General features: G+C 59.4%; 46 protein-coding genes and 1 tRNA gene. 34 read left to right on the forward strand and 13 right to left on the reverse strand.

The genetic code is table 11. The features are described 5' to 3' along the window. Window positions 1–85 precede the first annotated feature (85 nt). The 5 genes from ACC569_RS03865 to ACC569_RS03885 all read left to right on the forward strand — a co-directional run bounded on the left by ACC569_RS03865 (window position 86) and on the right by ACC569_RS03885 (window position 4,340). Window positions 86–274, forward strand: a complete 189-nt coding sequence (locus ACC569_RS03865) for a DUF2065 domain-containing protein (RefSeq protein ID WP_372522180.1) — start codon at window positions 86–88, stop codon at window positions 272–274. 32 nt (window positions 275–306) lie between these two features. Continuing rightward, on the forward strand, window positions 307–1,491 hold the full coding sequence (locus ACC569_RS03870; protein WP_372522181.1) for an ATP phosphoribosyltransferase regulatory subunit: 1,185 nt from the start codon (window positions 307–309) through the stop codon (window positions 1,489–1,491). A gap of 14 nt (window positions 1,492–1,505) precedes the next feature. Beyond that, window positions 1,506–2,798 (forward strand): adenylosuccinate synthase, encoded by a 1,293-nt coding sequence (locus ACC569_RS03875; RefSeq protein ID WP_372522182.1) that lies wholly within the window; start codon window positions 1,506–1,508, stop codon window positions 2,796–2,798. Window positions 2,799–2,952: 154 nt separating this feature from the next. Beyond that, complete coding sequence (locus ACC569_RS03880; protein WP_372522183.1) at window positions 2,953–3,414, forward strand: hypothetical protein; 462 nt, start codon at window positions 2,953–2,955, stop codon at window positions 3,412–3,414. Window positions 3,415–3,683: 269 nt separating this feature from the next. Next, the gene (locus ACC569_RS03885) at window positions 3,684–4,340 is read left to right on the forward strand and encodes a hypothetical protein (protein WP_372522184.1); all 657 of its coding nucleotides are present in this window, start codon (window positions 3,684–3,686) and stop codon (window positions 4,338–4,340) included. Window positions 4,341–4,369: 29 nt separating this feature from the next. Here ACC569_RS03885 and ACC569_RS03890 read toward each other — a convergent pair. Further along, window positions 4,370–4,456, reverse strand: a tRNA-Leu gene (locus ACC569_RS03890). A 62-nt stretch (window positions 4,457–4,518) separates the two neighbouring features. On the opposite strand from ACC569_RS03890, the gene rnr reads away from it, so the two are divergent. Further along, entirely contained in the window at window positions 4,519–6,804 is a 2,286-nt protein-coding gene (rnr, locus tag ACC569_RS03895; RefSeq protein WP_372522185.1) for a ribonuclease R, read from the forward strand. A gap of 1 nt (window position 6,805) precedes the next feature. Further along, window positions 6,806–7,552 carry a 23S rRNA (guanosine(2251)-2'-O)-methyltransferase RlmB gene (gene rlmB, locus ACC569_RS03900; protein WP_372522186.1) on the forward strand — a complete coding sequence of 249 codons (747 nt, stop codon included), beginning with the start codon at window positions 6,806–6,808 and terminating at the stop codon, window positions 7,550–7,552. Window positions 7,553–7,745: 193 nt separating this feature from the next. Here the strand turns inward: rlmB and ACC569_RS03905 are convergent, their stop codons facing one another. Further along, complete coding sequence (locus ACC569_RS03905; protein WP_372522224.1) at window positions 7,746–8,720, reverse strand: MBL fold metallo-hydrolase; 975 nt, start codon at window positions 8,718–8,720, stop codon at window positions 7,746–7,748. A gap of 455 nt (window positions 8,721–9,175) precedes the next feature. Between ACC569_RS03905 and rpsF the strand changes: the two genes are divergently transcribed. The 6 genes from rpsF (at window position 9,176) to radA (ending at window position 14,409) form a co-directional block, all read left to right on the forward strand. Continuing rightward, window positions 9,176–9,586, forward strand: coding sequence for a 30S ribosomal protein S6 (gene rpsF / locus ACC569_RS03910; protein ID WP_372522187.1), 411 nt, complete (start codon window positions 9,176–9,178; stop codon window positions 9,584–9,586). A gap of 11 nt (window positions 9,587–9,597) precedes the next feature. Further along, the gene (gene rpsR / locus ACC569_RS03915) at window positions 9,598–9,822 is read left to right on the forward strand and encodes a 30S ribosomal protein S18 (RefSeq protein ID WP_372522188.1); all 225 of its coding nucleotides are present in this window, start codon (window positions 9,598–9,600) and stop codon (window positions 9,820–9,822) included. A gap of 23 nt (window positions 9,823–9,845) precedes the next feature. Beyond that, window positions 9,846–10,295 carry a 50S ribosomal protein L9 gene (gene rplI / locus ACC569_RS03920; RefSeq protein WP_372522189.1) on the forward strand — a complete coding sequence of 150 codons (450 nt, stop codon included), beginning with the start codon at window positions 9,846–9,848 and terminating at the stop codon, window positions 10,293–10,295. Window positions 10,296–10,488: 193 nt separating this feature from the next. Continuing rightward, complete coding sequence (dnaB, locus tag ACC569_RS03925; RefSeq protein ID WP_372522190.1) at window positions 10,489–11,850, forward strand: replicative DNA helicase; 1,362 nt, start codon at window positions 10,489–10,491, stop codon at window positions 11,848–11,850. Continuing rightward, window positions 11,851–12,951, forward strand: coding sequence for an alanine racemase (alr, locus tag ACC569_RS03930; protein ID WP_372522191.1), 1,101 nt, complete (start codon window positions 11,851–11,853; stop codon window positions 12,949–12,951). Between the two features lie 96 nt (window positions 12,952–13,047). Continuing rightward, entirely contained in the window at window positions 13,048–14,409 is a 1,362-nt protein-coding gene (gene radA, locus ACC569_RS03935; protein ID WP_372522192.1) for a DNA repair protein RadA, read from the forward strand. A gap of 1 nt (window position 14,410) precedes the next feature. Here the strand turns inward: radA and ACC569_RS03940 are convergent, their stop codons facing one another. The 5 genes from ACC569_RS03940 to dapC all read right to left on the reverse strand — a co-directional run bounded on the left by ACC569_RS03940 (window position 14,411) and on the right by dapC (window position 19,669). Then, window positions 14,411–15,127 carry an FHA domain-containing protein gene (locus ACC569_RS03940; RefSeq protein ID WP_372522193.1) on the reverse strand — a complete coding sequence of 239 codons (717 nt, stop codon included), beginning with the start codon at window positions 15,125–15,127 and terminating at the stop codon, window positions 14,411–14,413. A 53-nt stretch (window positions 15,128–15,180) separates the two neighbouring features. After that, window positions 15,181–15,978: a Stp1/IreP family PP2C-type Ser/Thr phosphatase gene (locus tag ACC569_RS03945; RefSeq protein WP_372522194.1), complete on the reverse strand. Its 798-nt coding sequence runs from the start codon at window positions 15,976–15,978 to the stop codon at window positions 15,181–15,183. A 284-nt stretch (window positions 15,979–16,262) separates the two neighbouring features. Beyond that, window positions 16,263–17,393 (reverse strand): succinyl-diaminopimelate desuccinylase, encoded by a 1,131-nt coding sequence (gene dapE / locus ACC569_RS03950; protein WP_372522195.1) that lies wholly within the window; start codon window positions 17,391–17,393, stop codon window positions 16,263–16,265. Window positions 17,394–17,577: 184 nt separating this feature from the next. Then, window positions 17,578–18,399, reverse strand: a complete 822-nt coding sequence (gene dapD, locus ACC569_RS03955; RefSeq protein WP_372522196.1) for a 2,3,4,5-tetrahydropyridine-2,6-dicarboxylate N-succinyltransferase — start codon at window positions 18,397–18,399, stop codon at window positions 17,578–17,580. Window positions 18,400–18,460: 61 nt separating this feature from the next. Further along, window positions 18,461–19,669: a succinyldiaminopimelate transaminase gene (dapC, locus tag ACC569_RS03960; RefSeq protein WP_372522197.1), complete on the reverse strand. Its 1,209-nt coding sequence runs from the start codon at window positions 19,667–19,669 to the stop codon at window positions 18,461–18,463. A 45-nt stretch (window positions 19,670–19,714) separates the two neighbouring features. On the opposite strand from dapC, the gene ACC569_RS03965 reads away from it, so the two are divergent. From ACC569_RS03965 to ACC569_RS03985, 5 genes are all read left to right on the forward strand, one after another. Further along, a complete protein-coding gene (locus ACC569_RS03965) occupies window positions 19,715–20,599 on the forward strand; it encodes a DMT family transporter (protein ID WP_372522198.1) in 885 nt (294 codons plus the stop codon). A gap of 1,030 nt (window positions 20,600–21,629) precedes the next feature. Beyond that, on the forward strand, window positions 21,630–22,223 hold the full coding sequence (locus ACC569_RS03970; RefSeq protein ID WP_372522199.1) for a hypothetical protein: 594 nt from the start codon (window positions 21,630–21,632) through the stop codon (window positions 22,221–22,223). Between the two features lie 20 nt (window positions 22,224–22,243). Beyond that, window positions 22,244–22,597, forward strand: a complete 354-nt coding sequence (locus ACC569_RS03975; protein WP_372522200.1) for a hypothetical protein — start codon at window positions 22,244–22,246, stop codon at window positions 22,595–22,597. 35 nt (window positions 22,598–22,632) lie between these two features. Further along, window positions 22,633–22,965, forward strand: coding sequence for a hypothetical protein (locus tag ACC569_RS03980; RefSeq protein WP_372522201.1), 333 nt, complete (start codon window positions 22,633–22,635; stop codon window positions 22,963–22,965). Next, on the forward strand, window positions 22,955–23,617 hold the full coding sequence (locus tag ACC569_RS03985) for a hypothetical protein (protein ID WP_372522202.1): 663 nt from the start codon (window positions 22,955–22,957) through the stop codon (window positions 23,615–23,617). Before ACC569_RS03980 ends, ACC569_RS03985 begins: the two co-directional genes overlap by 11 nt. A gap of 131 nt (window positions 23,618–23,748) precedes the next feature. Here the strand turns inward: ACC569_RS03985 and ACC569_RS03990 are convergent, their stop codons facing one another. The 4 genes from ACC569_RS03990 to ACC569_RS04005 all read right to left on the reverse strand — a co-directional run bounded on the left by ACC569_RS03990 (window position 23,749) and on the right by ACC569_RS04005 (window position 26,962). Continuing rightward, window positions 23,749–23,949: a hypothetical protein gene (locus tag ACC569_RS03990; protein WP_372522203.1), complete on the reverse strand. Its 201-nt coding sequence runs from the start codon at window positions 23,947–23,949 to the stop codon at window positions 23,749–23,751. Between the two features lie 70 nt (window positions 23,950–24,019). Then, complete coding sequence (locus ACC569_RS03995) at window positions 24,020–24,247, reverse strand: sulfurtransferase TusA family protein (protein WP_372522204.1); 228 nt, start codon at window positions 24,245–24,247, stop codon at window positions 24,020–24,022. Window positions 24,248–24,483: 236 nt separating this feature from the next. Beyond that, on the reverse strand, window positions 24,484–25,353 hold the full coding sequence (locus tag ACC569_RS04000; protein WP_372522205.1) for an ADP-polyphosphate phosphotransferase: 870 nt from the start codon (window positions 25,351–25,353) through the stop codon (window positions 24,484–24,486). Between the two features lie 898 nt (window positions 25,354–26,251). Further along, a complete protein-coding gene (locus ACC569_RS04005; RefSeq protein WP_372522206.1) occupies window positions 26,252–26,962 on the reverse strand; it encodes a YggS family pyridoxal phosphate-dependent enzyme in 711 nt (236 codons plus the stop codon). Window positions 26,963–27,079: 117 nt separating this feature from the next. On the opposite strand from ACC569_RS04005, the gene ACC569_RS04010 reads away from it, so the two are divergent. From ACC569_RS04010 to ACC569_RS04065, 12 genes are all read left to right on the forward strand, one after another. Next, window positions 27,080–27,553: a DciA family protein gene (locus ACC569_RS04010; RefSeq protein WP_372522207.1), complete on the forward strand. Its 474-nt coding sequence runs from the start codon at window positions 27,080–27,082 to the stop codon at window positions 27,551–27,553. A gap of 14 nt (window positions 27,554–27,567) precedes the next feature. Further along, window positions 27,568–28,728: a CapA family protein gene (locus ACC569_RS04015; protein ID WP_372522208.1), complete on the forward strand. Its 1,161-nt coding sequence runs from the start codon at window positions 27,568–27,570 to the stop codon at window positions 28,726–28,728. A 91-nt stretch (window positions 28,729–28,819) separates the two neighbouring features. Continuing rightward, window positions 28,820–30,064 (forward strand): lipoprotein-releasing ABC transporter permease subunit, encoded by a 1,245-nt coding sequence (locus tag ACC569_RS04020; protein ID WP_372522209.1) that lies wholly within the window; start codon window positions 28,820–28,822, stop codon window positions 30,062–30,064. A gap of 95 nt (window positions 30,065–30,159) precedes the next feature. Beyond that, window positions 30,160–30,885 (forward strand): lipoprotein-releasing ABC transporter ATP-binding protein LolD, encoded by a 726-nt coding sequence (lolD, locus tag ACC569_RS04025; RefSeq protein ID WP_372522225.1) that lies wholly within the window; start codon window positions 30,160–30,162, stop codon window positions 30,883–30,885. A gap of 57 nt (window positions 30,886–30,942) precedes the next feature. Further along, complete coding sequence (locus ACC569_RS04030; RefSeq protein WP_372522210.1) at window positions 30,943–33,186, forward strand: DNA internalization-related competence protein ComEC/Rec2; 2,244 nt, start codon at window positions 30,943–30,945, stop codon at window positions 33,184–33,186. 82 nt (window positions 33,187–33,268) lie between these two features. Continuing rightward, window positions 33,269–33,943 (forward strand): MotA/TolQ/ExbB proton channel family protein, encoded by a 675-nt coding sequence (locus ACC569_RS04035; RefSeq protein ID WP_372522211.1) that lies wholly within the window; start codon window positions 33,269–33,271, stop codon window positions 33,941–33,943. 245 nt (window positions 33,944–34,188) lie between these two features. Further along, window positions 34,189–34,617 carry an ExbD/TolR family protein gene (locus tag ACC569_RS04040; protein ID WP_372522212.1) on the forward strand — a complete coding sequence of 143 codons (429 nt, stop codon included), beginning with the start codon at window positions 34,189–34,191 and terminating at the stop codon, window positions 34,615–34,617. Further along, entirely contained in the window at window positions 34,610–36,358 is a 1,749-nt protein-coding gene (gene msbA / locus ACC569_RS04045; protein ID WP_372522213.1) for a lipid A export permease/ATP-binding protein MsbA, read from the forward strand. The genes ACC569_RS04040 and msbA overlap by 8 nt, the downstream gene beginning before the upstream one ends. A 15-nt stretch (window positions 36,359–36,373) precedes the next feature. Beyond that, the gene (gene lpxK / locus ACC569_RS04050) at window positions 36,374–37,357 is read left to right on the forward strand and encodes a tetraacyldisaccharide 4'-kinase (RefSeq protein ID WP_372522214.1); all 984 of its coding nucleotides are present in this window, start codon (window positions 36,374–36,376) and stop codon (window positions 37,355–37,357) included. Further along, on the forward strand, window positions 37,350–37,532 hold the full coding sequence (locus tag ACC569_RS04055; protein WP_372522215.1) for a Trm112 family protein: 183 nt from the start codon (window positions 37,350–37,352) through the stop codon (window positions 37,530–37,532). Before lpxK ends, ACC569_RS04055 begins: the two co-directional genes overlap by 8 nt. Window positions 37,533–37,587: 55 nt before the next feature. Beyond that, a complete protein-coding gene (gene kdsB / locus ACC569_RS04060; RefSeq protein ID WP_372522216.1) occupies window positions 37,588–38,346 on the forward strand; it encodes a 3-deoxy-manno-octulosonate cytidylyltransferase in 759 nt (252 codons plus the stop codon). A 213-nt stretch (window positions 38,347–38,559) separates the two neighbouring features. After that, entirely contained in the window at window positions 38,560–39,036 is a 477-nt protein-coding gene (locus ACC569_RS04065; protein ID WP_372522217.1) for a low molecular weight protein-tyrosine-phosphatase, read from the forward strand. A gap of 55 nt (window positions 39,037–39,091) precedes the next feature. On the opposite strand, the gene ACC569_RS04070 is transcribed toward ACC569_RS04065, so the two are convergent. Then, window positions 39,092–41,482 (reverse strand): Rne/Rng family ribonuclease, encoded by a 2,391-nt coding sequence (locus ACC569_RS04070; protein ID WP_372522218.1) that lies wholly within the window; start codon window positions 41,480–41,482, stop codon window positions 39,092–39,094. Between the two features lie 497 nt (window positions 41,483–41,979). On the opposite strand from ACC569_RS04070, the gene rluC reads away from it, so the two are divergent. From rluC to ACC569_RS04090, 4 genes are read left to right on the forward strand one after another with little or no spacing between them, the layout of a single operon-like run. After that, window positions 41,980–42,966: a 23S rRNA pseudouridine(955/2504/2580) synthase RluC gene (gene rluC / locus ACC569_RS04075; RefSeq protein WP_372522219.1), complete on the forward strand. Its 987-nt coding sequence runs from the start codon at window positions 41,980–41,982 to the stop codon at window positions 42,964–42,966. Then, window positions 42,950–43,633 (forward strand): HAD-IA family hydrolase, encoded by a 684-nt coding sequence (locus ACC569_RS04080; protein ID WP_372522220.1) that lies wholly within the window; start codon window positions 42,950–42,952, stop codon window positions 43,631–43,633. The genes rluC and ACC569_RS04080 overlap by 17 nt, the downstream gene beginning before the upstream one ends. Next, window positions 43,588–43,971, forward strand: coding sequence for a Rieske (2Fe-2S) protein (locus tag ACC569_RS04085; RefSeq protein ID WP_372522221.1), 384 nt, complete (start codon window positions 43,588–43,590; stop codon window positions 43,969–43,971). Before ACC569_RS04080 ends, ACC569_RS04085 begins: the two co-directional genes overlap by 46 nt. A gap of 10 nt (window positions 43,972–43,981) precedes the next feature. Beyond that, window positions 43,982–44,965: a S49 family peptidase gene (locus ACC569_RS04090; RefSeq protein ID WP_372522222.1), complete on the forward strand. Its 984-nt coding sequence runs from the start codon at window positions 43,982–43,984 to the stop codon at window positions 44,963–44,965. Window positions 44,966–45,114: 149 nt separating this feature from the next. Here ACC569_RS04090 and ACC569_RS04095 read toward each other — a convergent pair. Then, on the reverse strand, window positions 45,115–45,321 hold a 207-nt coding region (locus ACC569_RS04095), incomplete at its 5' end, for a Maf family protein (RefSeq protein WP_372522223.1).

Here is a 45,321-nt window from a genome sequence, read left to right on the forward strand (position 1 = left end):
GACATCATGATCGTGGATCCGAGCTCGGATTTCTTCAAATACATGAAGAAACCCACCCGATAAGCAGCCTTGGCCGACTTTGGCTATGTGGCATGACTTGTGGATCGCGCTGGCATTGTTGCTGATACTGGAGGGCGTATTCCCCTTTCTCAGCCCGGACGGGCTACGCAAGGCTCTGGCGGCCATTCATCATTTGAGTGACTCGCAATTGCGCTTCGTGGGCCTGACCTGCATGTTAATCGGCGTGGTTTTGCTGTACGTCGTTAACCATTAACATAAAGCATTTCCTGTTCCGACATCATTCACATGTCAACGAAAGACCGCTGGCTGCTGCCCGAAGGCGTGGAAGAGATCCTGCCCGCCGAAGCCCGGCGCGCGGAGACTTTGCGCCGGGGCCTGCTCGACCTGTTCGAGGGCTGGGGCTACGAGTTGGTGATGCCGCCACTCATCGAGTATCTGGAATCGCTGCTGGTCGGCGCCGGCAGTGAGTTCGATCTCCAGACGTTCAAGGTCACGGATCAGCTGACCGGGCGTCTCATGGGCATGCGCCCGGACATGACGCCGCAGGCGGCGCGCATTGACGCGCACTATCTCAAACGCAGTGCCCCCGTCCGCCTGTGCTATGCCGGCTCGGTGCTGCGCACCCGTCCGGACGAGTTCGGCGGATCGCGCGAACCCTTGCAGTTCGGTGCGGAGCTGTTCGGCTACGCCGGCTCGCAGGCCGACGCCGAAGTCCTGAGCCTGATGATCGCGGCGTTGCGGCTCGCGGACATTCGTGAGGCGCACATCGATCTAGGCCACGTCGGAGTGTTTCGCGGCCTGGCGGCGCAGGCGAACCTGGGCGCGGAGCGGGAAAAGGATTTGTTCGATGCGCTGCAGCGCAAGGCGCGCAACGAAGTCGAAGCGTTGCTCGCCGGTAGCGACGCCGCCGCCGCGCCGAAGCGCATGATCGCCGGTTTGCTGGATCTTAGCGGCGGACGGGAGGTGCTGGTGCGCGCCCGCGAACAGCTGCGCGGTGCCCCGGAACAGGTCACCCGTGCGCTGGATGAGCTGGAGGCGGCAGTCAATCTGGCGATGCAGCGGCCGGGCCAACAGGCGTTATATTTCGATCTCGCGGAACTCTCCGGCTATCACTATTACACCGGCGTGGTGTTTTCGGCCTTTGTGCCGGGCCATGGACGCGCGATTGCCCGCGGCGGACGTTATGACGGCATCGGGCGCACGTTCGGGCGCGAACGCGCCGCCACCGGGTTTGGTGCGGACTTGCGGCAATGGCTGCGGCTCACGGCGACGCCGACCGCCGTGCTGGCCGGGATTCTCGCGCCGGATGGCGGCGGCGCGACGTTGCAGGCGGAAGTGACGCGATTGCGCGCCGAAGGCCGGCGCGTGGTGATGCGTCTGGCGGGCGATACGTCTCCCGCGTCTGACTTTGGCTGCGATCAGGAACTCGTCAACAAAAACGGCCGCTGGGTCGCTCAACCTGTCAAATAAAGAAACCGGAAATCATGGCTAAGAACGTTGTGGTGGTCGGCACCCAGTGGGGTGACGAAGGCAAAGGGAAAATCGTCGATCTGCTCACCGACCGTGCGCACGCGGTAGTGCGCTTCCAGGGCGGGCACAACGCCGGGCACACGCTCGTCATCAACGGCAAGAAGACGGTGCTGCACCTCATCCCTTCAGGCGTGCTGCGCGCCGGTGTCATGTGTCTCATCGGCAACGGCGTGGTGCTTTCCGTCGCCGCGCTGTTCGAGGAAATCGAGGAACTGCGGCGCGGCGGCGTGGACGCCATGCAACGGCTGCGCGTCAGCGAATCCTGCCCGCTGATCCTGCCGCATCACGTGGCGCTGGATCATGCGCGCGAGAAGGCACGCGGCAAGGCCGCGATCGGCACCACCGGGCGCGGCATCGGTCCGGCCTACGAGGACAAGGTCGCGCGCCGCGGCCTGCGCGTGGGCGACATGATGAACACCAAGACCTTCGGCGAAAAACTCAGGAGCGTGATGGAGTATCACAACCACGCGCTCAAGAATTATTTCCAGTACGATACCGTCGATTTCCAGAAGACGCTGGACGAGTGCCTCGGGTTTGTCGAACGGCTGCGTCCCATGGTGGCGGATATCCCCGAGCTGCTGCATCAGTACGGGCGCGAAGGCAAACGCGTGATGTTCGAAGGCGCGCAGGGTGCGTTGCTGGATATCGATCATGGGACTTATCCTTATGTCACGTCCTCCAATACCTGCGCCGGGGCTGCCGCCACCGGCAGCGGCGTCGGGCCGGGACGGCTCGATTATGTGCTGGGCATCACCAAGGCCTATACCACGCGCGTCGGCGCGGGCCCGTTTCCGACCGAGCTCAACGATGGCATCGGTGACCGTCTGGGCGAACGCGGCAAGGAATTCGGCTCGACCACCGGCCGCAAGCGCCGCTGCGGCTGGTACGACGCCGTGATCATGCGCCGCTCGAATCAATTAAACGGCGTGACGGGCCTGTGCGTAACCAAGCTCGACGTGCTCGACGGACTCGATGCCATCCGTGTGTGCATTGCTTATCGCTATGAAGGCAAATTGCGCACGACGCCGCCGAGCGGCGCGGATGCGCTTTCGAAATGCGAGCCGGTCTACGAGGAGCTGCCGGGCTGGAAGGAATCCACGCTGGGTGTACGGAGCCTCGACAAGCTGCCGCTCAACGCGCAGAAGTATCTGAAGAAGATCGAGGAACTCACCGAGGCGCGCATTGACCTTATCTCCACCGGTGCTGAGCGCGACGACACGATCATCCTGCGGCACCCGTTTGAATGAGGGATGTCACTTCAGGAAGGTTTCCTTTAACCGACCTGTTGGCCAGTCGTTAAGGCAGATTTTCCGGTGTGGGTGACCACGAACAATCGTGATTTTTTCTTGTCCAACGACAGAGGACAAGAACAGCACTGTTCTCGTTGATCATTCATACGATATGCGCATGCGCATCATGGGAATGTCCGCCGTCCGTATCGCAGGATTATTGTCGCTGATCCTGCTGTCTTCGTGCGCCTCCACCGCGCACTTCGAGCAGATGATGAATCAATACATCGGTGTTCCCATTGCCGATCTCCAGCGTGTGTTTGGCTATAACTACATCGAGCGAAAACTCACCGATGGCCAGCGCGTGTATACGTGGGCCTGGAAGGAGAAGGGGGTGTTCCCCGGCTACGAAACACCTACCACCATCCAAACCTTCACCTCCGACAAAGGTCAGCACGTCATCGTCATTCCCGGGACCTATTTTCCGCAGACGCCGTACGAGACAAATTGTGAATTCAGTTTTATCGTCGATGCCTCGGACAAGGTAGTTTCATGGCGCGCCCATGGTAACGGCTGCGCCGGCTTTTACGGACCGGGGAAAGTCCTGGGGCCGGGCGGCAAACCAAAGCTCTGATCCCGATCAAAATTGAGAAGCCAGAGGCGGGGCGTGATAAACTGCGTGCCGCATGCGTGGTGCAGCGTTCGGAAGGGGAAAACCTGACTGCTGAATTTTCCGGAACTGACGCCGGTTCGTGAAAACTTATCGGCGTCATGAATAAATCTGGTACCGAGGATACGACGTATAGGTTATTAAATGGCCTTGTGGTGCCAATCCAGGTGGTGGCCTGATATTTCGTGATCTCTTCGAAAATATTGAGCCGCTTCTTTAAGATAGGGGGTGACATGAAAACAAGAATTATAGTAGTTGCGGTTGTAAGCTTGATCTTGGTCGGTTGTGCTACTCCAGACGTTTCGAAAGATTTTTCGTTATCACCGGATTCGAAAACCGGCCTGTTGATCGGATCTGTAAAATTTCATGGCCGTTATTCCGCCTATAGAGTTTATTTCAAAGGATTGGACAATAAGGATAAAGGCTATTTCGAAGCTGGCGGGAATGATGCCTTTGCTTCCTATTTTTTTACTAGAGGCAGTGACTTTCATGATCCAGAGGGAAAATTACAGGTTACTGAGTTAACTCCGGGCGAGTACGAAATAAATAGTTGGGGTGTTCAAAGCGGAGTGGCGCATCTCAGCCAAACTCAGCCGTTTAGTATAAAATTTAAAATTAAACCCGGAAAAGCAACATACATAGGTTCGTTCATTTTTACCGTAACCAATTCCACGATGGCTGTCGTCACGGGAACCAAAGTCGACTTTGTTGACGCATTTGATGAAGATGTCAAAGTCTTACCTCGTTTGTTTCCTAATCTTTCAATGACTGATATTTATCGGGGTGTGGAGCCAGGTTTCAAGAAGGAAAACATCGGGGGAGCCAGCAGCTTGTATGTAGATCTAGCGGCTCTTTTGCTGCCTGCACGCGCAGCACCGGTCAGCCGCTGAATGGAACTTTAACGGCGCTAATGAAAAAATGGTACCGAGGAGAGGACTTGAACCTCCACGAGCTTGCGCCCGCTAGCACCTGAAGCTAGTGCGTCTACCAATTCCGCCACCTCGGCATGGACTCCGTAAATCATACGGGAGCCGGCAGGACGGCGCACTCTACCGAGAGATAAATTTTATGTCAACGCGAAAGCCTAAAAAACCGTTCCAGGACCCCATGGTGGAACGGGAAAAACAAAAATACGAGTTTCCCGTGCCCAGCCGCGAGGCCATCCTGGCGCTGCTGGCCGAGCACAACGAACCCCTGCCGTTGCAAACGCTGGCGGCCGAGCTGGGCGTCAAGGACGAGCGCGATGAAGATGCGTTCTTGCGCCGTTTGCGCGCCATGGAACGCGACGGCCAGATTCTGAAGAACCGCCGCGACCTCTACGGCATCGCCAGCAAGATGGACATGGTCTGCGGACGCGTCACCGGTCACCCCGACGGTTTCGGCTTCCTGATCCCCGAGGAGGAAGGCGAGGACCTGTTTCTCCCGCCGCGTGAAATGCGCCAGGTGCTGCACGGCGACCGCGTGATGGCGCGCGTCACCGGCGTGGACCCGCGCGGACGGCGCGAGGGCGTGGTGGTCGAGGTGCTCGAACGGGCGCACACGACCATCGTCGGCCGCTACGATGCACGTGACGGCATGGGTTTCGTGGTACCGGGCGACAAGCGCATCGCGCACGATATTGTCATTCAGCGTGGCGATGAAGGCCAGGCGCGGGAAGGACAGATCGTGGTCGCGGAAATCACGTCACTCCCCACGCGGCACCGCGCGCCCGGCGGGCGCATCATCGAGGTGCTGGGCGATAATATGGCGCCGGGCATGGAAATCGAGGTGGCGGTCCGGTCGCATGACATTCCCCACGTCTGGCCGGAGGTTGTGACGCGCGAGGCAGAACAGTTCGCGCCCGAGGTGCCGGCGCAGGCCGCCCAGGGGCGCTTCGATCTGCGCGACATACCGCTTGTGACCATCGACGGTGAGGACGCGCGCGATTTTGACGACGCCGTTTTTGCCGAGCATACGGGAAACACTTGGCGTCTGATCGTGGCGATCGCCGACGTGTCCTATTATGTCAAGCCCGGCGCGGCGCTGGACCGCGAGGCCTACGCGCGCGGCAACTCGGTTTATTTCCCGCAGCACGTCATTCCGATGCTGCCGGAGGCGCTGTCCAACGGTCTGTGTTCCATCAATCCGCACGTGGATCGTCTGTGCATGGCCTGCGAGATGGAGATCGACGGCAGCGGTAAGATACTCAAATACCGGTTTCTGGAAGCGGTCATGCGCTCGCGCGCGCGCCTCACCTACACCAAGGTGGCGGCCATGCTGGCGGACAAGGATGCCGCGCTGCGGCGCGAGTACGCCGACGTCGTGCCGCACCTGGAAACGTTACACGGGCTTTACCATATCCTGCACGCCGCGCGCATGAAGCGCGGCGCGGTGGATTTCGAGCTGCCGGAGACGCGCATCCTGTTCGACGCGAACCGCAAGATCGAGCGCATTATTCCCTTGCAGCGCAACGACGCGCATCGCCTGATCGAGGAGTGCATGCTCGCGGCCAATGTCTGCGCCGCGGAAATCCTGCGGAAAAACAAGGTCCCGGCGCCGTATCGCATTCACGAAGGGCCGACGGCGGAAAAACTGAGCAACCTGCGCGAATTCCTGACCGAGATGGGGCTCTCCCTCGGCGGCGGCGACAAGCCGCAGGCGCAGCATTACTCCAAGCTCATCAAGGCGGTGGAAGAGCGATCCGACTCGCGCCTGATTCAGACCGTGTTGCTGCGGTCTCTGAGCCAGGCGGTGTACAGCCCGGACAACATCGGCCATTTCGCGCTCGGGTATCCGAACTACACGCACTTCACCTCGCCGATCCGCCGTTACCCGGACCTGCTGGTGCACCGCGCGATCAAGGACATCATCGCGCGCCGCCCCACGGGCATGACGCCGGAGCTGGCCAAGCAGCAGGGCGAGCACTGTTCGCTCACCGAGCGCCGCGCCGACGAGGCCACGCGCGAAGTCGTCCGCTGGCTCAAGGCGGTGTACATGATGGACAAGATCGGCGAGGAATTCGACGGCATCATCAGCGGCGTCACGAACTTCGGGATTTTTGTCGAACTCGTGGAAGTCTACGTGGACGGCCTGGTGCACATCACGGCGCTCGGCAACGATTATTATCATTTCGACGCGGCGCATCACCGTCTGATAGGCGAGCGTACGAAACAAACCTATCGTCTTGGCGACAAGCTGCGCGTGCGCGTGATGCGCGTCGATCTGGACGAGGCCAAGCTCGATTTCGAGATCGCTGGCGCTGCCCCCGCCGGCAAGCGTGCCGCGGGCCCCAAGCGCCGTCCCGCTGAAGGCAAGCAGGAAACCAAGCGCGCAGGCAAGCCATCGCGAAAACCCCGGGGCAAGCGCCGCCGCTGACATGGAAGAGAATTGCATCTGCGGCCTGCACGCGGTGCTTGCCGCGTTGAAGAACAATCCGCAGACAGTCGAGGAGATCTGGGTCAGCGACGCGCGCGAGGATAAACGCGTGTCCTCGGTGATTCAGGCGGCACACGATGCGCGCGTGAAAGTTCACAAATCGCCGCGCGCCGCGCTCGACCGCCTGGTGGACGGCATGCGGCACCAGGGTGTGGTGGCGCGGTTGCGCGAGACGCCGGTGCGCAAGGAGCAGGACCTCGAAACTTTTTTGGCGCAGCTGCCGCCGATGCCATTGCTGCTGGTGCTGGACGGCGTGCAGGACCCGCACAATCTCGGCGCCTGCCTGCGTTCCGCAGATGCTGCCGGTGCGCACGCGGTGATCGTGCCGCGTGAGCACAGCGCACCGCTGAGCGCCGTCGCCCGTCGTGCCGCGAGCGGGGCGGTGGAATCTATCCCTGTGTATCAAGTGGTGAATCTGGCGCGCACCCTGCGCGCGCTAAAAGAGGCCGGCATCTGGCTCGCTGGTGCCAGTCAGGATGCCGACACCGATATCTTCCACTCCGACCTGCGCCGTCCGCTGGCGCTGGTATTGGGCGGTGAGGGCAAAGGGCTGCGGCGATTGACGCAGGAAGAATGCGACATGCTGGTGCGCATCCCCATGGCCGGGAGCGTGGAAAGTCTGAATGTTTCCGTATCGGCAGGAGTATGTCTTTTCGAGGCTGTGCGTCAGCGGCAGAGCGAGAAATAGAGTAGTAGAGTTGCCGTGAAGATGGCGGTGTCAGATGTTCATTGTTATGCCATCAAGAATGACGGCATAAACTCCATTTGGGTAACTTAACGAACCAAGCTAACCGGCGCCGAGCGGACGGCGCGTAAGCGCCGCCGGCAAGGCGTCCGGGTTGAGCGAGAGGTTAGCCGTCGGAGCCGCTACTCCAATTGACTCAAATGACATAGGTCTTCCCCACCGCAGAAGGTGTCACGACGTCTTCACCGAACGCTCTAACCAAGGCGTTCGTCGCCCGCCAGCCGGTGCAGTGACCCGGTGCGATCACCGTTAATCCAAACGAACCGAGGTCCGCAACTGTCTCTGGAATGATTCGCTCGTTTGCAGCAGAAAGATGAAAGCCCCCGGCTACGGCGTAAAGCGGCACTGGTGAAAACGTATCGCGAGCATGTCGCAACACGTTTACAACGCCGGCATGCGAGCAAGCAGTGAAGACAACAACGCCCTTGCCTCGGACGTCAACGGCAAGAAATCGTTCATCGATAATGAGAGGATCAGCCTCCCAGGATGCTCCGTCCTCCGATCGGCGCAAGTGGCCCGGAAAACCCTGCTCATAAGAGGTGACTCGCGGAATCTCTCCGCTAATCCAGAAGTAATCCTCAAGGATGATTTGTGGTTGCGCGGAACTTATGACTCGTGCGCCTAGGTCCATCAACTCGCTGGGATTGGGGATCGCCTTGATCGGAAGGATGGTTCCTGAGGGTAGCGTTAGTGCACGCTGACGAAACATTCCCGGATGGACGAACACTGGAATCGGGCGACCATCGCCAGCAGAAACAGTGGAACGAATGGCCGCAGGGAGTCCACCCGCGTGGTCCCAGTGACCATGAGAAAGAACGATTCCTTCAATCGTCGAAAAATCGACGCCGAGCCGTGGCGCATTGCGTTCCAGAACGTAATTCTCCGGCCCTGCATCGAACATCACCGCGTGCGAGACGCCCCCTCTTCGGGCCGTGACCACAAGCGATAGTCCGTGGTTTGCACAGCATTGCCCTTCGCCGGAAAGCTCCTTCATTCCATGACGCATCAGGCGAGGCCATTCGAGCGACACGTGCTTGGGAACGCTGGAGAGGCTGTCGAGACTGTTATCCACGAGGACTAGGAACTCGACGCAGTCGACCGGAGTGAGCATTCGTTGCACGGAGTCTCCTCGATCGTGACGACGGCTAACTAAAAGTAGACACCCGAAAATTCGGCTGGAAAAACACCATTGAGGTGCACAATTCTGTCCAAAGTAAAAATGATCTTTGTTCTTATAAACTTATTAAAATAATAACACCCGAAAATGGTAGAGAAACACCCCTCCGTCGTTCGCCCTGAGTTTGTCGAAGGGTGAACGGGAATGCCGTGAATTGTAGGACTATTCGTCCGGAGACATCAGGGACTGGCCATGTTTTCTGGCTGAAATCCTGGATATCTCAGAGGAGGGGCAGGACTGATGATTCGAGGTCGTCCGGCAGCTCCGGCCGAGCTTGGCATAACCCCTTGTTTGTAATAGAATGCCGCGCTCTTTCACCTTGCCTTACCGGCCGATAACAACAATAAAACGGCAGCGGAAGGCTGATGTTTATCCATAAGGAGTGTTGCATGCGTCATTATGAAGTCGTGTTTCTGGTTCATCCGGACCAGAGCGAGCAAGTGCCTGCGATGATCGAGCGTTACCGCACGATGATCGAATCCGCGAAGGGCTCGATTCACCGCCTCGAAGACTGGGGCCGCCGCCAGCTCGCCTATCCCCTGAATAAAGTGCACAAGGCGCACTACGTGCTCATGAACATCGAGTGCGAACTCGCGACCCTGCGTGAACTGGAATCCGCATTCCGCTTCAACGACGCGGTGCTGCGCTCGCTCGTCATCAAGCGCAAGCAGGCCGTTACCACCCCTTCGCCGCTGGTGAAGGAGAACGAGGAAAAATCGGCCGCTCCCGCGCCGTCCGCCCCGGAAATCGAAGGCGTTGATATCGATGCGGCGGAACCCGCCGCGCCTGACCAGATTTAAGGAGCACGACCATGTCACGTTTTTTCCGACGCAAAAAATTCTGCCGCTTCACCGTCGAGAAGGTGGAAGAGATCGACTACAAGGATCTGGCGGTGCTCAGCGGGTACATCACGGAAACGGGCCGCATCATCCCGTGCCGCAACACCGGCACCAAGACCCATTACCAGCGGCAACTGACGCGCGCCATCAAATTTGCGCGCTATCTGGCGCTGATGCCGTATTGCGACAGTCATTAAACGCACATCTCGAGGTTTGAACGATGGAAGTCATTCTGCTTGAAAAAGTGCGCAACCTGGGAAACCTTGGCGAACAGGTCAAGGTGAAATCCGGTTTTGCGCGCAACTATCTCATTCCCTACGGCAAGGCGGTCACCGCCAACGACGCGAACCGCGCCAAGTTCGAGGCGCAACGCGCCAAGCTTGAAATGGCCCAGGCCGATGCGCTCGGAAAAGCGCAGGCGCGCGCCGCGAGGATGACCGGGATGACCCTGCAGATCCTGCGCAAGGTCAGCGAGGAAGGAAAACTCTTCGGTTCCGTCGGCATTCGCGACATCTGCGAGGCCATGGAGCAGGCCGGCTTCGAGCTGGAGCGGTCGGAAGTTCATCTCGACCGCGGTCCGCTCAAGGAAATCGGCGATCACGAAATTTCCGTGTCGCTGCATCCCGAGGTCAACTTCAAGGTCATCGTTTCGGTTGTCGGCGAAAAATAACACCGAATCATCGGGTGAACCCCGCATTTGTTAAAATGGGCGGGTTGCGATATATAATGACTGACTGTTGACCCGGCACGGATGTTCTTGAACGAAGGCCGGACACACTCGCAATAATCGCTGCCGACGGGAAGAAACGGCAGTCCAGCATCAGGGGGGATCGGTGGAGGAACGAGCCATTTCCAGGCGAGGGATGGAGTCGGCGACCGAATCGCTCAAGGTCCCGCCGCAATCCGTTGAGGCCGAGCAGTCCGTGCTCGGCGGCCTGCTGCTCGACAATCAGGGCTGGGACCGCATCGCCGACATCATTACCGCCGACGATTTCTACCGTCGCGAACACCGCCTCATCTATCAAGCAGTCTCCGCGCTGTGCGAGGAAAGCAGCCCGGCGGACGTGGTCACCGTCTCGGAGTGGCTTGAACGCAGCGGCGAGCTCGCCGCTGCGGGCGGTCTTGCTTATCTGGGTTCGCTCGCCAACAACACTCCCGGCGCCGCCAACATCGTCGCTTATGCCGCCATCGTGCGAGAATGTTCGGTCATGCGCGAACTGGCGCGCGCTGCCTCGGACATCAGCTCCGCGATCTACACGCCCGAAGGCCGCTCGGCCAACGAATTGCTCGATCTGGCTGAAAAACGCATCTTCGATATCAGCGAAAAGGGCCACCGGCGCGGCGATTTCCACCCCCTGAATATTTTGCTCAGCAAGGCCGTTGACCGTATCGACGAGCTATTCCGCTCGAAATCCTCGATTACCGGTGTGGCCACGGGCTTTTCTGACCTCGACGAAATGACCTCCGGGCTGCAGGGCTCCGATCTCGTCATTATCGCCGGGCGGCCGTCGATGGGGAAAACCAGCCTGGCGATGAACATTGCTGAGAACGCCGCCGTAGGCAATAAAATACCCGTGGCGGTCTTCAGCATGGAAATGCCAGGGACGCAACTGGCGCTGCGCATGATGGCCTCGTTGGGACGCATCAACGCGCACCGCGTGCGTACCGGCAAGCTGGATGACGACGATTGGCCGCGTTTGACCTCGGCGGTCAGTCTGCTGAACGAAGCGCCGATCTTCATTGACGACAGCCCGGCGCTCACGCCGATGGAGCTGCGCGCCCGCGCCCGGCGCCTGAAACGCGAGCACGGTCTGGGTCTCATCATCATCGACTACCTCCAGCTCATGCAGTCCACCGAGCGGACGGAGGAGAACCGGGCCACGGAAATCTCCAATATCACGCGCGCGCTGAAGGGCCTGGCGAAGGAACTGGACGTCCCCGTGATCGCCATGTCGCAGCTGAATCGCAGCGTGGAAAGCCGCACCGACAAACGACCGGTCATGTCCGACCTGCGCGAATCCGGCGCCATCGAGCAGGACGCCGACGTCATTCTTTTCATCTACCGCGACGAGGTCTACAACAAGGACAGTCCGGTCAAGGGCACCGCCGATATCATCATCGGCAAGCAGCGTAACGGCCCGATCGGCGAAGTCCGCCTGACCTTCCTCGGGGAATACACCCGCTTTGAAAATTACACCACGGCCGGCTACGACGGGAATTCCTGAATGAGCAGACCGGCGCGCGCGCAGGTGGACGCCGGGGCGCTACGGCATAACCTGCAACAGGTCCGTTTGCGCGCGCCGCGCGCCCGTATCATGGCCGTGGTCAAGGCCGACGGTTACGGGCACGGCCTGGCGTGGGTGGCGCGCACCTTGAGTGACAATGTAGACGCCTTCGGTGTTGCCAGCGTGGAAGAGGGCATCCAGCTGCGCGCGGCGGGCATCACTCATCCCGTCTGTCTGCTCGAAGGTTTTTTCTCCGCCGATGAGCTGCCGTTACTGGCGAAGCATAAGCTCGCGCCGGCGATACACGAAGAGGGTCAGCTGAAGGCGCTGGCACACGCGTCGCCGTCGTTGAAACTTTCCGTCTGGCTCAAGATCGACACCGGCATGCACCGCCTCGGTTTTGCACCCGCGTCCGTGCCGGATGCCCTGAAACGGCTGCGCGGTTTCAGCGCGGTGGCGGAAATCCGCCTCATGTCGCATTTCGCGCGCGGGGATATCCCATCCGATCCCGAATCCAAATCCCAGATCGATTGTTTTCTGGCCTGCACGGCTGGCCTCGATCTTGAATCGAGCCTCGCCAACTCATCCGGCATCCTCGTCTGGCCCCAGAGCCATCTCGACTGGGTGCGCCCGGGCATCATGCTTTACGGCGCCTCACCGCTAACGCAGCTAAGCGCCGCAGAACTGGATCTCAAGCCCGTCATGACACTGCAGACGACGCTGATTGCCGTGCACCCGCGGCGCAAAGGTGACGCGATCGGGTATGGCGGCGACTGGCGCTGCCCGGAAGACATGCCGGTGGGCGTGGCCGCGATCGGGTATGGCGACGGTTATCCACGCCACGCCACCTCCGGCACCCAGGTACTGGTGAATGGCCACCGCGTGCCGCTGATAGGCCGGGTTTCCATGGACATGATCACGCTCGACCTGCGCATGCAGCCGCAGGCGAAAGTCGGCGACCCGGTGGTGCTGTGGGGCCAGGGACTGCCGATCGAGGACGTGGCGAAGAATGCCGGTACCATCGCCTACGAACTCATGTGCCACGTGACCGAACGCGTCCCGCGGGTTGCGGTCAATCAACAAAAAAATTCACAGGACTAACAAGATTAAACTGGATTCACAGGACTACAGTGTGAAAGATTTTTTCAAAAATTCTGTTCATCTTGCGAAGCCCCGTTAATCCTGTCTATTCGATTTATGCCCAAGGTCAAAACAAAATCGGTTTTCACCTGCAATGAGTGCGGCGCGAGCACGCCCAAATGGGTCGGCCAGTGTCCGTCCTGCGGCGCCTGGAATTCGCTCTACGAAACCGCGGTGACCTCCGCCTCCCACGCGCGCGCCGGGCGCCAGTACGGCGAGCCGGTGCCGGCGCGCTATCTGGCCGAGGTCGCAGCGGAAACAATCGCGCGCATTCCGACCGGCGTCAGCGAACTCGATCGCGTATTGGGCGGCGGGCTCGTCGTCGGATCGGTGGTGCTGATCGGTGGCGATCCGGGCATCGGCAAATCCACTTTGCTGATCCAGGCGCTGGCCACAATCGGCGATGGCGCCCAGGTGCTCTACGTCAGCGGCGAGGAATCGTCGGACCAGATCGCGCTGCGCGCACGGCGTCTCGGGCTCAAGGGCGATCGTCTGCGGCTGCTCACGGAGAATCAGGTTGAAAAGATCATCGCCTGCGCGCAGGACGAGCGCCCGCAGGTCATCGTCGTGGACTCCATCCAGACGATGTACACCGAAATCCTCCAGTCGGCCCCGGGCAGCGTCGCCCAGGTGCGCGAATCCGCCGCCCAGCTCGTGCGCTTCGCCAAGCAGACCGGCACCGCGCTATTTCTCGTCGGGCATGTCACCAAGGAGGGCACGTTGGCCGGACCGCGCGTGCTCGAACACATGGTGGACACGGTGCTGTATTTCGAGGGCGATACCGGCAGCGCGTTTCGCATCATCCGTGCGATCAAGAACCGTTTCGGCGCGATCAACGAAATCGGCGTGTTCGCCATGACCGAGACCGGACTGCGCGAAGTGGGTAATCCGTCCTCGATGTTTCTCAGCCGTCATGGCGATGCGGTGCCGGGCAGCATCGTGCTGGCTACCCAGGAGGGTACGCGTCCGTTGCTGGTGGAAGTACAGGCGCTGGTGGATCAGAGTCATTTGACCAATCCGCGGCGCGTATGCGTGGGGCTCGATACCAACCGGTTGGCGATGCTGCTGGCGGTGCTGCACCGCCACGCGGGCATCGCGACCTACGATCAGGATGTATTCGTGAATGTCGTCGGCGGCGTGCGGGTGATGGAAACCGCGGCGGACCTGGCGATTCTGGCGGCAACGATATCCAGCCTGCGCAACCGGCCGCTGGGGAAAGACCTGGTCGCCTTCGGCGAAGTGGGTTTGGCGGGCGAGGTGAGGCCGGTGCAGCGTGGACAGGAACGCATCCGCGAGGCAGCCAAGCTCGGCTTCAAGCGCGCACTGGTGCCGGCCGCTAATATGCCGAAAAAGGGCGATGCCGGCATCGAGCTGTTGCCGGTACGACGCCTGACGGAGGCGCTCGAGCTGCTGGGCTGAGTTACTTCAGGTAGAACTGCAGGCGCGTCCCGGAAACCTCGATCAGATCGCCGTTCTTGAGCCTCGATCCTTCCTTCGGGATCGGCTTGCCGTTCAGCATCGGATGCTCATCATCGCCTGGGGTGAGCAAATAACTGTCGCCGATCTGGGCGATGGTGCCGGCGGTTTTGCCGGTGCGGCCGAGGTTGGTGATTTTTTTCATCAGTTCAATGCGCTTGCCGCTGTTCACACCGCTCAGCACGAAGAGGGCGCCGTGCCGATCCACCTTGGGCAGCGGCGCGTCCTTTTTTGGCGTCTCCACCGTGATGGCCGGAGATTCACTTGCCACGGGCGGTGCGGGTGTGGGCACCGGTCTGGGTTCCATGGGCTCGCGGGCGGCGGGACTGATGATGACGGTTTTGGCGAAATCGTCCGGCTCCCTGGCGCGCGCCGATTCGGTCAGATAAACCAGCGTATGTTTGCCGATAACGACGGCATCGCCATTTTTCAGGTGATGCTTGGTGATTTTTTTGTTGTTGATGAACGTTCCGTTGGTGCTGCCCATGTCCTGGATGAACGAGTCCTCGCCTACGGTGAAGATGTTGGCGTGCTCGCCGCTGATGGCCAGGTTGTCGATCATGATTTCGCATCCCGGCTTGCGGCCGATTTTCATGTCGCCCTGTTTCAGGTCGATGTGGTCGATGACCTCGTTGCTGAACTTGATGATGATCTTGGCCATTTTATTTCCCCGGTCCCGTTATCGACGGCAAAAAAATAACAGTAATTAATATCTTAAACCTGAGCACGCAGTTTCTGTAGAGTTTCCCGGTCGCGCGCGAAGCCGCAATTGGCGCGCACCAGGATCACCGAGATGTTGTCCGGCCCGCCGCGCTCGTTGGCGATGTCCACCATGCGGCGCGCGGCGGCTTCAAGATTACGCCCATACTCGATGAGCATCATTTCGATGTCGCCGTCGGCCAGGACGTCGTTCAGCCCATCCGAGCAGAGCAGATAGATGTCTTCGTCGTTCAGCGCCTGTTCGCCGATGTCGGGCGTCACGGTGACATCCACGCCCAGGGCGCGTGTCACGAGGTTCTTGTTCACCGACATTCGCGCTTCCTCGGCGGTCACCAGACCGCGGCTGACCAGTTCCTGTACGACTGAATGGTCCAGAGTGACTTGCTCCAGTATCCCGTCGCGAAAGCGGTAGAGACGCGAGTCACCCACGTGGCCGACCCACAGTTTCCCGCCATGAAAAACCGTGACGACCACGGTCGAGCCCATGCCCGCGTATTCCGGCTGCTGACGGGCGAGTTCGTAGATGGCGCGGTTGGCGAGTTGAATAGCATCGCCGATCATTTTGCCCTCGAAGGCGCCATTGCCGGCCGTGCCGGCCTCGGCCAGGGTGCCGACGATATGTCGGGTAATGATGTCCACGGCCAGCTTGCTGGCCACCTCACCCGCCTGATGGCCGCCCATGCCATCGGCAACCACCACCAGGCCCGCCTCGGGAATGTGGGCGATACTGTCCTCGTTCTTGTTGCGCACCCGGCCGGGATCGGTCAGGCCGACCATCTGTAGGTCATTCATGCGGTCGTTCCCTGGCACTCCGGGTGGGAGCACGGGCAATTCGGGGTATCAGACCGATGGCAGCAAGGGCGCCTATGGAAATCGTTACGTCATGCATGGGTGCAACCCAATCCTTGTCTGTGCCGGTCGCCGATTCTTGGCGCTTTAGGTTTTTTCAAAGTATAGCGTCCTTCGCCTGTGTGCCCGGTGCCAGGGGAGCAAGCAAAATTCGCCGGACATAACCTAGAATATAGACCAGAAAAAACATTTATAATTATGATTTTCAAGGTATATATTATTGTTACTCAGACGAGGAGATTTTCCAATATTCGGCGGTAAACACGCGACAGGCGGCCCAGGTCGTCCACCGCGATGCACTCATCGATCTGGTGGATGGTTCGATTGAGCGGTCCGAGCTCGACCACCTCCGTGCCCGTGGGCGCGATAAAACGACCGTCCGAGGTTCCGCCAGTCGTGGACGGGTTGGCCTCCACACCCAGCTCTTCCTTCACGGCCCGGCGCACGGAATCGACCAGCGCGGTGCCGCGGGTCAGGAACGGCTGCCCGGACAGGATCCACTGGGTCTGATGATTTACCACGTGGCGCTGCAGGATTTCCTCGACCCGGTGGCGCAGATCGGTGTCGGTAACCGCGGTCGAGAAGCGGAAATTGAACACCACCTCGAGCCTGCCTGGTATGACGTTCTCGGCTCCGGTCCCGCCGTGGATATTCGAGACCTGGAAGCTGGTCGGGGGGAAATCAGCGTTGCCCTGGTCCCATTCGGTCGCGGTCAGTTCCGCCAGCGCCGGTGCCAGCCTGTGAATGGGATTATTCGCCAGCTGCGGGTAAGCAACGTGCCCTTGCTTGCCATGCACGAACATGCGGCCGGTGAGGGAGCCGCGCCGGCCGATCTTGATGGTGTCACCCAAGGTCTGGACGCAGGACGGTTCGCCTACGATGCAATGGTCGATCTTGATCCCGCGTTTGCCAAGCCACTCCATGACCTTGACCGTGCCATGGAGCGCGGGACCTTCCTCATCGGAGGTGATCAGCAGGCCGATGGAGCCCTTGTGCTGGGGGTGTCTGGTCAGAAAATCTTCGATGGCGGTGATAAACGCCGCCAGCGAGGATTTCATGTCGGCCGCTCCGCGCCCGTAGAGATGGCCGTCACGGACCTCCGGTTTGAATGGGTCGCTCTTCCATGCCTCGCGCGGGCCGGAAGGCACGACGTCGGTATGGCCGGCGAACACCACCAGCGGCTTGGCCGTGCCGCGAGTCGCCCATAAGTTGTCCACGTCGCCGAAGCGCAGCCGTTCGGCCTTGAAGCCGAGCGGTGTGAGGCGCGCGATCATGAGTTCCTGGCAGCCTTCGTCCCGCGGTGTCTGCGACGGCCGTTCGATCAGCTGTTTGGCAAGTTCCAGTGTTTTATCAGTCATTGTTTACAACTGATTGATAGAAAAATAAAAAGTTTTATATAAACTTAAAAAAGATTTAAACCGCCAAGGATGCCAAGAACGCAAAGAATATCGAAATCAAATAGCACAAAAGGCAGAAACCTGAATGTTGTCATTTTTATTTTGCTTTTAACTTGGCGCTCTTGGCGTCCATAGCGGTTCAATATCAAATATCTCTTAGCAGCTCATTGATGCCAACCTTGGAACGCGTCTTTTCATCCACCTGCTTCACGATCACGGCGCAATAGAGGCTGTACTTGCTGTCCGAGGATGGCAGATTTCCGGAAACCACCACCGAGCCCTTGGGGATACGCCCGTAGCTGACCTCGCCGGTCAGGCGGTTGTAGATCTTGGTGCTCTGGCCGATATAGACGCCCATGGAAATTACCGAGCCTTCCTCCACGATCACGCCCTCGACCACCTCCGAACGCGCGCCGATGAAGCAGTTGTCCTCGATAATGGTGGGCGCCGCCTGCACCGGCTCGAGCACGCCGCCGATGCCTACGCCGCCAGAGAGATGCACGTTCTTGCCGATCTGGGCGCAGGAGCCGACCGTGGCCCAGGTGTCCACCATGGTGCCTTCGTCCACGTAGCCGCCGATGTTCACGTACGAGGGCATGAGCACCACGCTCGGCGCGATATAGGCACCCTTGCGCACCGCCGCCAGTGGCACCACGCGGAAGCCGCCTTCGCGGAAGTTTTTGGAGTTGTAGTCCGCGAACTTGGACGGCACTTTGTCGTAGTAGTTGGTATAGCCGCCCTTGATGAAGCTATTGTCCTCGATGCGAAAGTAAAGCAGTACCGCCTTTTTCAACCATTCGTTCACGACCCACTTGTCGTTCTTTTTCTCAGCCACGCGCGCCTTGCCGGTATCCAGCAGGTCGATTGCCTCGTGCACCGCGTCCTTGACGTGGGTATCCACGTTGCGCGGCGTAATCGCGCCGCGCCGTTCAAAGGCCTCGTTGATGGTGGACTGTATGTCGCTCATGGATAGATTTCCTTGATTAGTCGGTATCTTAACTGAAATCCTTCATCTCAATTCGGTAGCTTTATTTCAACGATTCTACATAATTTCGGACGCGCTGTGCGGCCTCGATGCACTCGGCCAACGGCGGCACCAGCGCCATGCGCACGCGGTTTTTACCCGGATTGCCACCCTCGGTCGCGCGCGACAGGTAGCTTCCCGGCAGCACCAGCACGTTTTCGCGCGCGTACAGCTCGCGCGCGAAGGTCTCGTCGTCCTGAGGCAGACGCGGCCAGAGGTAAAAGCCGGCCTCGGGTTTTTTCACGTCCAGCACCGGTTTCAGGATTTTCAGCACGGCGTCGAACTTGCTGCGGTACAGGGCGCGGTTGGTCCGCACATGCGTCTCGTCGTTCCACGCGGCCTGGCTGGCCGCCTGCGTCGGCGGTGGCAGGGCACAGCCATGGTAGGTGCGGTACTGATGATATTGTTCCAGCACCGCGCCGTCGCCGGCGACAAAGCCGGAGCGCAGCCCCGGCAGGCTGGAACGCTTCGACAGGCTGTGGAACACGAGGCAGTGTTGGTAATCCGAGATGCCGAGATCGTTCGCCACCTGCAGCAGCCCGACTGGCGGTTTGGCTTCGTCGAAATAGATTTCGGAATAACATTCGTCCGAGGCGATGATGAAATTGTACTTGTGCGCCAGTTCGATCAGGCCGGCGAGATCGGCGCGGGCCAGGACCGCTCCCGTCGGGTTACCGGGAGAGCAGATGTAAACCAGCGGTACCTTCTGCCAGATTTCCTCCGGCACTTGCGCGAAGTCCGTGCGGTAGCCGTTCTCCTCCACGGCGTTCATAAAATACGGCTTGGCGCCGGCCAGCAGCGCCGCGCCTTCGTAGATTTGATAAAACGGATTCGGCATGACCACGGACGGCCGCTGCGAATTCACGCGCCGGTCGATGACGGCCTGTGCGATCGAAAACAGCGCCTCGCGCGTGCCGGCGACGGGCAATACATGCCGTTCGGGGTCGAGCGCGATCTTGTCGAGCGTGAACCGGCGCGTGGCCCAGGCGCAAATGCTTTGGCGCAGTTCCGCCGAGCCCTTGGTCGTCGGGTAATTCGACAGCCCGGCGAGGTTGACCTTCAGGGCTTCCAAAACGAAGTCGGGTGCGGCATGCTGCGGCTCGCCCATGGACAGCCGGATCGGCGCCTTGCCGGCGGGCGGTGTGAGGCCGTGGATGAGCTGGGCGAGCCGTTGGAAGGGATAGGGCTGTAAGCTCGCGAGCCGGGAATTCATGGCGTCTGGTTTGTTGGGAAAATAGAATTATACGGGAAGCGCCTGATGCCATCCAACGACGAGCCGCGGTTTTACCCCGTTGTCGCCATGCTGATCGGCGCCACCCTGTGGGGCGTGATCTGGTATCCCATGCGCCTGCTCGAGAGCGGCGGTTTGGGCGGCATCTGGCTCACGCTCACGCTGTACGGCGCGGCGCTGGTCGCGAGCCTGCCGCGCACCGCCAAGACCATCCCGGAATTCACCCGCAGCCCGGGGATGCTGGCGTTGCTGATGCTCGCCGCCGGCTGGACCAACATCGCCTTCGTCGAGGCAGTGCTGGAAGGCAACATCCTGCGCGTGTTGCTGTTGTTCTACCTCTCGCCGCTGTGGGCGACGCTCATGGGCAGGTTGTTTCTGCACGAGCGCATCACGCGCGTGGGTTTCGCCAGCTTGGTTATCGCCATGAGCGGCGCGCTGTTGATGCTGTGGAATCCCATTCTCGGTGCTCCGTGGCCGCAGGGCAAGGCCGACTGGATGGCGCTCACCTCCGGCTTCGCCTTCGCATTGTCCAACGTGATTGTGCGCAAGGTGCAGGATGTTTCCATTGCCGCCAAGGCGCTGTCCGTCTGGGCCGGTGTCGTGATCGTCGGCGTCATCATGATCGCGGCCTTTTCCTTGCCCGTTCCGCACCCTTCCGGCTCCATCTTTGCTGGCGCCGTGGCGTTGGGTGTACTCGGCATCCTGCTGATGACAGTGCTGGTGCAGTACGGCGTGACGCACATGCCGGTGCACCGCTCGGCGGTGATTGCACTGATCGAGCTCGTCGCCGGGGCCATATCGCAGCAGTTGCTAACTAATGAAATCGTGACGATGAGGGAATGGGTAGGGGGGGTGTTAATAGTGTTGGGGGCATATTTGGCGGCGAGGGCTTCGTCGCCGAAGGATTTTTAATTTCTTGTCATCCCCTCAAAAGTGAATCCAGCAGGGTGTGCTGAGAGATAGTGAGGCGCACCGCACAGCACAGCCGTCATTACCGCGAAGACGGAGATCCAGGCGTCGTCCCCGCGAAGGCGGGGTGAGGCGGGGTTTTCGTGAACACACTTAACGTGTGTTCACGCCGCCGAACGGGTGCAACGGATTCTGTTGCGCACCGGGCAGCAACAGGGTTTGAATGGTAGCGTGCGCCTTGCACGCGATCTCAAAACCTAATGGCGGGTGGCTCCGCCCCTGACCCTGGGTGACTCTTTTTTGCTTGTCCAAAGAAGAGTCACCAGAAGAAAAGACACCCCCGAGTCAGTGCCGGCTAAACTCCGCCGGTTCCATCACCCTCGGTCGCGCCTCAGCGGGCGCGCATCCGGCCTATCCCTAGGCCGGATGCGCACGCTCGCGATCTCTCGCTCGCCCCTTCGGGCCGGTGCTTCGTCTTCCCTCGGGATTCGGCTTGACTCAGGGGGTGGGGTAGGAACCTGCATCAACAGTGAGGTCTACCTAGCTACGAATGCCTCCTGAGCAGGAATAGCACGGATGCGATCTCACGGCACTCCATTGGAGTAATGAAGGCGGCGTTGGCCGCCCACGAATAGGATAGTAATTTATGTATGAAATTTAAGTATTATGAAATACATTTCATATAATTACTCATATAATCAATATTATATATAATACATTAGTATTTAATAATAAACATAATCATGAATTAAGACGCTATCATATCTTTGCCATCAGTATGGACGTACGAATCCTACTGACGGACTATTCGGACGCATCGTTTGGTTTATTTTTTATACCCTTAAAATGAGGAATAAACGCACATTCTGCTCTGGTCGAACGGATGCGATCTCACGGAATGTCATCTGGCGGATATGGCTCTTAGACATGGATAAACATATAACTAAGGAAATAAATAATTTTATGAAAATATTTCTTGACATATGAAGACTGAGGCATAAAAATAGGAGCGTCGAAATCCAGGAAATTACACATGGCGACCGATCAAAAAACGTTGGCGGATGCGGTTAAAACCGCTAAAGAAGCTGTTCGTGAGCTTGATGAGCCTCTGAAAACGGAGGCATTTAAGATCCTCTTAGAAAGATTAATTAGCGGAAATCAGAAGATTTCTTTTCGACGTACTCAAAAAAATACCAAGAAATCAGCCGGCGCCAAAGCGAAAGCGGCGCGAGGCGATGGAAACAGAGCAACATTAATCCCACATAAGAAATCGTCTTTAAATCTAAGTGTAGAGGAGCTTAAGACACTCAAGAGCTACTGCGAAAGGTTCGAACTTAAGGGAACAGAATTAACTGCATTTATTTTAGCTAATTTCCTGCGTGAGCATACAGCCCTGAAGGCTATAAATGCTGAAGATGTTGATTACTGCTACCGCCAATTGGTGGCTCTAAAGTTCAGCAAGCTTCCTCGTGTGAATGAAGTTGCGGATTGGGCAAGAGCTATTCAGTGGCTTACAGCTCCATCACGAAAGAAACAGTGGTTGCAGCGTGCTGGTGATGGTTACGTCATTAGTAACGCCGGACTGCTCCACTTTAATGAGCTTGAATCTAGTAAGGGTACTTCATAAATACTCTGGAGAAGTCATATATGGCTACCGCAAATCTCGATTTGCCCAATGGAACAAAAGTCCGAATTGAAGGCACTCCTGAAGAGATTAATAGAATTATTCAATATTATGGTCATAGTGGTAATAAAAAGGAGAGCGAACCAATGCGCCCGGCTGTACGACAAAGCCATGGCGCGATGCAGCATTTACGTGAGCTTATCCACGAAAATTTTTTTAAAGAAAAACGATTGCTATCTGATGTTCAGGCAAAGCTAGAAGAACTCGGCTGTATCTATCCACAAACTCACATTTCAACGCCCTTACGCCGGCTCGTGCGTAAAAAGGAATTACGAAGGATTAGAGAAAGCAAAAATTGGGTTTACGTTAATAGTTGATCCTATATTTAAATCAGCTCCTAAGGAGCATGGCTATGAAATTAGATGAAGATGTTAAGAAAATACTTAATGATCACGAGATACGATTATCGCGAGTTGAGTCCTTAATCACAGGAAATAAAAGATCTGTACGCACAATTAGTCATAATCAACAGGAAACTTTAACTGACCGTATTGTTGCGCTCCGTGAAAATGGGTTTTTCCCACAGCCAAGAACAGCAGGAGAAGTCCATGAGAAACTTCAAGAAACATACGGATGTGAATTGAATCGTGTTTCAATGGCACTTTTACGACTTGCAAAACGGCGGGAACTCAGAAAAGCAATGAAGAATATTAACGATAAAACTTATCAAGCATATGTCTGGTAAAAAGGAAGAATTAGGTCACAGTGTGCCGGGCGCCTTGAAGGAACTTTGGACAGCAGGATTTTTCTCTGATGAAAAGAACTTCGACCAAATCCAGAAAAAACTTGGGCATCATTTAGGATGCAATCCTCCAGCTGGCACGTTACGCATGGCATTAATGCGAGCGCCATTTCTGACAAGACGTGGCCCAAAAGGTAGTCGTTCTTATATCCAAAGAACTGCATCTACCAGAATTACCCTTAATAAAGAAATCTTTCCTGCCGAACTTATTGAGGCGCTTGAAAAAGAATTCCAATATGAATTGGAAGATTTGAGGTTGAATTATGGGAAAAGTGGTACATGCACTGCATTCCTCTTGAGAAAGATTCTCGAAAAGTTAATCTTTTTAACATTTGCTAAAAATGGTATTGCCGATAAGCTAAAAGATCCAAATGGTGGTTTTATTGGCTTAAATGCTATGCTAAAAATGGCAGCTGGTCATACCGTGCACGGCAAACCTTTTTTGATGCCAAAAACAGCTAATGAGATCGAAGGAATAAAATTTCTGGGCGATACATCGGCACATAACCCACTTGTAGTTGTTTCGATGGGAATCATAAAGCCGGTAATGCCATTTATAGTTACTGCGTATTCTGAGCTAGTGACAAAGCTGTAGTGAGTCTTCCTTGTTTCCCCAGTATTTCAGGCTATGCAGTATTTGCTGTTCTTTTGTGACCCCGTAGATGTCGCTGAGCTCCCCCGGCAACATAATTAAACATCCAGTTATAGGGAATTGCGAATACAAAGCTATTTCTTTAGCGTTCGATCCAACGCGTGCAGGGCGTGCAGTAACCGATCGAAGACGCGACGCCCCGGGCTTTTGCGCCGGATGGGATTGTCCAGTTCCCAGCGCATGTTATCGCGTCGGTCCTTTTCTAAGCGCCGCGCTATTTTACGGCGATTACGGCCATTAAAGGCAGGCGTGTCGGAATTGTCGTTGTTTGTCATGGCATTCTGCCGATACTCTCTTGGTTCAACTGATGTCGAAAAGACGGCCGAGGGCAAAGGGTGATTTTATTTATATCCGCTTCAGCAAAAATTCGAAATCGCCCTCGGGATTCTTTTTCGACTCGAGTAACGTATCACCCGAACTTTTTACGTAGGCATTGATGTCCCGAACAGACCCGGGCTCCGACGACAGGATGCACAGCGTCTGTCCGCTCGTCATCGATTCCAGTTTTTTCCTCATGCGCATGACGGGCAGCGGACAACTCAGTCCGCGCAGGTCAAGCTCGTAATCTGCCATGGGTTTCTCCTAGGTTAACGGCAAAGTCTCGTCACGGCCATTGACGAAACGCCATGTAATTATAGACGAGCATTATATAGGTCAATTTCCCTAACATCCCGAATACGCCCGCCTTGGGTACGTTAGCCCGGACAGATTAAACGGGATCGGGGGAAATTATTCAGACTCCGCCGAAGTCCCCTTGGACCCGCATCTTTATTGCATCCCTCTGGATATTACCCGGTGCGCGCCGGGTCTTATTTCTCAAGCAATTCGCGGATCGACCGCAATTCCTGGAGGCGCGCCTTGTCCGTGGCCGGATAGCTCATTTTGAGTTTTTTCAGCGTGTCGAGAATGATCGAAGAAATAATCAACCGGGCGTTCAGCTTGTCGTCGGCGGGAACGACATACCAGGGCGCGTGGTCGGTGCTGGTGGCGCTCAGGCATTCCTCATAGGCCTTCATGTATTCTTTCCAGTATTTCCGTTCCTCGACATCCGTCATGTTGAATTTCCAGTTTTTTTCCGGATCCTCGATGCGCTGGAGGAAGCGCTTTTGCTGCTCTTTCTCCGAAAGATGCAGGAAGAACTTGATGATCCTGGTTCCGTTGCGGTCGAGGTGGTTTTCCAGATCCAGGATCGAGCGAAACCGTTCCTCCCACACCGTTTCCCCGTCGAGCAGTTCATCCGGGATGTTTTGCCTGTGGAGAATCTCCGGATGTACGCGCACGATCAGGACTTCCTCATAGTAAGACCGGTTGAAGATGCCGATCCGGCCGCGTTCCGGCAGGCATTGCGTGGTGCGCCATAGAAAATCGTGATCCAGTTCCTTGGCGCTCGGATGTGTGAAGCTGAACACCTGGCAGCCTTGCGGGTTGACGCCGGACATCACGTGCCGGATGGCGCCGTCCTTTCCGGCGGCGTCCATCGCCTGGAATATCAGCAGCAGCGCGTAGCGGTTGGACGCGTACAGCAAACGTTGCAGCGAGCTAAGCTGCTCAACCTGTTCTCCCAGGAGCTCTTGATACTGTTTCTTGGACTGGTATACGGGCTTGACCTTCGTCGGCCACTTTTTGAGTTTGACCTTTTCGCCCTCGTGCACGCGGTAATCCTTGAATTTGATTTTCATTTCAATCCTCTCGGCGGTCCTGGCGGCACGGGCAATATTCGATTACCTAGAATGTGCCCGGCTTTGCCAGGCGTCAACAGCCCGAAGAACGAAACGGAGGACCTCATTAAACGGGTGCAAAGTCTGGAGATGGACACCTCAGTAGTCTGTCCTATTTTCTGCTTTCCCGTGGGAATCACGTCCGTCGGCGATCTTGTCGAGCCGCCGCTGGCGATTCATCCGTTTTGCGGGCAAAATCACGATCTCAACCACTCAGGAGCAAGACGATGAGTAAAGGCATGGACAGTAAGAAGCAGACCAAGAAGACCCCGGAGAAGACCATGAAGGAAAAACGCGCTGCGAAGCGGGCTAAGAAGGCTGCCCGGGGTTCCATGGGGTAATGCATACCCCAGAGTTAGAAACAGTCCGATCCCGTTTCTACCTTGGGCCCGCCCTGAGCCCGTTCGTGCTGAGTACTTCGACTGCGCTCAGGACAGGCTTGCCGAAGCACGAACGGGCTCAGGGCGAACGGTGGACTTGTTCAGGGCTTCCCTAGTTGTCCTTTTTGATTTCCTCCTGTCTTTTTCTCTGATACTCGTCATAGCTATCGTTATCCATAGTTCTTAAACATTGTTCGCGCTCGGATGGCGGAGCCTTGTTGCACTCGTTTCGATGACTCTGCTTAGCCCCCTCATACCACATCCGCTGAGTGCAAGCCTGGACAGAGACGGCCATGAGAATCGCAAAACAATATGCCGGGCCATGGCGACGAAGGCCGGCAACGGCCACCGATGATATTTCCATGCTGCTACGCGTAATCATTTTTCGTTTTCGGTCTCTTTTGTCTGGGTTTGCGTTCATGCGCCACGCTTTAAACTTCCGTTACAGATTGCCTTCGTTCAAGAACGATCGTGCCTGGTCAATAATCCCTTTCCCCAAATATCGCCGTACCCACCCGCAGCATCGTCGCACCTTCCTTGACCGCCTCCACGTAGTCCCCGCTCATGCCCATGGACAGCTCGGTGAAGTCGGGCAGGGCGTAGCGCTTGCGGCACTCGTCACGCAGCTCGCGTAGCTTGGCAAAACATCCACGGATCTCATTTTCCGGGGCGGCGTGCGGGCCGATGGTCATGAGGCCTCGCAGGGAAAGGGCGGGGAGGTTTTCCTTCAGTAATTGTTCAATGAAATCAGGGAGTGCATCAGACGCGATGCCGTGTTTTTTGGGATCGCGGGTGACGTTGACCTCAATCAGTATATTAATGTTTGCTGATACTTCCTGCGCGCGTCGGGAAAGTTTACGCGCGAGATCAAGATTGTCGAGCGAATGCAGCCAGGAAAAATTTCCCGGAATGAATTTCGCCTTGTTGGTTTGCAGATGGCCGATGAAGTGCCACTCAAGTCCCTGATTCTGAAAGTGCGGAATTTTTGTTAACGCCTCCTGCGAAGTGTTTTCGCCAAAATATTTCTGACCGGCGGCGATTGCCGCAGCAACCGCGGAGGTTTGATGACCTTTTGATACCGCAATCAACCGGATAGCGTCGGAACTTCCAGCACATGTGTGTGCAACCTCGGCGATTGATTGCCGAACACGAAATAAATTGCTTGCGATCGCACCAACACTCTGGTTCATAAATTGCATGTTACCGCGATTTGAAAAATAAATTCACTTGTCAACGTTGCGCGCGAAAAAAATTTGGAGATAATGATCGCCCGCAGTGAATCGACGATGGCGCAAGGCGATTGACAAATGACAAGGAACGGTCTTAAGAACGTAGGCGCTCATCTGCCCTCCACGGTGTTGAACCGGGCGGGAGTTCACATGGACAAGCTCTCCAGCCTGTTGTCGCACTGGAAGGCGAATGTGGGCGAGCCGCTGGTTTCGCACAGTTTCCCCGTCAGTTACGACAACGGCCGCCTGAGCCTGCGCGCCGATACCTCGGCCTGGGCCAGCCGTCTGCGCCACAGTCAGGCGGATATCATGGACCGGTTGCGCGCCGATCCCTATTTCCAGGATTTGCAGGAGCTGTACGTACGGGTGCTGCCCGAGCGTGCACGCGGGCCGCTGGAAAAGAAACGCGAAGTGCTTCTGCCGAGCCGTATCCCCGACACCGCCGCCCACCTTATTAAGAGCGTGGCGGACGATATCGTCGACCCGGCGCTGCGCAAGTCGCTCATCCGGCTGGCCGGCGCGCGCGACAAGCAACCGCAGCCGAAAAGATAGATTTAATTTTTTGCATGCGCCTGTTCCGACACGCCGGCCAGTGGTTCCTGTGTGTCCTGGTGGCGGGCTGCGCCGCCGCTCCGGTTACGCCGCCGTCATCGCCACCGCCGGCCAGACAATCTGCCTCGAGTTCCGCGTCCGCGCCGGTCGCGCCGCAGGCCGCGCCATCCGAATTCAACACCGCCAGAACATCGAAAGCTGAAGCTTCGGAAGTCCACATCGCCGCGGTCGGCGACATCATGCTCGGCGGCACGGCCGGGCCGGAGATGCAGAAGTACGGCTACGACTATCCCTTCGAGCGGACCCAGTCCCTCCTCAAGCAGGCACAAATCGTCTTTGGCAATCTGGAAGGCCCGCTGACCGAGGGCGGAGCGACCGAGACGCCCAAAAAATATGTTTTCCGCTCGCCGCCGGACAAGGTCGCTCCGGCGCTGGCGCGGGCGGGCTTCAATATCGTGTCGCTGGCCAACAATCACAGCCTCGATTACGGCCCGCAAGGTCTGGAAGACACTCGTGCCGCCCTGGAAAAGGCGGGGATTCACGGGGTCGGGGCCGGGCGGAATCTGGCCGAGGCGCGTGCACCGGTATATATGGTGAAGGGCGGGGCCACGGTGGTGTTTCTGGCCTATTCCCTGACGTTTCCCGAGGAATTCTGGGCCGGGCCGGACAAGCCCGGTACCGCCTTCGGTCACGAGCAGGACGTACGGACAGACGTGGCGGCGGCGCGCCAGAAGGCCGATATCGTGGTGGTTTCATTCCATTGGGGCCAGGAGGGCAAGACCGAACTGCGCGACTACCAGGTGCAGTTGGCCCATGCGGCCATCGATGCCGGAGCGAACGCCGTGCTGGGACACCATCCGCACGTCCTGCAAGCCGTGGAGCGCTACAAGGACGGCGTGATCCTGTATAGCCTCGGCAACTTTGCCTTCGGTTCCTTCAGCAATACCGCCACGCGCAGCGCCATTGCGTTGCTCACGTTCCGCGACCGGCAATGGAGCGAACTGCGCCTCCTGCCGATCAACGTGAGGAACGCCGAGGTCGTGTTCCAGCCCCGGCCGCTGTCGGGGCACGATGCCGCGGAAGTGGTGGAGAATTTGCAGCAGCTATCGCAAGCGCGTCAAACGGCGCTCGAAAACCGCGATGGCGTCGCGGTACTGACGGCGGGTAACAATTAGGACACAATCGGGAAAGCGTCACGCCGCACGCGCGGAAACGATAACAAAAGGGACTTGTGCGAACTCTTGCATCTGTGTTTAATGCCGGGACATGATCCGCCCGCTCGAGTTGTTCATCGGACTGCGCTACACGCGCTCCCGTAAACGCAGTCATTTCATCTCCTTCATTTCGCTCATCTCGATCATCGGCATCACGCTGGGCATTACCGCGCTCATTACGATCCTGTCGGTGATGAACGGCTTCGGCAAGGAGCTGCGCGGACATATCCTGGAGGTGATCTCGCACGTCACGATCACCGAAACCACCGGCGGGCTGCATGATTGGCGCGCGGTGGCCGGGAACATCAAGAATCCGAACGTGAAAGGGCGCGCGCCGTACATCACCGGTCAGGGCATGGTGTCGCGCGGCCAGGGCGTGAGCGGGGTAATGGCGCGCGGCATCCTGCCCGCCGAGGAGAAACAGGTGTCGGAATTCGGCAGCCACATGATCGACGGCAGCCTCGAGGCACTCAAGCCCGGAGAATTCGGCGTCGTGATCGGCAGCGCGCTCGCGTGGAAACTCGATCTTGCGATCGGCTCGCAGGTGTCGCTGATCATTCCGCAGGCGCTGGCCACGCCCGCCGGCATCATCCCGCGCTTCAAGCGTTTCACCGTGGTCGGCATCTTCAAGATGGACATGTATGAATACGACAGCGGTCTGGTGCTGATGCACCTCGACGACGCCGCGAAGCTCTATCAGATGGGTGACCAGGTGAGCGGCCTGCGTTTGAAGCTCAATGATCTCGATGCCGCGCCGCGCGTGGCCGAGACGCTGGCGGCGGGGCTGGGTCCGAACTATATGGCGCGCGACTGGACGCGCGAGCACGGCAATTTTTTCCGCGCGCTCAAGATCGAGAAAATTGTGATGTTCGTGATCATACTTCTTGTTGTTATCGTGGCGATGTTCAACGTGGTTTCTACGCTGGTGGTTGTGGTTACGGAGAAACAATCTGATATTGCCATTTTGCGCACGCTTGGTTCGAGTCCAAAGAGCATATTAGGCATATTTCTTGTACATGGTTCTATTATTGGAATAGTCGGGACTCTGGTTGGCACTCTGTGTGGCATTTTGCTCGCGCTCAATGTAGAAACGATAGTGCAAGGAATTGAACACCTGTTTAATACCTCTTTCGTTCCCGGAGACGTGTATTTCATCAGTAAGCTGCCATCTGATCTGCATTGGATGGATGTTATGTGGGTGTCCGGGTCTTCATTAATCCTGAGCTTACTTTCCACGCTTTATCCGGCCTGGCGCGCCTCCAAGGTGCAGCCGGCCGAGGCCTTGCGCTACGAATGAGCAAGCGCACTGAAAAATCCGGCAAGGCCGGCAAGACCGACAAAGCCGCGAAGGCGGAGAAGGTCGAGGCAGTTGAAATGGTGGAAAAGCCCGACATGCCCGCGCTGCCCGAGGCGGCCGCGAAAGTGGAGAAGGTCGAGAAGAAGTACATTCTGCGCGCCACCGGCCTGCAGAAGGTCTACGCCGAGGGCGCGTTCAACGTGCACGTGCTGAAGGGCGTGTACCTGCGCGTCGAGCCGGGTGAGCGCGTGGCCATCGTCGGCGCCTCGGGTTCGGGCAAGAGCACGCTGCTGCATTTGCTGGGCGGGCTGGACCGGCCGACGGCGGGGCAGGTGGAGATCGACGGGCAGGACATCACGAAGCTGAACGAAACCGAGATTAGCGCGCTGCGCAACGGCAAACTGGGCTTTGTCTATCAGTTCCATCATTTGCTGAACGAGTTCACGGCGCTGGAGAACGTGGCCATGCCGCTGCTCATACGCCGCATGTGGCCGGATACGGCGCTCGCGCAGGCGCAGGACATGCTCCGGCACGTCGGGCTCGAGGACCGCCTGCATCACCGGCCGGGCGAACTCTCGGGCGGCGAACGTCAGCGCGCGGCCGTGGCGCGCGCCATGGTGACGCAACCGCTGTGTGTGCTGGCGGATGAACCGACAGGCAATCTCGACCGCGAGAACGCCCAGAACGTTTATGAAATGATGCTGGACCTCAATCGTGAATTGCAGACGAGCTTCATCATCGCGACACACGATCCCGCGCTGGCTGCCAGCATGGACCGCGTGCTGCTGCTGGAGGACGGGGTCCTGAAACCGCCGCGCTGAACGGGGAGACAACCTATCCGCGGCGCGGCGCTCGCTTTCCTCGGTGGCATATTGCTGGTGCAGCAGTTGCCCGTATTGCCTTCCCTGTGGTGGGGGCTGATGCTCCTGCCGCTCTTGTGGTTGTCCTGGCGCCGTCCGGCGTGGATCTTCCCGTTGTTTTTCGTGGCCGGCGTCGTGTGGGTGAGTTTCCGCGCCGGCGTGATTCTGCAGGACAGTCTTCCGCGAGAACTCGAGGGCGAAGACCTCGTTGTCGAAGGACGCATTGCCGATATTCCGCAGAAAGCGGAGTTCGGACAGCGCTTCGAGCTGGAAGTGGCGCGCGCCGAGCGCGACGGCGAAGCGGTGCATGTTCCGCGACACATCCTGCTCAACAGCCAAGATTTTTCCTTCAGTCCGCGCGCGGGCGAAACCTGGCGCTTGCGTGTGCGTCTCAACCGCCCGCACGGCTATCAGAATCCCGGCGGATTCGATTATGAAGCGCATCTGTTTCGCAGCCGCATCCGCGCCAAGGGATATGTGCGCGAGGACATCGTCCCGCAACGGATAGCCGAAAGCTCGGCGTGGCATGATATCGACCGGCTGCGGCAGGACTTGGGCGACCGCATCCGCGCGCAACTGCCCGACAATCCCTATGCCGGCATCGTCGTGGCGCTGGCCAACGGCGACGGCCGCGGCGTGAGCAACGAGCAATGGCAAGTCCTGCGCCAAACCGGCACGCTGCATCTGATCGCCGTTTCCGGTTTGCACATCAGTCTGGTTGCCGGGATTGTTTTTTTCCTGACGCGCCGGCTGTGGGCATTGCCCGGCGTGACCGTGCTGCACCTGCCGGCGCCCATGTTTGGCGCTATTTGTGCGCTGCTGGCCGGGGGTGCCTATGCGGCGCTCGCCGGTTTTGTGATTCCCACGCAACGCGCGCTCATCATGCTGGCGGTCGCCATGTCAGGTATTTTGCTGCGCCGGCGTTTTCCGCCGTCACAACTGCTCGCCGCGGCCGGGCTGGCGGTGCTGTTCTACGATCCGCTGGCGGTCATGGCGGCGGGTTTCTGGCTGTCGTTCGCGGCGGTGGCGGTGATCGTGTTCGCGATTCACGCTGAACGGACACAGAGATCGATTCTATATAAGTGGGGATACATCCAGTGGGCGATCGCGCTCGGGATGCTGCCGCTGATGCTGGCGATGTTCCAGCAGGTGTCGCTGGTCGCGCCGCTTGCCAACATGCTCGCCGTGCCGGTGTTCGACATGATGGCGGTGCCGCTTACGCTCACCGGCGCGCTGTTGCTGAACCTGTTTCCAGACTGGTTCGCGGGCTACTTTTTCAAACTCGCCGCCGGGTTGCTGCACGGGCTATGGCAGGCGTTGACGTGGCTCGCGGACGTTTCCTTCAGCCAGTGGACGCAACCCGCGCCGTCATGGTGGGCATTGCTGTGCGGTGTCGCGGGTGTGATCTTGTTGCTCGCGCCGCGCGGCTGGCCGGCGCGCTGGGTGGGCGCGGTGTGGTTGTTGCCGCTGGTTCTCGTGCGACCGCCGGCACCGGCGGCGGGCGAGACGTGGTTCACGCTGCTCGACGTGGGACAGGGACTGGCGGCCGTGGTGCGCACGCAGACACATACGCTGGTGTTCGATACCGGCCCGCGCCTGGGTACTTTCGATACCGGCGCGGCTGTCGTCGAACCTTATCTGCGCGCGGTGGGGGTGCGGCGCGTGGATACATTGATGATTAGCCACGGCGACAACGACCACATCGGCGGGGCGGAATCGGTGTTGCGCGCGCTGCCGGTCGGGGAAATATTGAGCAGCGTTCCGGAACGATTGCCGCCTTTGGCGCGGCTGTGCCGATCGGGGCAGGCGTGGAGCTGGGATGGCGTGGATTTTATCGTCATGAATCCGGCCATGATCGGTTCCCGCCGCGCCAACAACGACTCCTGCGTGTTGCAGGTGCGCAGCCGTTTCGGGAGTGTCTTGCTGCCTGCTGACATCGAGGCCCGGGCCGAGCGGCAACTGATCGAGCGCTGGGGCGAACGGCTGCGCTCGCAGGTGCTGGTGGCGCCGCATCACGGCAGCAAGACCTCGTCCACGCCCGAGTTCATCGATGCGGTCGCCCCGCGTTACGTGCTGTTCCCCGCCGGTTATCGCAGCCGCTACCATCATCCCAACTCCGCCGTGGTGCAGCGCTACGTGGATCGCGGCATTGCCCGGCGCGATTCGCCCGCGTCGGGCGCGCTGGAGTTCCGCCTGCGCGCGACCGGGCTGGAGGCGACGGCATACCGGGAGCAGCACCGGCGCTACTGGTATGCGGATTGAATGCGTCGCGCCGTCTTTGAGGATTCCGCCCCGTCTGATACATTAGCCGCACTTTTTTACATCTTTTCCGTGGAATAACAGCATGTTCGAACTGATCAAGGCGGGTGGCTGGACGATCTGGCCCATCATCCTGTGCTCCGTGGCCGCCCTGGCGATTATCGGCGAGCGCCTGTGGTCACTGCAGAAAAAATACGTGGTTCCGGCCACCCTGCTCGCGCAGGTACAGCAGTGGCTGGGAGGCGGCGACATCGAGCCGGCACGGCTCGCGGCGTTGCGCGCCAGCTCGCCGCTCGGCAAGGTTCTCGCGGCCGGGCTGGTCAACCGCGACCACGACCGCGAGATCGTCAAGGAAGCGATTGAAAATGCCGGCCGGCACGTGGTGCCGGAACTGGAGCGCTACCTGCGCACGCTCGGTTCGATCGCCGCGATTTCGCCGTTCCTGGGCTTGTTCGGCACCGTCATCGGCATGATTCAGATGTTCTCCGGCATCGGCCAGCACGGCGTGGGCGATCCATCCATCGTGGCCGAAGGCATTGCGGTGGCGTTGATCAACACCGCGGCCGGGCTGGGCGTGGCTATCCCGAGTCTGCTGTTCTACCGCTACTTCCGCGGGCGCGTGAACGACCTGCTGATCGAGATGGAAGGAGAGGCAATCAAGCTGGTGGAAATTCTGCACGGCGAGCGCGAGCAGGAGGAGGAAGCAGGACGCCCGCCGAGCGCGGAGCAGGGGCCCCACGAAGTGGGGATGCGACCGTGAGGCGGGATGTAGCACGCCGCGTTCATGGCGGTCGTCATTGTCGCCTCCGCTGCGCGATCCCGCTGGCGCGGGTCCCTCGGGCAACGCTCCGGCGCGCACCCATGAAATGGGGATGCGACCGTCGCGAGTCGCTCGCGGCCGCCGGAATGAATCCAGCGGCAGAGCGGCTGCCGGGTTGGCGCTTGTGGATGGGCCAGTGACAGGCACGACGGCGGCGAGCGCGAGAGCAGCCGAGGAGTGAATCGATGAATTTTCGTTCCGCGCCCGAAGAGGAACCCGAGATCAATCTGATCCCGTTGATCGACGTGCTGTTGATGGCGTTGATCTTTCTCATCGTCACCACCAGTTTTTCCACCGAATCGCGGTTGCGCATCCGGCTGCCCGAGGCCGCGGCCGAGGTGAAAGAGAACCTGCCGTCGCTGCGCGTCACGATCGACGCCAAGGGACAGTATTACATCGCCGATCAGCAACTCCTGAACGCGACGCCGGAGGTGTTACGCAGTGCGCTGATGCGCGCCGCGGGCGGCAACAAGGACCCGCTGATCGTGATCAATGCCGATGCGAAAACACCGCACGAGGCCGTGATCCGCGTGATGGACATGGCGCGCCGCCTCGGTTTCACTCATCTCACCTTCGCCACTCAGCAGCCGTCCGGCCCCGCGGCGCGTGAGTAAGACTTCCGACACCGGCGGCAGCCTGCGGCTCTACCGCCGCCTGCTGGGTTACGCTCTCCCGTACAAAGGGAAATTCGTGATCGCCGTGATTGGCATGATCGTATTGTCGATCACGTCCGCGTTATTCGCCGCGATGATGAGGCCGCTCGTGGATAACGGCTTCGTCGGCAAGGACATGGACACCATCCGCCTCGTGCCGCCGCTCATCATCGGTCTGTTCCTCGCGCGCGGCATCGCCAACTTCGTGGCGCAGTATTCGGTAAGCTGGGTCGGCCGGCGCATCACCTTCGACATCCGCAATGCCATCTTCACGCATCTGACGCACTTGCCGAGCGGCTTCTACGATACGAATGCCTCCGGCAGCCTGATTTCCAAACTCATCTTCGACGTGGAGCAGATCGCCGCGGCCGTGACCGAATCGATTTTTGTCATTGTGCGCGACGGGTTGACGGTCGCGGTGATGGCGGCCTGGATGATCTATCTCAACTGGAAACTGACGATCTTTTTCGCCATCCTCGCGCCGATCTCGAGCCTGCTGGTGCGCGCCATGAGCCTGCGGTTCCGCAAGACCAGCCAGCTGATCCAGAAAAGCATGGGCGAGATCTCGCAGGTGACGCAGGAAGCCACGGAGGGACAACGCGTGGTCAAGGCCTTTGGCGGCCACGCGACGGAAATCCGCGCCTTCACCGAGGTCAACGAGCGCAACCGCCGCCAGGCCATGCGCAAGGTCACGGTGTCCGCCGTCGGCATGGGCCTGGTCCAGTTGTTGGCGGCAATCGCGCTGGCGCTCGTGATCTACTTTGCACTGCTTTCCGGGGAGATTACCGCCGGCGGTTTTGTTTCCTACATTACCGCGGTTACCTGGATGATGAATCCGTCCAAGCGTCTTAGCAAGATCAACGAAACCATCCAGACCGGACTCGCGGCGGCGCACAGCGCCTTTGCGCTGATGGACGAGCCGGCGGAAATGGATACCGGCACCGTTACACTCGCCCACGTGCGCGGCCGCATCGAGTATCGCCATGTCGGTTTCCGCTATCCGGTCGCGGAGTCGGAGGCGTTGCAGGACGTGTCGTTTACCATCGAGCCTGGCCAGACGGTGGCGCTCGTGGGCGCCTCGGGCAGCGGCAAGACCACGACGGCGAGTCTACTGCCGCGGTTTTACCGGTTGAACGAGGGTGAGATCCGGCTGGATGACGGGAATATCAATGATCTGGTGCTGGCCGATCTGCGCCGCCACATCGCCATTGTCGGACAGGAAACCTTGTTGTTCGACGACACCATCCGGCACAACATCGCCTACGGTCATGAAGGTCCGATTGACGAAGATCGCGTGATGCAGGCGGCCCGGGCGGCGCACGTGCTGGAGTTCGCGCAGAAACTGCCGCAGGGTCTGGATGCCCTTGTTGGCGAACGGGGAATGCGGGTGTCCGGCGGGCAGCGGCAGCGCATCGCCATCGCACGCGCGCTTTACAAGAACGCACCGATCCTGATCCTGGACGAGGCCACCTCGTCGCTCGATACGGAATCCGAGCGTTTGGTGCAGGCGGCCATGCAGACGCTCATGGAGAACCGCACGACGCTGGTGATCGCGCATCGGCTCTCCACCGTCGAGCACGCGGATCGGATCGTGGTGCTGGCGCAGGGCCGTGTGGTCGAGAGCGGTACGCACCGGGAATTGCTGGCGCAAAACGGCGTTTACGCCGGGCTGTACCGCATCCAGTTCAGCACCGGCGGTTAGCTCACTCACCGTACGATGCATTGGCTGGAACAACACTGGTACCGGTTTACGCCCATCAGCCTGCTGCTGTTACCCGTCAGCTGGGTTTATTGCCTGCTGATGGTGTTGCGGCGCGGCATGTATCGCCTGCGGATTTTCTCTCCCGTCAGTCTGCCAGTCCCGGTTATCGTGGTGGGCAATATCACCGTCGGGGGCACCGGCAAGACGCCGCTGGTGATCTGGCTCGCCGATTTTCTGCGGCAGCAGGGGATGCGACCGGGCATCGTGCTGCGTGGCTACGGCGGCAGCGCGGTGAACTGGCCGCTGGTGGTTACGCCGGATTTCGATCCCGATGTCGTCGGGGACGAAGCCGTGATGCTGGCGCGGCAGAGCCGCTGTCCCGTGGCGGCGGACCCGGACCGCGTACGCGGGGCGCAGTATCTGGTGCACGAGCATCATTGCGACGTGATCGTGAGTGACGACGGTTTGCAGCACCTGCGTCTGGCGCGCGATATAGAAATCGCCGTGATCGACGGGGTGCGCCGCTTCGGCAACGGCCACTGCCTGCCCGCCGGGCCGCTGCGCGAACCGGTGAGCCGCTTGAACGACGTGGCCTTGCGCGTCGTCAACGGAGAACCGCGTCAGGGAGAAGTCGGCATGACACTGGCGGAAACCGGCCTGTGCCGCGTGAATGCGCCGGATACCTATGCCTCGGCCGGTTCGTTTCGGGGAGAAACAGTGCATGCCGTGGCCGGCATCGGCCATCCGGCGCGTTTTTTCGCCCACCTACGGCGGCTGGGGCTGAAGGCCATCGAGCATCCTTTCCCCGATCATTACCGCTTCCGGGCGCCGGATATCCGCTTTGGCGACGGTCTGGCGGTCATCATGACGCAGAAAGATGCGGTAAAATGCGAGCGGTTCGCGGACGACAACATGTGGTACCTCGCGATCGAGGCCAGGCCCGACCCACGCGTGGGTGAAGAGGTCTGGAGACGGCTTAAGGAGACATTACGTGGATAAGAAATTGCTCGACATACTGGTCTGCCCGTCGTGCAAGGGCCCACTGATTTACGACAGGAAAAAGTCCGAACTGATCTGCAAGGCCGACCGGCTGGCTTATCCCATCCGCGACGATATCCCGGTGATGCTCGAAGACGAGGCACGGCAGGTGGCGGAAGAAGAGCTGCCGAAGTAATTAAAATGAAAATGTAGGGCGCGCCCTGCGCGCCGATCGACAATGTGAAATTCACATGCACATAATTATCCCCGCGCGTTATGACTCAACCCGTCTGCCAGGCAAGCCGCTCGCGGACATCGCCGGCAAACCGCTGATTCAGCGTGTGCACGAATGCGCCGCGAAAGCCGGTGCTGCCGCGATCACCATTGCGACCGACGACGAGCGCATCCGTGCCGCCGCGGAGGGTTTCGGCGCGCGTGTATGCATGACCTCACCGAAGCACCGTGCCGGCACCGACCGGCTTGCCGAGGTGATCGAGAAGCAGGCCATCGGCGCGGACGAAATCGTGGTCAACCTGCAGGGCGATGAGCCTCTGATGCCGCCCGAACTGATCCGTGAAGTGGCGGGAAAACTTGCCGCGCACGAGGATGCGATGGTGGCTACCGCCTGTCATGCGATCCATGACCGCGAATCGCTCGTGAATCCCAACGTGGTCAAGGTCGTGCGTGACGCCAAAGGATATGCGCTCTATTTCAGCCGCGCGGCTATTCCCTGGCCGCGTGAGGTCATGGCCGGAAAAAGCGGCACGGCGATCCAGGCATACCGTCACATCGGCCTGTACGCCTACCGCGCCGGTTTCGTGCGCCGCTACGCCGCATGGCCGCCTTGTCCGCCGGAGGAGGCGGAGCAACTGGAGCAGTTACGTGTTTTATGGCATGGAGAACGCATTGTCGTGCATGAGGCGCGTGCGATGCCCGAAGCCGGCGTGGACACGCCGGAAGACCTCGAGCGCGTGAGGAAATATTTTGCAGCTGCAGATAAACGCAGATAAATTAGGTTTCTAATAATCTCTGACGAAATGAAGGAAACTCTGATTAATTCCCGCCGTTCGTGGTGAGCTTGTCGAACCATGAACGGCGGGCCCATGTAATCAATGTTTTGTACTATTCGTCCTTCGACAAGCTCAGGACGAACGGAATTAATCAGAGGTTCCCTAAAATACTTTTCCAAGTAATCCTGTTAATCCTGTGAAATTATAATTTATATGGTGAAAGTTCTATTTGTATGTCTCGGCAATATCTGCCGCTCGCCGACGGCGGAGGGGGTTTTCCGTAAGCTGGTCCAGGATGAAAAACTGGAGCATCTCTTTGAAATCGATTCGGCCGGCACGCATGCCTATCACATCGGCGAGCCGCCGGATGAGCGTGCCCAGGAAGCCTGCGCGCGCCGCGGCATCGACATCAGCGGCCTGAGCGGACGCAAGGCCATCGCCGCGGACATCGAGAGATTCGATTATGTCCTGGCCATGGATCGCGAGAATTTCGAAAATCTGATCGACATCTGTCCGCCGGGCCATGCAACGCGCATCCGCTTGTTCATGGAGTTTGCCGCCGACCGGCCGGAGGAAGAAGTGCCCGATCCCTATTTCGGCGGGCCGAGCGGCTTCGATCGCGTGCTGGACATGATCGAAGACGCTGCGCGCGGCTTGCTCGAGGACATACGGCGTACGCAGCGTCTGTAACAGCTAAAAGAAAAAGGCCCGCTTGCGCGGGCCTTTTGTTTTGACAGCCTGTTTCCTACTTGTTCCCGTTGTTCGTATCGGGATGGGTTTCCACCTGCATCAGTTCCGGCTTGGACGCCGGTTCGCTTTTGATGTTGCCGCGCGTATCCTCGGGCGGCGTTGTTTCGGCGGGCGCCGGGCTCCAGGCCTCGTGATGCTCCATCGGTTGTTCCCAGGAAGAGGCCGACGGCGAGTCACCGTGCGACGGCTCCGGCATGCCGGCGGGCGCGGTGACGGGCGGAGCCTGTCTTTCCTCGTGCGCAGGATAATTTTCACGCACCGGTCTTTGTGCTTCATCGCGCACCGGTTTTTGCGTTTCCGCATTCATGTCCGTAGTGCTGCTGCGCGAACTGACATCCTGCCGATCCTGCGGCGGACGACCTTCCTGACCACGGCCACGGCCACGGCCACGCCGCCGCCGCCGTCCACCGCTACCTGCGGGCCGGTCGCGTTGCGGTTGGCCGCCTTCAACATTGGGGCCGTTAGTGGGGGCGCCGGCGGCCTGCGGCTGGGGCGGACGCGGACGGTTACGATCCTGACCGCCGCCCTGGCGTTCGGGTTGCGACGGACGTTCGTGCCGATGCTGCTGATGAGGGCGGTGATGCGGCCGTTGTCCGCCGTGACCACCAGGGCCGCGATGCTGTGGCTGATGCGGGCGCACCGGGCGGCTTTCCTGGACCGGCGGTTTCTTTTCCTCTTCCTTCTTGCCGAACAGGCCGGTAATGATCTTCTTGATGATGCCGCCACCGCCGTGCGCGGCCTTCGGTGGCATCGCCGTGGGCGCTACCCCGGCGTGCGTGAGCGGTCCAATCACCGGCTTTTCCGCCTCAGCGGCGGTGGGAGCGGGTTGGGCGGGTCTCCTGTCGTCGTCTTCTTCCTTCTCGACGATGTCGATCTCGTAGCTCGGCACATCGGCCTCGGCTTCGTATTCGTCGATACGCAGGCGGCGGATGTGGTAGTGCGGTGTTTCCAGTTCCGAGGTCGGGATGATCATGATCGGCGTGCCGACGCGCGACTCCACCGCGGTGATCTCCATGCGCTTCTCGTTGAGCAGGTACGTGGCCGTTTCCATCGGCAGGTGCACGTGCACCGCCGCGGTGTTTTCCTTCATGGCCTCTTCCTGGATCATGCGCAGGATCGAAAGCCCCGAGGATTGCACGCCGCGGATATGACCGGTGCCGAGGCAACGCGGGCAGATGAGGCTGGAGGACTCACCGAGCGACGGACGCAGGCGCTGGCGCGACATCTCCAACAGGCCGAAACGCGAGATGCGGCCGACCTGAGTGCGGGCGCGGTCCACCTTGAGCGATTCGAACATGCGGTTCTCCACATCGCGCCGGCTGCGCTCGGGTGTCATGTCGATGAAGTCGATGACGATCAGGCCGCCGAGGTCGCGCAGGCGCAATTGGCGGGCGATTTCTTCCGCGGCTTCCAGGTTGGTGTTGAGCGCGGTTTCCTCGATGTCGGCGCCCTTGGTGGCACGCGCCGAGTTCACGTCGATGGTGACCAGGGCTTCGGTCTTGTCGAATACGATCGCGCCGCCCGATTCCAGGCGCACTTCGCGCGAGAACGCCGACTCGATCTGGTGCTCGATCTGGTAGCGCGAGAACAGGGGGGTTTCATCCGTGTACAGCTTGAGCTTGTCCAGGTTCTGCGGCGCGACCTGTTGCATGAATTTCTGCATGCGCTCGTAGACTTCCGGGTTGTCCACCATGATGTCGCCGATGTCGGCCTTGAGATAGTCGCGGGTGGCGCGCACCACGAGATTGCTTTCCTGGTAGATCAGGAAAGCCGCGGCGCGCTCCTGCGCGGCCTTGTAGATGGCGTCCCACAGGTTGATCAGGTAATCGAGATCCCACTGCAGTTCCTCGGCCGAGCAGCCGATACCGGCGGTGCGGGCGATGACGGAGTAATCGTCCGGGAGCTTGAGCTGCGACATGGCTTCGCGTAGCTCGGCGCGTTCCTCGCCCTCGATGCGGCGGGAGATCCCGCCGCCCCTGGGGTTGTTCGGCATGAGCACGAGGTAACGGCCGGCGAGGCTGACAAAGGTCGTGAGCGCCGCGCCCTTGGTGCCGCGCTCTTCCTTGTCCACTTGCACGATCATTTCCTGGCCTTCCCTGACCACGTCCTTGATGCGCACCTGACTCATGGGGGTGCGCTCGTCGTAGCCCTGGAAGTAAATGCGGGAAATTTCCTTGAGTGGGAGAAAGCCCTGGCGTTCGGAGCCGTAATCCACGAAGGCGGCTTCCAGGCTGGGTTCTACGCGGGTGATCTTGGCCTTGTAGATATTGCCTTTCTTCTGCTGATAGGTGGAGGACTCAATGTCGAGGTCGAGAAGTTTCTGGCCATCGACGACGGCCAGCCGCAACTCCTCGGGGTGAGTTGCGTTGAATAGAATACGTTTCATCGGTGTAATCCCCGACGCACGGTTTGGCGTGCTACGCCGCCTCGCGCCGTGTTCACAGCGCGGCAAGACGGAACGTCGTCCTCCCGACAGGGCGGCAGAAGCCGTCATGGTTTGACGGCCTTCTGCTATGGTTCCACGCTTCGTTATAGATAGCGCAGATGTACAATTCAGACTTTATTACACCGCGGACAGGTTTTGGCTGCCACGCGTGTCGTCTGCCATGTGCTGATGTCGGCAGGTGCTCGCAAAACTGGAGCGTCTACATACGCCTCTACAGGAAGTAGGGGAGAGGCGTGTCACCCTGTTTGGGCTCTAGTCGCGTTTTTGCATTTAGCTGACCGGCGCTTCGCCGGGGGCAACGGTGCGGTAGAGCCCGCGCCGGCTTTTACCTGGCGCGAAAATCCGTTGCGTTCCACGCACTTGTATCGAAATCAGAGATTTCACCAAAAGTGCACACTTGCACTATAGCAAACGAAGCGGTTCCCCAGCAATCTGTTATGATGGTTTTCAGCATGGAAAAGGCCGAGAAATCCGGGTCCCCCGCCGTCCGTTACCTCGAAATCGATGAATCCCGCGCCGGCCAGCGGCTCGACAATTTCCTGATCGCCATCCTGAAAGGCGTTCCCCGAAGCCATATTTACCGCATTCTGCGCAAGGGCGAGGTGCGGATTAACAAGGGGCGGGCGCGGCCAGACTACCGCCTGGAGCAGGGAGACGTGGTGCGGATACCGCCCCTGCGTGTGTCGCCGGCCAAGGATCTCGATCCCCAGAAGGCCGCTGACGGGTTTGGCTGGCTGCTACCGCGCATCCTGCATGAGGACGATGACCTGATGGTGGTGAACAAGCCGGCGGGCCTGGCGGTGCACGGCGGCAGCGGCGTCAGCGTGGGTTTGATCGAGGCACTGCGCGGCTTGCGGCCGGAAACGCCGGCCCTGGAACTGGCGCACCGCCTGGACCGGGACACTTCGGGTTGCCTGCTGTTGGCCAAGACCCGCCCGGCGATGCTGGCGCTGCATCGGATGCTGCGCGAGGGAAAAATGGAAAAGCATTATCTCGCGCTGGTCTCCGGGGCCTGGCGCGGCGGGACGCGCGAGGTGTCGGTGGCGCTGGAAAAGAACCGGCCGCATGCCGGCGAACACATGGTGGAGGTCACCGAGGACGGCAAGGAATCCGCGAGCCGGTTCATTCCGCATCAACGCTTCGGTTCCGCCACGCTCATGGAGATTCAACTGCTCACCGGCCGCACCCACCAGGCGCGCGTGCACGCCGCGCACCTGGGGCATCCGATCGCCGGCGACGACAAATACGGTGACCGCGAATTCAATCGCCGTCTGCACAAGCTGGGGCTCAGGCGCCTGTTCCTGCACGCGCAGCGGCTGCGATTCACGCACCCGCTAACCGGTTATACAATGGACATCGAAGCCCCGCTTCCCGACGAACTTTCTTCTTTGCTGCAACGCCTGTCCCGTGAAGCCCAGGCATGAACTGATCATTTTCGATTGGGACGGAACCCTCATGGATTCCGTCGCCAAGATCGTGCGCTGCTTCGCCGCCGCGCTCGAAGACGCCGGCGCGCCCGATCCGGGCGAGGACGCCATCCGTCATATCATCGGCCTGGGGCTGGATGAAGCGGTGTTGGCGCTGCTGCCGCAGATCGACAACACCACGCGTACGCTGGTGATCGATCGTTATCGCCAGCACTTCCTGTGCCTCGACCAGACCGGCATGGAGCTTTTCCCCGGTGTGCGCGCGGGTCTGGAAGATTTGTCCGCGCAGGGTTACCTGTTGGCGATTGCGACTGGCAAGGCGCGCCGCGGGCTGGACCGCGTACTGCGCGATACCGGCACCGCGCATCTTTTCTGCGTCACGCGTTGCGCCGACGAGGCCTTTTCCAAGCCGCATCCACGGATGCTGGAAGATATTCTGGAACAGCTCGGTTTGGAGGCGGATCGGGCGCTGATGGTGGGCGATACCACCTATGACATGCAGATGGCGCGCCACGCGGGTATGGATCGTCTCGCCGTGACCTATGGCGTGCACGGGCGCGAGCTGCTGGCGGAGCATGACCCGCTGGCTTGTCTGGATTCGTTCACGGAGGTTTACGCATGGCTGATGGGCGGTGCGTCATCTGTCACAGCCGTGAACTCGTAGAGCGCGGTCGCGGCGTGCGCTTCGAAGTATCGAGGCATGGTGAAGCGGTTCCCGCTTTCGTCGTGCGTTTCAATGGAAAGGTGCACGCTTATCTCAATCGGTGCGCGCATCGTTCTTTGGAGCTCGATTGGAATGAAGGCGATTTCTTCGACGCTTTCGGCGACCATCTTATTTGTGCAACACATGGAGCGCGTTACGCCCCGACGTCGGGTGCTTGTGTTGGCGGTCCCTGTGCCAGGGCAGGGTTGGTGAAGCTGCCGGTATTCGAGGACAACGGCGACGTCTGCTTCGAGCCGGGAGATGATATACAATTGATAAACTCAGACGAAGTCACGTGAGGTTATTTTCATGACGGACAACGATTCCTCGACCCCGCCGTCCCCGAACGCGCCGGGACGTTCACCGAACTGGGAACGCGATCTGCTCGATCGCCTGGCGTTTGCCGCGCTCACCGAGCAGCGCCGCGCGCGACGCTGGAAAATTTTCTTCCGGTTTTTCTTCGCGGCGTATCTGTTGGTGATACTGGTCCTGGCGCAGTCGGACAACTGGAGCGGCAAGTCGCTTACGAAACGCCACACCGCGCTGGTGGATCTCGATGGTGAGATCAGTGCCAGCAGTCAGGCCAGCGCCGACAACGTCATTTCCGGGTTGCGCGCGGCATTCGAGAGCTCTTACACCGTGGGTGTTGTGCTGCGCGCCAACAGTCCCGGCGGCAGTCCGGTCCAGTCGGGTTACATCAATGACGAGATCAAGCGGCTGCGCACGAAGTATCCGAAGATCCCGCTGTATGCCGTGATCGAAGATGTGTGCGCCTCCGGCTGCTATTACGCGGTCGCGGCCGCGGATAAGATCTACGCCGACAAGGCGAGCATCGTCGGTTCGATCGGCGTCCTGATGAACGGTTTCGGTTTCGTGGACACGATGAAGAAGCTTGGCGTCGAGCGCCGCCTCATGACCTCGGGTGAACACAAGGGCTTTCTTGATCCGTTCGGACCCGTCAAACCGGGCGAGGCAAAACACGCGCAGGAACTGCTCGACCAGATACACCGGCAGTTCATCGACACGGTGCGCCAGGGCCGCGGCAAGTCGTTGAAAGAGACCCAGGACATGTATTCCGGTCTGTTCTGGACCGGTGACGATGCCGTCAAGCTGGGGCTCGTGGATGAGCTGGGTAGCACCAGTTACGTGGCGCGCGAGGTAATAGGCGCCGAAGAAATCGTTGACTACACCTACCGCGAGAACGTGTTCGATCGCTTCGCCCGGCGCATCGGCACGGCCATGGCGCAGACCATGAGCGCGGAGATCCTAGGCCGCGTGCCGAGCTTAAAATAAAGCCTGAACCGCCAAGAACGCCACACCTGCCGTCCCTGGCGTGACGCGTGTGGCTTCGATAATCCCCAGCCCGCACATCCTTGTGCGGGCGCTCGCCGGGACGAAGACACGTTATGTGTCTTCGTCTGTTTCCGGCTCGCCCTGGCGGTTCAAATTATTTTTATTCCTTCAATTTCCAACATCCGCACCAGGCGGATGAGCGGCAATCCGATCAGCGTGTTCGGATCGTCGCCTTCGAATCTTTCCAGCAGCGCAATCCCCAGTCCTTCTGACCTGACACTGCCGGCGCAGGAGTAGGGTTGTTCCTTGCGCAGATAAGATTCGATCTGCGCGTCGGTGAGCGTACGGAAGGTCAC

Origin of the sequence: Sulfuricaulis sp. (assembly GCF_041499725.1) — a bacterium.
In the GTDB taxonomy this organism is placed as follows: Bacteria; Pseudomonadota; Gammaproteobacteria; order Acidiferrobacterales; family Sulfurifustaceae; genus Sulfuricaulis.

What these genes read in the sequence shown, in the direction of transcription:
- ACC569_RS03865 (WP_372522180.1), top strand. Translation starts at nt 86, where the DNA reads ATGTGGCATGACTTGTGGATCGCGCTGGCATTGTTGCTGATACTGGAG.
- ACC569_RS03870 (WP_372522181.1), top strand. Translation starts at nt 307, where the DNA reads ATGTCAACGAAAGACCGCTGGCTGCTGCCCGAAGGCGTGGAAGAGATC.
- ACC569_RS03875 (WP_372522182.1), top strand. Translation starts at nt 1,506, where the DNA reads ATGGCTAAGAACGTTGTGGTGGTCGGCACCCAGTGGGGTGACGAAGGC.
- ACC569_RS03880 (WP_372522183.1), top strand. Translation starts at nt 2,953, where the DNA reads ATGCGCATGCGCATCATGGGAATGTCCGCCGTCCGTATCGCAGGATTA.
- ACC569_RS03885 (WP_372522184.1), top strand. Translation starts at nt 3,684, where the DNA reads ATGAAAACAAGAATTATAGTAGTTGCGGTTGTAAGCTTGATCTTGGTC.
- rnr (WP_372522185.1), top strand. Translation starts at nt 4,519, where the DNA reads ATGTCAACGCGAAAGCCTAAAAAACCGTTCCAGGACCCCATGGTGGAA.
- rlmB (WP_372522186.1), top strand. Translation starts at nt 6,806, where the DNA reads ATGGAAGAGAATTGCATCTGCGGCCTGCACGCGGTGCTTGCCGCGTTG.
- ACC569_RS03905 (WP_372522224.1), bottom strand. Translation starts at nt 8,720, where the DNA reads ATGCTCACTCCGGTCGACTGCGTCGAGTTCCTAGTCCTCGTGGATAAC.
- rpsF (WP_372522187.1), top strand. Translation starts at nt 9,176, where the DNA reads ATGCGTCATTATGAAGTCGTGTTTCTGGTTCATCCGGACCAGAGCGAG.
- rpsR (WP_372522188.1), top strand. Translation starts at nt 9,598, where the DNA reads ATGTCACGTTTTTTCCGACGCAAAAAATTCTGCCGCTTCACCGTCGAG.
- rplI (WP_372522189.1), top strand. Translation starts at nt 9,846, where the DNA reads ATGGAAGTCATTCTGCTTGAAAAAGTGCGCAACCTGGGAAACCTTGGC.
- dnaB (WP_372522190.1), top strand. Translation starts at nt 10,489, where the DNA reads ATGGAGTCGGCGACCGAATCGCTCAAGGTCCCGCCGCAATCCGTTGAG.
- alr (WP_372522191.1), top strand. Translation starts at nt 11,851, where the DNA reads ATGAGCAGACCGGCGCGCGCGCAGGTGGACGCCGGGGCGCTACGGCAT.
- radA (WP_372522192.1), top strand. Translation starts at nt 13,048, where the DNA reads ATGCCCAAGGTCAAAACAAAATCGGTTTTCACCTGCAATGAGTGCGGC.
- ACC569_RS03940 (WP_372522193.1), bottom strand. Translation starts at nt 15,127, where the DNA reads ATGGCCAAGATCATCATCAAGTTCAGCAACGAGGTCATCGACCACATC.
- ACC569_RS03945 (WP_372522194.1), bottom strand. Translation starts at nt 15,978, where the DNA reads ATGAATGACCTACAGATGGTCGGCCTGACCGATCCCGGCCGGGTGCGC.
- dapE (WP_372522195.1), bottom strand. Translation starts at nt 17,393, where the DNA reads ATGACTGATAAAACACTGGAACTTGCCAAACAGCTGATCGAACGGCCG.
- dapD (WP_372522196.1), bottom strand. Translation starts at nt 18,399, where the DNA reads ATGAGCGACATACAGTCCACCATCAACGAGGCCTTTGAACGGCGCGGC.
- dapC (WP_372522197.1), bottom strand. Translation starts at nt 19,669, where the DNA reads ATGAATTCCCGGCTCGCGAGCTTACAGCCCTATCCCTTCCAACGGCTC.
- ACC569_RS03965 (WP_372522198.1), top strand. Translation starts at nt 19,715, where the DNA reads ATGCCATCCAACGACGAGCCGCGGTTTTACCCCGTTGTCGCCATGCTG.
- ACC569_RS03970 (WP_372522199.1), top strand. Translation starts at nt 21,630, where the DNA reads ATGGCGACCGATCAAAAAACGTTGGCGGATGCGGTTAAAACCGCTAAA.
- ACC569_RS03975 (WP_372522200.1), top strand. Translation starts at nt 22,244, where the DNA reads ATGGCTACCGCAAATCTCGATTTGCCCAATGGAACAAAAGTCCGAATT.
- ACC569_RS03980 (WP_372522201.1), top strand. Translation starts at nt 22,633, where the DNA reads ATGAAATTAGATGAAGATGTTAAGAAAATACTTAATGATCACGAGATA.
- ACC569_RS03985 (WP_372522202.1), top strand. Translation starts at nt 22,955, where the DNA reads ATGTCTGGTAAAAAGGAAGAATTAGGTCACAGTGTGCCGGGCGCCTTG.
- ACC569_RS03990 (WP_372522203.1), bottom strand. Translation starts at nt 23,949, where the DNA reads ATGACAAACAACGACAATTCCGACACGCCTGCCTTTAATGGCCGTAAT.
- ACC569_RS03995 (WP_372522204.1), bottom strand. Translation starts at nt 24,247, where the DNA reads ATGGCAGATTACGAGCTTGACCTGCGCGGACTGAGTTGTCCGCTGCCC.
- ACC569_RS04000 (WP_372522205.1), bottom strand. Translation starts at nt 25,353, where the DNA reads ATGAAAATCAAATTCAAGGATTACCGCGTGCACGAGGGCGAAAAGGTC.
- ACC569_RS04005 (WP_372522206.1), bottom strand. Translation starts at nt 26,962, where the DNA reads ATGAACCAGAGTGTTGGTGCGATCGCAAGCAATTTATTTCGTGTTCGG.
- ACC569_RS04010 (WP_372522207.1), top strand. Translation starts at nt 27,080, where the DNA reads ATGACAAGGAACGGTCTTAAGAACGTAGGCGCTCATCTGCCCTCCACG.
- ACC569_RS04015 (WP_372522208.1), top strand. Translation starts at nt 27,568, where the DNA reads ATGCGCCTGTTCCGACACGCCGGCCAGTGGTTCCTGTGTGTCCTGGTG.
- ACC569_RS04020 (WP_372522209.1), top strand. Translation starts at nt 28,820, where the DNA reads ATGATCCGCCCGCTCGAGTTGTTCATCGGACTGCGCTACACGCGCTCC.
- lolD (WP_372522225.1), top strand. Translation starts at nt 30,160, where the DNA reads ATGCCCGCGCTGCCCGAGGCGGCCGCGAAAGTGGAGAAGGTCGAGAAG.
- ACC569_RS04035 (WP_372522211.1), top strand. Translation starts at nt 33,269, where the DNA reads ATGTTCGAACTGATCAAGGCGGGTGGCTGGACGATCTGGCCCATCATC.
- ACC569_RS04040 (WP_372522212.1), top strand. Translation starts at nt 34,189, where the DNA reads ATGAATTTTCGTTCCGCGCCCGAAGAGGAACCCGAGATCAATCTGATC.
- lpxK (WP_372522214.1), top strand. Translation starts at nt 36,374, where the DNA reads ATGCATTGGCTGGAACAACACTGGTACCGGTTTACGCCCATCAGCCTG.
- kdsB (WP_372522216.1), top strand. Translation starts at nt 37,588, where the DNA reads ATGCACATAATTATCCCCGCGCGTTATGACTCAACCCGTCTGCCAGGC.
- ACC569_RS04065 (WP_372522217.1), top strand. Translation starts at nt 38,560, where the DNA reads ATGGTGAAAGTTCTATTTGTATGTCTCGGCAATATCTGCCGCTCGCCG.
- ACC569_RS04070 (WP_372522218.1), bottom strand. Translation starts at nt 41,482, where the DNA reads ATGAAACGTATTCTATTCAACGCAACTCACCCCGAGGAGTTGCGGCTG.
- rluC (WP_372522219.1), top strand. Translation starts at nt 41,980, where the DNA reads ATGATGGTTTTCAGCATGGAAAAGGCCGAGAAATCCGGGTCCCCCGCC.
- ACC569_RS04085 (WP_372522221.1), top strand. Translation starts at nt 43,588, where the DNA reads ATGGCTGATGGGCGGTGCGTCATCTGTCACAGCCGTGAACTCGTAGAG.
- ACC569_RS04090 (WP_372522222.1), top strand. Translation starts at nt 43,982, where the DNA reads ATGACGGACAACGATTCCTCGACCCCGCCGTCCCCGAACGCGCCGGGA.